General features: G+C 68.7%; 50 protein-coding genes (1 of these 50 running past the window's edge). 27 read left to right on the top strand and 23 right to left on the bottom strand.

The features are described from left to right. On the top strand, window positions 1-142 hold the final stretch of the coding sequence (locus DIZ26_RS00840; RefSeq protein WP_112236644.1) for a VOC family protein. The gene continues 242 nt to the left of window position 1, outside the view; 142 of the gene's 384 nt are visible here — the last part of the coding sequence; its start codon lies beyond the left edge, outside the window; the stop codon is at window positions 140-142. 102 nt (window positions 143-244) lie between these two features. On the opposite strand, the gene msrB is transcribed toward DIZ26_RS00840, so the two are convergent. The 3 genes from msrB to DIZ26_RS00825 all read right to left on the bottom strand — a co-directional run bounded on the left by msrB (window position 245) and on the right by DIZ26_RS00825 (window position 4,938). Then, a complete protein-coding gene (gene msrB, locus DIZ26_RS00835; protein WP_112236643.1) occupies window positions 245-667 on the bottom strand; it encodes a peptide-methionine (R)-S-oxide reductase MsrB in 423 nt (140 codons plus the stop codon). A gap of 132 nt (window positions 668-799) precedes the next feature. After that, window positions 800-3,205 (bottom strand): lamin tail domain-containing protein, encoded by a 2,406-nt coding sequence (locus DIZ26_RS00830; RefSeq protein WP_112236642.1) that lies wholly within the window; start codon window positions 3,203-3,205, stop codon window positions 800-802. A gap of 137 nt (window positions 3,206-3,342) precedes the next feature. Next, window positions 3,343-4,938 carry a M4 family metallopeptidase gene (locus tag DIZ26_RS00825; RefSeq protein ID WP_112236641.1) on the bottom strand — a complete coding sequence of 532 codons (1,596 nt, stop codon included), beginning with the start codon at window positions 4,936-4,938 and terminating at the stop codon, window positions 3,343-3,345. 160 nt (window positions 4,939-5,098) lie between these two features. Between DIZ26_RS00825 and ligD the strand changes: the two genes are divergently transcribed. Continuing rightward, complete coding sequence (gene ligD, locus DIZ26_RS00820) at window positions 5,099-6,190, top strand: non-homologous end-joining DNA ligase (protein WP_112236640.1); 1,092 nt, start codon at window positions 5,099-5,101, stop codon at window positions 6,188-6,190. On the opposite strand, the gene DIZ26_RS00815 is transcribed toward ligD, so the two are convergent. From DIZ26_RS00815 to DIZ26_RS38070, 3 genes are all read right to left on the bottom strand, one after another. Beyond that, window positions 6,187-6,951, bottom strand: coding sequence for an SDR family oxidoreductase (locus tag DIZ26_RS00815; protein WP_232828066.1), 765 nt, complete (start codon window positions 6,949-6,951; stop codon window positions 6,187-6,189). The genes ligD and DIZ26_RS00815 overlap by 4 nt on opposite strands. A 139-nt stretch (window positions 6,952-7,090) precedes the next feature. Further along, window positions 7,091-8,911 carry a glycoside hydrolase family 15 protein gene (locus DIZ26_RS00810; protein ID WP_232828071.1) on the bottom strand — a complete coding sequence of 607 codons (1,821 nt, stop codon included), beginning with the start codon at window positions 8,909-8,911 and terminating at the stop codon, window positions 7,091-7,093. Beyond that, the gene (locus DIZ26_RS38070) at window positions 8,814-9,707 is read right to left on the bottom strand and encodes an SURF1 family cytochrome oxidase biogenesis protein (RefSeq protein ID WP_232828065.1); all 894 of its coding nucleotides are present in this window, start codon (window positions 9,705-9,707) and stop codon (window positions 8,814-8,816) included. The genes DIZ26_RS00810 and DIZ26_RS38070 overlap by 98 nt, the downstream gene beginning before the upstream one ends. A gap of 59 nt (window positions 9,708-9,766) precedes the next feature. On the opposite strand from DIZ26_RS38070, the gene moaA reads away from it, so the two are divergent. Then, window positions 9,767-10,783 (top strand): GTP 3',8-cyclase MoaA, encoded by a 1,017-nt coding sequence (gene moaA, locus DIZ26_RS00800; RefSeq protein WP_112236638.1) that lies wholly within the window; start codon window positions 9,767-9,769, stop codon window positions 10,781-10,783. Window positions 10,784-10,885: 102 nt separating this feature from the next. Here moaA and DIZ26_RS00795 read toward each other — a convergent pair whose 3' ends face one another. Beyond that, window positions 10,886-11,089 carry a hypothetical protein gene (locus DIZ26_RS00795; protein WP_112236637.1) on the bottom strand — a complete coding sequence of 68 codons (204 nt, stop codon included), beginning with the start codon at window positions 11,087-11,089 and terminating at the stop codon, window positions 10,886-10,888. A gap of 175 nt (window positions 11,090-11,264) precedes the next feature. Then, on the bottom strand, window positions 11,265-11,636 hold the full coding sequence (locus DIZ26_RS00790; RefSeq protein ID WP_112236636.1) for a DUF3099 domain-containing protein: 372 nt from the start codon (window positions 11,634-11,636) through the stop codon (window positions 11,265-11,267). Between the two features lie 74 nt (window positions 11,637-11,710). Here DIZ26_RS00790 and DIZ26_RS00785 point away from each other — a divergent pair, with 74 nt between their 5' ends. From DIZ26_RS00785 to DIZ26_RS00765, 5 genes are all read left to right on the top strand, one after another. After that, window positions 11,711-11,923, top strand: coding sequence for a dodecin (locus tag DIZ26_RS00785; RefSeq protein WP_112236635.1), 213 nt, complete (start codon window positions 11,711-11,713; stop codon window positions 11,921-11,923). 74 nt (window positions 11,924-11,997) lie between these two features. Further along, a complete protein-coding gene (gene fabG, locus DIZ26_RS00780; RefSeq protein ID WP_112236634.1) occupies window positions 11,998-12,702 on the top strand; it encodes a 3-oxoacyl-[acyl-carrier-protein] reductase in 705 nt (234 codons plus the stop codon). A 29-nt stretch (window positions 12,703-12,731) separates the two neighbouring features. Continuing rightward, window positions 12,732-13,502: an enoyl-ACP reductase FabI gene (fabI, locus tag DIZ26_RS00775; RefSeq protein ID WP_232828070.1), complete on the top strand. Its 771-nt coding sequence runs from the start codon at window positions 12,732-12,734 to the stop codon at window positions 13,500-13,502. Window positions 13,503-13,507: 5 nt separating this feature from the next. Then, window positions 13,508-15,193 carry a Mur ligase family protein gene (locus DIZ26_RS00770; protein ID WP_112236632.1) on the top strand — a complete coding sequence of 562 codons (1,686 nt, stop codon included), beginning with the start codon at window positions 13,508-13,510 and terminating at the stop codon, window positions 15,191-15,193. A 40-nt stretch (window positions 15,194-15,233) separates the two neighbouring features. Beyond that, on the top strand, window positions 15,234-16,073 hold the full coding sequence (locus tag DIZ26_RS00765; RefSeq protein WP_112236631.1) for a hypothetical protein: 840 nt from the start codon (window positions 15,234-15,236) through the stop codon (window positions 16,071-16,073). On the opposite strand, the gene DIZ26_RS00760 is transcribed toward DIZ26_RS00765, so the two are convergent. From DIZ26_RS00760 to DIZ26_RS00750, 3 genes are all read right to left on the bottom strand, one after another. Beyond that, complete coding sequence (locus DIZ26_RS00760) at window positions 16,056-16,916, bottom strand: amino acid-binding protein (protein WP_232828064.1); 861 nt, start codon at window positions 16,914-16,916, stop codon at window positions 16,056-16,058. The two genes, DIZ26_RS00765 and DIZ26_RS00760, sit on opposite strands and share 18 nt — an antisense overlap. 96 nt (window positions 16,917-17,012) lie before the next feature. Beyond that, window positions 17,013-17,930, bottom strand: a complete 918-nt coding sequence (locus tag DIZ26_RS00755) for a hypothetical protein (RefSeq protein WP_112236630.1) — start codon at window positions 17,928-17,930, stop codon at window positions 17,013-17,015. Further along, window positions 17,927-18,436 (bottom strand): SigE family RNA polymerase sigma factor, encoded by a 510-nt coding sequence (locus DIZ26_RS00750; protein WP_198675815.1) that lies wholly within the window; start codon window positions 18,434-18,436, stop codon window positions 17,927-17,929. The genes DIZ26_RS00755 and DIZ26_RS00750 overlap by 4 nt, the downstream gene beginning before the upstream one ends. Window positions 18,437-18,580: 144 nt before the next feature. On the opposite strand from DIZ26_RS00750, the gene DIZ26_RS00745 reads away from it, so the two are divergent. After that, the gene (locus DIZ26_RS00745; protein WP_112236628.1) at window positions 18,581-19,312 is read left to right on the top strand and encodes a polysaccharide deacetylase family protein; all 732 of its coding nucleotides are present in this window, start codon (window positions 18,581-18,583) and stop codon (window positions 19,310-19,312) included. Between the two features lie 35 nt (window positions 19,313-19,347). Here the strand turns inward: DIZ26_RS00745 and DIZ26_RS00740 are convergent, their stop codons facing one another. From DIZ26_RS00740 to DIZ26_RS00720, 5 genes are read right to left on the bottom strand one after another with little or no spacing between them, the layout of a single operon-like run. Next, entirely contained in the window at window positions 19,348-20,541 is a 1,194-nt protein-coding gene (locus DIZ26_RS00740) for a Dyp-type peroxidase (protein ID WP_112236627.1), read from the bottom strand. Continuing rightward, entirely contained in the window at window positions 20,538-21,074 is a 537-nt protein-coding gene (locus DIZ26_RS00735) for a copper chaperone PCu(A)C (protein WP_232828063.1), read from the bottom strand. Before DIZ26_RS00735 ends, DIZ26_RS00740 begins: the two co-directional genes overlap by 4 nt. A gap of 44 nt (window positions 21,075-21,118) precedes the next feature. Then, the gene (locus DIZ26_RS00730; RefSeq protein ID WP_112236626.1) at window positions 21,119-22,246 is read right to left on the bottom strand and encodes a glycoside hydrolase family 99-like domain-containing protein; all 1,128 of its coding nucleotides are present in this window, start codon (window positions 22,244-22,246) and stop codon (window positions 21,119-21,121) included. A 40-nt stretch (window positions 22,247-22,286) separates the two neighbouring features. After that, a complete protein-coding gene (cphA, locus tag DIZ26_RS00725) occupies window positions 22,287-25,163 on the bottom strand; it encodes a cyanophycin synthetase (RefSeq protein WP_232828062.1) in 2,877 nt (958 codons plus the stop codon). After that, window positions 25,160-26,290, bottom strand: coding sequence for a cyanophycinase (locus DIZ26_RS00720; protein WP_112236625.1), 1,131 nt, complete (start codon window positions 26,288-26,290; stop codon window positions 25,160-25,162). The genes cphA and DIZ26_RS00720 overlap by 4 nt, the downstream gene beginning before the upstream one ends. A 101-nt stretch (window positions 26,291-26,391) precedes the next feature. Here DIZ26_RS00720 and DIZ26_RS00715 point away from each other — a divergent pair, with 101 nt between their 5' ends. Next, on the top strand, window positions 26,392-27,150 hold the full coding sequence (locus DIZ26_RS00715) for a hypothetical protein (RefSeq protein WP_112236624.1): 759 nt from the start codon (window positions 26,392-26,394) through the stop codon (window positions 27,148-27,150). A 10-nt stretch (window positions 27,151-27,160) separates the two neighbouring features. Here DIZ26_RS00715 and DIZ26_RS00710 read toward each other — a convergent pair whose 3' ends face one another. The 3 genes from DIZ26_RS00710 to DIZ26_RS00700 are packed head-to-tail and all read right to left on the bottom strand — an operon-like array spanning window position 27,161 to window position 30,115. After that, window positions 27,161-28,090: a GNAT family N-acetyltransferase gene (locus tag DIZ26_RS00710; RefSeq protein WP_112236623.1), complete on the bottom strand. Its 930-nt coding sequence runs from the start codon at window positions 28,088-28,090 to the stop codon at window positions 27,161-27,163. Between the two features lie 42 nt (window positions 28,091-28,132). Then, window positions 28,133-29,353 carry a phosphoserine phosphatase SerB gene (serB, locus tag DIZ26_RS00705; protein WP_112236622.1) on the bottom strand — a complete coding sequence of 407 codons (1,221 nt, stop codon included), beginning with the start codon at window positions 29,351-29,353 and terminating at the stop codon, window positions 28,133-28,135. A 27-nt stretch (window positions 29,354-29,380) separates the two neighbouring features. Then, entirely contained in the window at window positions 29,381-30,115 is a 735-nt protein-coding gene (locus DIZ26_RS00700; RefSeq protein ID WP_198675814.1) for a hypothetical protein, read from the bottom strand. 89 nt (window positions 30,116-30,204) lie between these two features. Here DIZ26_RS00700 and DIZ26_RS00695 point away from each other — a divergent pair, with 89 nt between their 5' ends. Both DIZ26_RS00695 and DIZ26_RS00690 read left to right on the top strand, forming a co-directional pair. Next, the gene (locus tag DIZ26_RS00695; protein WP_112236621.1) at window positions 30,205-30,987 is read left to right on the top strand and encodes an ABC transporter ATP-binding protein; all 783 of its coding nucleotides are present in this window, start codon (window positions 30,205-30,207) and stop codon (window positions 30,985-30,987) included. Between the two features lie 110 nt (window positions 30,988-31,097). Continuing rightward, on the top strand, window positions 31,098-31,634 hold the full coding sequence (locus DIZ26_RS00690) for an NfeD family protein (RefSeq protein ID WP_112236620.1): 537 nt from the start codon (window positions 31,098-31,100) through the stop codon (window positions 31,632-31,634). Between the two features lie 102 nt (window positions 31,635-31,736). Here the strand turns inward: DIZ26_RS00690 and DIZ26_RS00685 are convergent, their stop codons facing one another. Genes DIZ26_RS00685 through DIZ26_RS00675 form a run of 3 tightly spaced genes read right to left on the bottom strand, consistent with a single transcriptional unit; the run spans window position 31,737 to window position 39,812 of the window. Further along, on the bottom strand, window positions 31,737-32,288 hold the full coding sequence (locus tag DIZ26_RS00685) for a hypothetical protein (RefSeq protein ID WP_112236619.1): 552 nt from the start codon (window positions 32,286-32,288) through the stop codon (window positions 31,737-31,739). Then, on the bottom strand, window positions 32,288-32,803 hold the full coding sequence (locus DIZ26_RS00680) for a hypothetical protein (RefSeq protein WP_112236618.1): 516 nt from the start codon (window positions 32,801-32,803) through the stop codon (window positions 32,288-32,290). Before DIZ26_RS00680 ends, DIZ26_RS00685 begins: the two co-directional genes overlap by 1 nt. A 10-nt stretch (window positions 32,804-32,813) precedes the next feature. Further along, window positions 32,814-39,812, bottom strand: a complete 6,999-nt coding sequence (locus tag DIZ26_RS00675; RefSeq protein ID WP_112236617.1) for a hypothetical protein — start codon at window positions 39,810-39,812, stop codon at window positions 32,814-32,816. Window positions 39,813-40,112: 300 nt separating this feature from the next. Between DIZ26_RS00675 and DIZ26_RS00670 the strand changes: the two genes are divergently transcribed. The 12 genes from DIZ26_RS00670 to DIZ26_RS00615 all read left to right on the top strand — a co-directional run bounded on the left by DIZ26_RS00670 (window position 40,113) and on the right by DIZ26_RS00615 (window position 51,715). Then, window positions 40,113-40,835 carry a hypothetical protein gene (locus tag DIZ26_RS00670; protein WP_112236616.1) on the top strand — a complete coding sequence of 241 codons (723 nt, stop codon included), beginning with the start codon at window positions 40,113-40,115 and terminating at the stop codon, window positions 40,833-40,835. Beyond that, the gene (locus DIZ26_RS00665; protein ID WP_112236615.1) at window positions 40,835-41,671 is read left to right on the top strand and encodes a hypothetical protein; all 837 of its coding nucleotides are present in this window, start codon (window positions 40,835-40,837) and stop codon (window positions 41,669-41,671) included. The genes DIZ26_RS00670 and DIZ26_RS00665 overlap by 1 nt, the downstream gene beginning before the upstream one ends. Then, the gene (locus tag DIZ26_RS00660; protein WP_112236668.1) at window positions 41,668-42,978 is read left to right on the top strand and encodes a CpaF family protein; all 1,311 of its coding nucleotides are present in this window, start codon (window positions 41,668-41,670) and stop codon (window positions 42,976-42,978) included. The genes DIZ26_RS00665 and DIZ26_RS00660 overlap by 4 nt, the downstream gene beginning before the upstream one ends. A gap of 9 nt (window positions 42,979-42,987) precedes the next feature. Continuing rightward, window positions 42,988-43,893, top strand: a complete 906-nt coding sequence (locus DIZ26_RS00655) for a type II secretion system F family protein (RefSeq protein ID WP_112236614.1) — start codon at window positions 42,988-42,990, stop codon at window positions 43,891-43,893. After that, the gene (locus DIZ26_RS00650; protein WP_112236613.1) at window positions 43,890-44,810 is read left to right on the top strand and encodes a type II secretion system F family protein; all 921 of its coding nucleotides are present in this window, start codon (window positions 43,890-43,892) and stop codon (window positions 44,808-44,810) included. Before DIZ26_RS00655 ends, DIZ26_RS00650 begins: the two co-directional genes overlap by 4 nt. Before the next feature lie 96 nt (window positions 44,811-44,906). Then, complete coding sequence (locus DIZ26_RS00645; protein WP_112236612.1) at window positions 44,907-45,125, top strand: hypothetical protein; 219 nt, start codon at window positions 44,907-44,909, stop codon at window positions 45,123-45,125. A gap of 5 nt (window positions 45,126-45,130) precedes the next feature. Further along, entirely contained in the window at window positions 45,131-45,547 is a 417-nt protein-coding gene (locus DIZ26_RS00640; RefSeq protein ID WP_112236611.1) for a TadE/TadG family type IV pilus assembly protein, read from the top strand. Between the two features lie 137 nt (window positions 45,548-45,684). Beyond that, window positions 45,685-46,080, top strand: coding sequence for a TadE/TadG family type IV pilus assembly protein (locus DIZ26_RS00635; RefSeq protein WP_112236610.1), 396 nt, complete (start codon window positions 45,685-45,687; stop codon window positions 46,078-46,080). Further along, a complete protein-coding gene (locus tag DIZ26_RS00630; RefSeq protein WP_112236609.1) occupies window positions 46,070-46,966 on the top strand; it encodes a TadE/TadG family type IV pilus assembly protein in 897 nt (298 codons plus the stop codon). The genes DIZ26_RS00635 and DIZ26_RS00630 overlap by 11 nt, the downstream gene beginning before the upstream one ends. 47 nt (window positions 46,967-47,013) lie before the next feature. Then, the gene (locus DIZ26_RS00625) at window positions 47,014-47,664 is read left to right on the top strand and encodes a hypothetical protein (RefSeq protein WP_112236608.1); all 651 of its coding nucleotides are present in this window, start codon (window positions 47,014-47,016) and stop codon (window positions 47,662-47,664) included. Window positions 47,665-47,764: 100 nt separating this feature from the next. Further along, window positions 47,765-48,694 (top strand): hypothetical protein, encoded by a 930-nt coding sequence (locus tag DIZ26_RS00620; protein ID WP_112236607.1) that lies wholly within the window; start codon window positions 47,765-47,767, stop codon window positions 48,692-48,694. A 24-nt stretch (window positions 48,695-48,718) separates the two neighbouring features. Then, the gene (locus DIZ26_RS00615; RefSeq protein ID WP_112236606.1) at window positions 48,719-51,715 is read left to right on the top strand and encodes a hypothetical protein; all 2,997 of its coding nucleotides are present in this window, start codon (window positions 48,719-48,721) and stop codon (window positions 51,713-51,715) included. A gap of 99 nt (window positions 51,716-51,814) precedes the next feature. Here DIZ26_RS00615 and ypfJ read toward each other — a convergent pair whose 3' ends face one another. After that, complete coding sequence (gene ypfJ / locus DIZ26_RS00610; RefSeq protein WP_112236605.1) at window positions 51,815-52,726, bottom strand: KPN_02809 family neutral zinc metallopeptidase; 912 nt, start codon at window positions 52,724-52,726, stop codon at window positions 51,815-51,817. A gap of 208 nt (window positions 52,727-52,934) precedes the next feature. Here ypfJ and DIZ26_RS00605 point away from each other — a divergent pair, with 208 nt between their 5' ends. The 3 genes from DIZ26_RS00605 to DIZ26_RS00595 all read left to right on the top strand — a co-directional run bounded on the left by DIZ26_RS00605 (window position 52,935) and on the right by DIZ26_RS00595 (window position 57,374). Next, window positions 52,935-54,533 (top strand): ABC-F family ATP-binding cassette domain-containing protein, encoded by a 1,599-nt coding sequence (locus DIZ26_RS00605; RefSeq protein ID WP_112236604.1) that lies wholly within the window; start codon window positions 52,935-52,937, stop codon window positions 54,531-54,533. 87 nt (window positions 54,534-54,620) lie between these two features. Further along, complete coding sequence (locus DIZ26_RS00600) at window positions 54,621-55,391, top strand: enoyl-CoA hydratase/isomerase family protein (RefSeq protein WP_232828061.1); 771 nt, start codon at window positions 54,621-54,623, stop codon at window positions 55,389-55,391. Between the two features lie 81 nt (window positions 55,392-55,472). Beyond that, window positions 55,473-57,374: an ABC transporter ATP-binding protein gene (locus DIZ26_RS00595; RefSeq protein WP_232828060.1), complete on the top strand. Its 1,902-nt coding sequence runs from the start codon at window positions 55,473-55,475 to the stop codon at window positions 57,372-57,374. Window positions 57,375-57,671 lie beyond the last annotated feature (297 nt).

Below are 57,671 nucleotides of genomic sequence, written 5' to 3'. Positions count from 1 at the left end.
CGAGGTCGACAGCGACGTGGAGACATTCCGCGCCGCCGGCTATACCGTCCTCCAGCCTCCGGCCACCATGCCCTGGGGCGAACGCCAGGCCTACATCGCCGACCCCGACGGCAACCCGGTAGCCCTCGCCACCCCGATCTGACAGCGCGCCCGCACGAAGCCCAGCGCCCCGGACGAAGCCCAGCGCCCGGACAAAGGTCAGCGCGTCACCCCGTCGTACGGAGTGACGCGCTGAGGGGAGTTGCTACTCCGCGGGAGCCAGGGACAGGCTGACGGAGTTGATGCAGTAGCGCAGGTCGGTGGGGGTGCCATAGCCCTCGCCCTCGAAGACGTGGCCGAGGTGCGAGCCGCAGTTGGCGCAGCGGACCTCGACGCGCTTCATGCCGAGGTCGTGGTCCTCGATGTACTCGACCCGGTCCTCGGCCAGCGGAGCGAAGAACGACGGCCAGCCGCAGTGCGAATCGAACTTGGTCTCGCTGCGGAACAGCTCCGCGTCACACGCCCGGCACTTGTAGACCCCGACCGTCTTGGTGTCGGTGTACTCACCGGTGAACGGCCGCTCGGTGCCCGCCTTGCGCAGTACCTGGAACTCCGCCGGCGACAACTCGGCCCGCCACTGCTCGTCGGACTTCTGTACGGTGTACTGCCGGGTGTTGCCCTCTGTCATGCGTCCTCCTCAGTCGAGGAGCCGGCGACCCAAGGTCTACCGGCTCCTCTCCATTATCGGCGGCCTGACAAACGAAACCCCGTCACAGCGACCGCCGTAAGACTCCCGTCATCGCGCTGTGAGCGGTGTCACTCACCGGTACCAGGACGGCAGCGGGATCACCTTGACCACCTGCGGGTCGTGGTCGCTGATCTGGTCGGGGAACTCGGCATTCATGTGCACGATGTCGTACGACGACGCCGGCTGCAGGTTCTTCGACATCAGGATCTGGTCGAGGATCTGGCTGTTCCCCTCGAAGACGTAGCTGTACCGCTGCGGCAACGGCAGCGTCTTCGGCAGGCTGATCAAACTCGTCTTGCCCGAGCCGATCAGGATGTCCGCGGTCTCGGAGAAGTCGAAGTCGTTCAGGTCACCGAGCACGATCACGTTTGCGCCGGTGTCCTTGGCGAGGATCTGGTCCACGAAGTCGCGCACGGCCTGCGCCTGCTGGTGCCGCTTCGGCGCGCTGGACTGGACCGGCGGCTGGAACCGGCCCCAGAGCGGGTCGTCGCCGCCCTTGGAGCTGAAGTGGTTGACCACCACGAACAGCGACTGACCGAGCCAGGTGAACTCGCCGGCCAGCGGGACCCGGGTGGCCGCCCAGGCCGGGTTGGCCGGGTCGACGCGGCCCGGTGACGCGCTCAGGTGCGGCCGGCCGAACCGGTCGGTGGTGATCGTGGTCGCCGTGGTCGAACCGCCGCCGGCCCGGTCGACGAACTTCACCGGCCGGTCGGTGCGGTACATGAACGCGACCCGGATGTTGCCGCCCGGCTCACCGCCCTCGGCGTTGTTCACCGGGTCGATCTGCCGCCACGCGTACTTCGGGCCGCCCGCGTTCACGATCGCGGTGGCCAGGGTGTTCAGGGTGAGGTCAGCGGCAGTGCTGCCTGAGTTCACCGCGCCGTCATTGTCCTGCACTTCCTCCAGGCCGAGGATGTCCGGTGCGGCGAGGTTCTTCACCACCGCCTGGGCCAGCCCGTCGAACTTGGCGGGGCCGTCGGACGGGTCCAGGTTCTCGACGTTGAACGTCGCCACCGAGACCTGGAGAGCAGAGGAGGCCGTCGTCTTTTCGCGCTGTACGCCGCCGTCGATCACGGTCGGCGTCTGCGTGACCTGGAACTTGTAGTTGCCGAAGCCGTAGTCCAGCACGCCGGTCACCGTCGGGGATCCGTCGGCGGCCGCGAGCTTGTCACCGGTCTTGGCGTCCGGGACGGGAGCCAGCACGTCGTCGAGCAGGATCCGCTCGGGGTTGCTGTCGGTCTTCTGCAGCAGGATGCCGCCGCGCACGGTCCGGACACTCGAACCAGCCGGTACTACGGAAAGCTCACGGAAGGAGCTGGTTGGGCCAGTTACCTCAGGAGAGTTGATACCCAGCCACATGCCCTCGAGCGACTCCCAGAAGTCCAGGCCGTCGGTGGCGGGCTCGAAGGTGCCCGTGGTCTCCACATCGCCCGTGGAGTCATCGTCGATCACGGTCGACGGGGGCACGCGGCCGCCCGGGCCGACGATGGTCGCCGCAGGGACCGGCGCCGTGCCGGTGACGGTGACCGTCGGGTTGGTGATCTCGGTCGTGGTCAGGTTGGTGGTGCCGCCCGAGCCGCCGGGGCGGAACTCCGCCACCGTGCCCTTGACCGTCACGGCGTCGCCGACAGCAACGGTCGGGGCCGAGCTGGTGAAGACGAACACGCCTTCGCTGGTGGCCGGGTTGTCGTCGGGCTGCGGGTCCTGGAACCAGAAGCCGTTGCCGCTCTTCGCGGTGACCACGCCGGTGACGTTGCCGACGAGTTTGCCGGTCAGCGGCGACCGGTGCGCGGCGCCCTGGACGTCGTGGATCTTGGCGTCGATCGGGTCGGGGTCCGGCGGGGTCGAGGTCAGCGTCTTGGGTGACGGGTTGGCCGCCGCGAACTCGGTGCCGTTGTTGTCCGCGTCCTTGGTCGGGTCCTTGCGTGTCGCCGAGGTGGTGTTCGAGGTGCCCGGCGCAGGGCTCGTCTCGGAGTCGTTCGCGCCGCCGTACCCGACGAAGTCGACGACGCCGTCCGCGGTGGCGCAGGCCGTCGTACAGGTCAGGCTCGTCGTGGAGGTGACCAAGGCGACCTTGCCCGCAGTGGCCGACATGTTCACGGTGCCGGTGGCATCCGGGGCCGGCAGCGGCTGGCCGTTGGTACCACCGGACGCGCCCTGGGCCAGGTAGACGCCGCCGGGAGCGATGCTGCCGGTCAGGGCGATCTTGTTGGTCCACGAGGTGCCGGCGGCCGACGCGTACTGGATCGACCAGCCGGTCAGGTCGACCGGGGAGCTGCTGTTGTTGGTCAGCTCGACGAAGTCGTTCGTGTAGGGAGCGCCGGAGTTGCCGCCGCCGCCGTACACCTCGGTGATCACCACGGTGGACGAGGCAGCGAGTGCCGGCGCGGCCGCGATCACGGCAGCTCCTGGCACGACGAGACTGGAAGTGATCACGAGGGCGCCCAGGCGGCGCCGTGATCGGTTCTGGGCAGACATGAGCCGGATTCTCACACCCGTACCAGGCCGGGCCAAGGCCCAACGGGTGAACAGCTGAAACTCCCGGCAACCACACGGGTGAACCTTCGCCGGGTCCTGTCCGCCCCAGTGGGACAGGACCCGGCGAAGTCAGGGGGTCAGTTGACGCTGACGGCCGACCAGGCGGCCGCGACGGCGGCGCGCTCGGCACTGCTCGCGCCGTACAGGTCGGTCGCCGCGTTCAGCGTGGCGGTCCGGGCCTGCGCGTAAGTGGTGCCGGTGGTGAAGTACGTCGTCAGCGCGCGGTACCAGATCTTGCCGACCTTGTCGTGCCCGATGCCTGCGACCGTCGAGCCGTTGCAGGTGGGCGAGTCGTGCGGCAGGCCGCCGATCGTCTTGGCGCCGCTGCCCTCGGAGGCGAGGTAGACGAAGTGGTTGGCGATACCGGAGGAGTAGTGCACGTCCAGGTTGCCGACGCCCGAGGAGTAGCAGTCCGGCGAGTTGCCGTCCTTGCTCGGCTTGTCCATGTACCGCAGGGCCGGCCGGTCCTTCACGATCTCCTCGCCGATGTAGTAGTCGCCGGGGTCGCTGGTGTTGTTGGAGTAGAACTCGACCATCGTGCCGAAGATGTCGCTGGTGGCCTCGTTCAGGCCGCCGGACTCACCGGAGTAGGTCAGGTTCGCGGTCGCCGAGGTGACGCCGTGGGACATCTCGTGACCGGCCACGTCGATCGAGACGAGCGGTCCCGCGACGACGTTGTCGCCGTCGCCGTACGTCATCTTCTTGCCGTCCCAGAAGGCGTTCACGTAGTTCGTGCCGTAGTGCACGCGGCTCGGGACACCCTTGCCGTCGTTGAAGATGCCGTTCCGCCCGTGCACGTTCTTGTAGTAGTCGAAGGTGGTCGCGGCACCGTAGTGCGCGTCCACCGCGGCCGAGGCGCGGTCGGAGTTCAGCCCGGTGCCCCAGTGGTTGTCGGCGTCGACGAAGTTGACCGCCTTCGGGCAGCCGAAGCCGAACAGCTGGCACAGGATCGAGTCGGTCTTGTTCTGCGCGTCCTGGGTCACGCCGCCGCCCCGGACCGGGTCGGTCAAGGTGTAGCCGCCGGTCGTCGGGGTGGTGTCGATCGCGACCGTGCCGGAGTACAGGCTCTTGCCGTCGCCGGTCACCGTCTCGATGTGCTGCTCACTGATCAGCTTCGCGCCGGTGAGCGCATCGATCGTCGTGGTGATGTTGCTCGGTGTCCCGTCGGCCTGCGTACCGACCGTGGTGACCTGATAGGCGAGTCGCGGTGCGCCCTTGCGAGCCTCGATCACCAGCGTGGGCTTGCCCTCGGTCTGGTAGCCCTTGCCGAGCGCCTTGCTGGTCGCTGTCGCGACACTGACCTTCGGTGTCCGGCTGACGTTGGCAGGCTTCGTCAGAGTCAGGCTGGCGCCCTTCCAGGAGCCGTCCTCGGCCTGGTGGACCACGACGTCGCCGCCGAGCACCGGCAGTCCACCGATGCTTCGGTCCATCCGCACGTGCGTGGAGCCGTCCTTGTCGACGATGACGTCCCGTACGGCGAACGTGTCGGCGCTGGTGGCTCGGAGGGTTCCCAGGTTGTGGGTGATGGCGGCCTTGGCCCGGGCGACCGCTGCGGCCGGTGCCGGGACAGGGTCGGCCTTCGGAGCTCCGGACGCCGTAGTGGCGCCGGTGAGCCCCAGGGCGGTTGCAGTGGCCACTGCGGTGGCAGCGGCGAGCAGGGCGGATCTGTTCATCCTCGCGCTCCTTCAAGAGTGTCCCGGGGGCCTCACGCCCCAGGAACGAGGTGCAGGAACGTTACCGCTCGGTCACCTAGGGTGGCCAGAGGTTGAGAAAAGTTGGCTTTCCGCGCGCTGGCGGCAGTTTTGGTCCGAGCCGGGCGGTAGCGTCGCCGGCATGGCGGCGACGAAGGCAATCGAACTGGAGGTCGCGGGACGGACGGTCCGGGTGAGCAACCCGGACAAGCCGTACTTCGCGGACCGGGGTCTGACCAAGCTGGACATCGTGAACTACTTCATCTCGGTCGGCGACGGCATCCTCGGCGCACTCCGGGACCGGCCGACCACCCTCGAGCGCTGGCCCGGTGGCTGGTTCGAGGGCGCGAAGCTGTCCACCCGGATGGACAACCGGGGCGACGCGTTCTACCAGAAGCGGGTCGCCAAGGGCGCTCCCGACTGGGTCGAGACCGCCACCATCAAGTTCCCCAGCGGCCGGCCCGCCGACGAGGTGTGCCCGACCGAGCTGGCCGTGGTCGCCTGGGCGGTCAACCTCGGCACGCTGACCTTCCACCCCTGGCCGGTACGTCGCCCGGAGCTCGACTCACCCGACCAGCTGCGGATCGACCTCGACCCCCAGCCCGGCACGGACTTCAAGAGCGCGGCCGCGGTAGCTCCGGTACTGCGTGAGCTGCTGGCCGAGCACGGTCTGGAAGGGTTCCCGAAGACGTCGGGTGGCCGCGGGCTGCACGTGTACGTGCCGATCGAGCCGCGCTGGACGTTCGTCGAGGCACGCCGGGCGGTGATCGCCGTCGGCCGCGAGCTGTCCCGGCGGCTGCCGGACCAGGTGACGGTGAACTGGTGGAAGGAGGAGCGCGGCGAACGCGTCTTCATCGACTACAACCAGATGGCCAGGGACCGCACGATCGCCTCGGCGTACTCCGTCCGGCCGAACGCACGCGCCCGGGTCTCCGCGCCCCTGCGCTGGGAGGAGGTCGACCAGGTCGTCCCCGACGACTTCGACGTACTGACCATGCCGGCCCGCTTCGCCGAGGTCGGCGATCTGCACGCGGCCGTGGCCGAGAAGGCGTTCTCGCTGGACTCTCTGCTGGAGCTGTCCGCCAAGCACGAACGAGACTTCGGCGAAGGTGAGATGCCCTATCCGCCGGACTACCCGAAGATGCCCGGCGAACCGCCGCGCGTCCAGCCCTCCAAGAAGGTCGAGGGCCACTGGGACGAGAGCGGCAACCGGATCGAGAAGGCGAAGGACTAGAGGCTGCGGAGCGCGCCGCCGTCGATCGGGATCATGGCGCCGGTGAGGTAGGAGGCGACGGGGGACAGGACGAAGGCGGCGACCCGGCCGAACTCGTCCGGGGTGCCGTAGCGACGCAACGGGATGGTCTTCTCGGCGGCGCGGCGAGCGGCCTCGGGGTCGCCACCCTTGCCGTCCAGCTCCTTCAAGCGGTCGGTCGCGATCCGGCCGGGGAGCAAGCCGTTGACCCGGACGCCGTTCGGGCCGAGCTCGTCGGCAAGCGTCTTGGCGACCATCGCGAGCCCCGGACGCAGGCCGTTGGAGATCGCGAGTCCGGAGATCGGCGACTTGACCGACGAGGACAGCACGAAGGCGATCGACGTACCGTCCGCGCCGGCGCGGGCCACCGAGCGGGCGATCCGCAACCCGCCGAGGAACACGCTGTCGAAGGCTGCCCGCCAATCCGCCTCGTCGGTGTCCAGTGCCGTCCCGGGCCGCGGCCCGCCGACGCTGATCAGCGCGCCGTGCAGGGCACCCCACTTGGCGATCGCGGTCGCGGCCAGTCGCTCGGCGCTCTCCGGATCGGCGTTGTCGACCGGGATGCCGACCACCTGGTCGCCGAGTTCGGCGGCCGCGCGGGCGATCGACTCCTCGTTGCGGCTGGAGATCACCAGCCGGGCGCCTTCAGCCGCGAGGGCCTTCGCGGTGGCGAAGCCGAGCCCACCGCTGGCGCCGGTGATGATGTAGGTGCGATCGCGAAGTCCGAGGTCCACGAACCCCATCCTGCCGTACCGCACCAGGTCCCGCTGATCCGCGCGCCGCCACGCGTGGCATCGATCTCACCCGCCGGACAGTGATCTCACGAATGCAGCCGGCGAAGTGCCCGCAGTACGCCGCCGGACCCAGTACGGCGAGTTGCTCTCAGTACGCCGATGGCCGCAGCGGCGTGTGCTCGGTCTCGTTCAAATGGAAGGCAGTGTTGACCAGGCCGAGGTGCGAGAACGCCTGCGGGAAGTTGCCCAGCATCCGCTTCGACGCCGGGTCGTATTCCTCGGCCAGCAACCCGACATCGTTGCGCAAGGCAACAAGCTTCTCGTACAGCCGGCGCGCCTCGCCGATCCGGCCGATCATCGCCAGCGAGTCGGCCAGCCAGAACGAGCAGATCAAAAAGGCGCCCTCGTCGTCCTGCAGCCCGTCGTCGACGTGCTCGGTGAGATAGCGGCGAACGAACCCGTCGACGGTGAGTTCGCGCTGGATCGCCTCGACCGTGCCGACCACGCGCGGGTCCTTGGCGGGCAGGAACCCGACCTGGGGGATGAGCAGGACGGCGGCGTCCAGCGCCTTGCTCCCGTAAGCCTGGGTGAACGTGTTCCGCTTGCTGTCGTACGCCTCTTCGCACACCTGCCGGTGGATCTCGTCCGCGGTCGCCCGCCACTGCTTGGCCGGCCCGCCCATCCCGTACCGCTCGACCGCCCGGGCGGCCCGGTCGAACGCGACCCAGGCCATCACCTTCGAATACGTGAAGTGCTGCCGGCCGCCGCGCACCTCCCAGATCCCCTCGTCGGGCCCTTCCCAGACCTCGCTGAGATGGCGCATGAGGCTGCGCTGGACGGACCACGCGTCGTCACTCGGCCCGATCTGCGTCTCCCGGGCCAGCGCGAGCACATCCATCACCTCGCCGAACACGTCCAGTTGCAACTGCTCAGCGGCCGCGTTCCCGATCCGCACGGGTGACGACCCACCGAACCCGGGCAGCCAGCCGGCCTCGAACTCCGGCAGTCGCCGCTGCCCGGTCACGCCGTACATGATCTGCAGGTCGGCGGGGGAGCCGGCGATGGCGCGCAGCAACCAGTTGCGCCAGGCCTGTGCCTCCTCGGTGAATCCGGAGCGAATCAGTGCGGACAGTGTCATCGTTGCGTCCCGCAACCAGCAGAACCGGTAGTCCCAGTTGCGTTCGCCGCCCAGCGCCTCCGGGAGCGAGGTGGTCGGTGCGGCGACCATCCCACCCGAAGGCGAGTAGGTGAGCGCCTTCAACGTCAGCAGCGACCTGGTCACCTCGTCGGACGTCTCCTCGGGAACCTTGCCGCGGCCGATCCACTCGCTCCAGTAGGTTTCGGTCGGCTCCAGCGAACCCAGCGCGTCGATTGCCGTCGGCACCGGGTGGTGCGACGGGTGCCAGGTGAGCACGAACCAGGCCTGGTCTCCCGCCTTGAGCTCGAAATCGGCGTACGTCGCGAAGTCGCGCCCGTACTGATGGACGTCACTGCGCAGCGAGACCGCGTCCGGACCGGCGATCGCGACGATCTGCCCGTCGACCTGCCGCACCCACGGCACCACGTGCCCGTAGTCGAACCGCAGCCGGAGCTCGGACCGCATCGACACGGTGCCGCTGACGCCCTCGACGATCCGTACGACGTCCGGCGCCTCGTCCCGCGGCGGCATGAAGTCGAGGACGCGGACGGATCCCGTCGGCGTGGACCACTCCGTCTCCAGGACCAGGGTCGAACCCCGGTAGTGCCGGCTCGCCTTCGCGTCGGCGTCGCGCGGCCGCAACCGCCAGTGGCCGTTGTCGTCGGTGCCGAGCAGCGCGGCGAAGCAGGCGGGGGAGTCGAAGCGGGGAAAGCAGAGCCAGTCGATCGAGCCGTCAGTCGAGACCAGCGCCGCTGTCTGGGTGTCCCCGATCAGCGCGTAGTCCTCGATCCTCCGGTCCGGCAGCGCCGACCGCGACCGTCCCGGATCCACCTTCGGTGCCCTCGGCTTCGAGGTGGCCGGATCCGGCTTCTGCTGACTTGTCATCCTGTACGTCCCGTCTGGAGAAGTAGACCAAGCCGCCGATGGCCATCAGGGCGAAGAAGAACCACTGCAGCGCGTAGAAGAAGTGTGGCCCGTTGTCGATCTCGGGCCCAGGAAAGGTGTCGAACGCAGGGTCGGACGGGGGCTGCTGTTTGTCCACGATCACATACCCGTCGTACAGAGGCAGCCCCAAGGCCTTGCTGAAGTCGGGTCCGTTGATCAGCCGGGCCGTGCCGTCGACGGGTACGCCGCCGCTGGTGTGGCCGCCGTGTTCACTGCGACGGAGACGGCCCGTGACGGTCACCTCACCGCTCGGTGCGGCCGGGATGCTCATGGGGGCCAGTTCGCTGCCCTGACGAGGCAGGAAGCCGCGGTCGACCAGGACCGCCGTACCGTCGTCCAGCTCGAGCGGGGTGACGATCTCGAAGCCCGGCCGATCGGAGAGGTTCCGGTAGCGGATCACCACCTGCTTGGCGGCGTCGTACCGGCCGGTGACGACCACTGTGCGCCAGTCGTGCTGCTGGCCGATCACGTGGTCCGGGCCGACGATGTCCGCGATCGGTGCCGGCGGAGCGGCCAGGTTGGACCTGGTCACCTCGTTGCGGGATTTCCGCTCGTCGAGCCGGTGCAGTTGCCACCGTCCGAGCTCCACGCAGACACCCGCCAGGAGCAGCACCAGGACCGCGGTGACGATCCACCGGGGGTTCAGCAGGGTCTTTGAGGCGCTGTGTGGAGCTCTGGGCACAGTTCGAACTTAAGCCATCGGCTGAAATGCGCTACGTGCACCCACGTACCCTGGTCGATATGACCAGGCCGAGCACTTCGCCACTGGGCCTAGCCGACAACTACGGCCGGGTGGCCACCGATCTGCGGGTGTCGCTGACGGACCGCTGCAATCTCCGTTGCACGTACTGCATGCCCGAAGAAGGTCTGGACTGGCTCGCCAAGCCGGAACTGCTCACCGACGACGAGGTCGTTCGCCTCGTGTCCGTAGCCGTCACCCAGCTCGGTGTCGACGAGATCCGCTTCACCGGCGGTGAGCCGCTGCTGCGCCGGGGCCTGGTCGGCATCGTCTCCCGTACGGCGGAACTGCTGCCGCGGCCGCAGATCTCGATCACGACCAACGGGATCGGGCTGGCCCGGCAGGCCGAGGCGCTGAAAGAGGCCGGACTGGACCGGGTGAATGTGAGCCTCGACACGGTCCGGGCCGACACCTTCCAGGAGTTGACCAGGCGGGACCGGCTGAAGGACGTGCTGGCCGGGCTGGAAGCGGCGCGGCGGGCCGGCCTGGAGCCGGTCAAGGTCAACGCCGTACTGATGCGCGGGGTGAACGACGACCAGGCAGCCGAACTGCTGCAGTTCTGTCTCGATCACGACTACGAACTGCGCTTCATCGAGCAGATGCCGCTGGACGCCCAGCACGGCTGGAACCGGGACACGATGGTCACCGCCGACGAGATCCTCCGGATGCTGGGTGACCGATTCGATCTCGAGCCGGTCGGTGCAGCGGCCCGCGGCAGTGCGCCGGCCGAGTTGTTCACCGTCCAGGGCGGTCCGGCGACCGTCGGCATCATCGCGTCGGTGACCCGGCCGTTCTGTGGGGACTGCGACCGGGTCCGGCTGACGGCCGACGGCCAGGTCCGCGATTGTCTCTTTGCAAGGACAGAATCGGATCTGCGGACCGCATTACGCGCCGGTGCCCCGGATGCGGAACTCGCCGATCGGTGGCGAACCGCGATGCGCGGAAAACTCCCCGGCCACGGCATCGCCGATCCCAGCTTCCTGCAACCGGCGCGTCCGATGTCGGCCATCGGCGGCTGAAGTCGGTACCGCAGAAGTGGTGCCGCGGAAGAACCGGCCTGCACCGCATCGCTGGCAGTTCTGAACGGGAAATTTACTTTTTCTGCTGTAACGCCCCGAGTTTCAGCCGGTGAATGGCTCCACCTCGCGCAGGAATGACCGCTGCGCGAGGAAGTCGGACAGGCTGTCCTTGTGTTCCTCGCAGGCCAGCCAGGTCTTGCGCCGGTCGGGCGTGTGGATCTTCGGGTTGTTCCAGCGCAACGCCCAGAGGGCGGGCCGGCCGCATCCCCTTGCAGAGCAGCCGGACGGCACTACTTCTTCGGTCATCCGGCAATTGTCCCTGATCGCTCAATTATCAATAGCGTGGAGAAAATGAAGCGACGTCGGACAGCCACGGGGGGAGCCGTCCGACGCCGCATCAAGTCCCTGAATTCCATCCATGAACTTCAGAGCACGCAGATTCTGACACGGATCAGTCTTGAGAATCCAGTCCCGGCGAAGATCACTTTTCGGTGTCGCGATCGGCGCCCGGATCGCGGATCACTTCGGGGCCGGTGAACGACCTGGAATCGTGTGCAGAGTCCGGGCCGATCTGGGGTCTGGCCTGAGGTACGTAGGAAGCCGCGGCATCCACCTTCGTGGTCTTGCGGGCATTCGCCAGCACCACCGCGACCGACGGCAGGAAGACCGCGCCGACCAGGAAGATCCACCGCCACGGGGACGGCGTCAGCACCGCCAGCACGAAGCAGACGATGCGGATCGACATCATCCACGCGTACCGCGCGATCCGGCTCTCCAGGTCCTCCGACCGGCCCGGTTGCGCACTGGTCACCGAGATGACCGTTTCGTCGGCCCGTTCACTACGTCGCGACATCTATTCTCCTCACCAGGACCAACGGTACGCCGGGCTCGAAGAACCTATGCGTACCCCGGCGAAGGGGAACTGAGATGACCGATCGGACCTACCGCGTGACCGAGATCGTCGGCACGTCCAAAGAAGGCATCGACGCCGCGATCACCAACGCGATCAGCCGCGCCGGCGAGACCCTGCGGCACCTGGACTGGTTCGAGGTGACCCAGATCCGCGGCCACATCGTCGACAACGCGATCGACCACTACCAGGTCGGCCTGAAGGTCGGCTTCCGCCTCGAGGACGCCTGACCGTCGTACGGCGAACGGCTGCGATACCGTTCGTCCGGCAGTACGCCGTTCAGCTGAGTGAGGAGACGTCAGACGTGTCGAGATCGGTACTGGTCACCGGTGGCAACCGGGGCATCGGACTGGCCATCGCGACCGCCTTCAAGGAGGCGGGCGACCAGGTCGCCGTGACCTACAACAGCAGTCCGCCGCCGGACGGTTTCCTCGCGGTCAAGTGCGACATCACCGACGCCGAGCAGGTCGAGGCGCTGTTCGAGACGATCCAGGCCGAGCACGGCCCGGTCGAGGTACTCGTCGCGAACGCCGGCATCACCCGCGACACGCTGCTGCTGCGAATGACCGACGACGACTGGGACTCGGTCATCTCGACCAACCTCACCGGCTCGTTCCGGGTCGCCAAGCGGGCGGCCAAGGGGATGCTGCGCTTGCGCCGCGGCCGGATCGTGTTCATCTCCTCGGTGGTCGGGCTGCTCGGCTCGCCCGGCCAGGTGAACTACGCGGCCAGCAAGTCCGGCCTGATCGGGATGGCGCGCTCGATGGCGCGTGAGCTCGGCAGCCGCGGGATCACCACCAACGTGGTCGCGCCCGGTTTCGTCGAGACCGACATGACCGCCGTACTGCCCGAAGAGACCCAGAAGCAGTACCTGAGCCAGATCCCGCTCGGCCGGTTCGGGCTGACCGAGGAGATCGCCAATGCGGTCCGCTGGCTGTCGTCCGACGAGGCCGGCTACATCACCGGCGCGGTGATCCCGGTCGACGGCGGCATCGGCATGGGCCACTAACCTCCACAAACTCTAGAAAGGGCATGCCGGTGGGCATCCTCGACGGCAAGCGGATCCTGGTCGCCGGAGTCACCCTCGACTCCTCGATCGGCTTCGCCACGGCCAAGGTGGCGCAGGAACAAGGCGCCACCGTGCTGATCTCGAACTTCGGCCGTGCGCTGAGCATCACCAAGCGGATCGCGAAGCGGTTGCCGGTCGAGCCGCCCGTGCTCGAACTGGACGTCACCGATGCGGACCACCTGGCCGCGCTGCCCGACGCGGTCCGCGAGCACGTCGACGGCCTGGACGGCGTCGTGCACTCCATTGCCTACGGCAACCCCGAGACGATCCTCGGCGGCAAGTTCCTCGAGGGTCCGTGGGACGACGTGTCGCGCGCGGTGCACGTCTCGGCGTACTCGTTGAAGGCGTTGGCGGTTGCGTGTGCGCCCTTGATGAGCCGGGGGAGCAGCGTCGTCGGGCTGACCTTCGACGCGACCGTGGCCTGGCCGGGGTACGACTGGATGGGCGTGGCGAAGGCTGCGCTGGAGTCGACCTCGCGCTACCTGGCCCGCGATCTCGGTGCCCAGGGCATCCGCTGCAACCTGGTGTCGGCCGGTCCGCTGAAGACGCTGGCCGCGAAGGCGATCCCAGGCTTCGAGAAGTTCGAGGAGCCGTGGCTGGACCGGGCCCCGCTGGGCTGGGACCCGTCCGACCTGGAGCCGACCGGCAAGACGATCGTCGGCCTGCTCAGTGACTTCTTCCCCTCCACCACCGGCGAGATCATCCACGTCGACGGCGGCTACCACGCGATGGGTGCCTGATACACGTGTCCGGTTCTCTGGTCGAGCTCCGCGTTCTGGACGGGGCCAACCTCTACTTCAGCCGGGCGGCGGTCAAGCTCACGCTCGACCTGACCGCACTGATCGACGCGCCGGCTCCGGCGGCCAAGGCGTACGCGTCGGCACTCGGACTCGGGGCCACCCGGCCGGGCCGGATCGGCTCCGGTTTCCGGCAGCGGTTCGCGGTCCGCGTCGTCGGGCACATCGTCCGGCGGATCGCCCGCGAGGCCGGGATCGGGCGGATCGGCGTCCGGGTGCGATCCGAGTCGGATGTGCACCGGCTGGTCGTGGCCTTCCCCTGGGCGCACGAAGGCCGCGCGCGGGCACTGGGTCAGGCGATCGTGGATGTCGTGGACGCGTTCGGTGCCGAGGAGCTGCCCGAGCTGATCGCCACCGTCGGTGAACGGGTCCGCAACGAGCCGGCCGGCAACCCGCCGCCGACGTTGCGGCCGAAGATCCCGGTGGTCGCGGTCACCGGCACCAACGGCAAGACCACGACCTCACGGATGATCGCGCACATCGGCCGGGCCGCCGGGCTGCACGTCGGCTGGTCGAGCACGGACGGCGTGTACTTCGACGGCGAGCTGGTCAAGTACGGCGATTTCTCCGGGCCGAGCGGTGCCGGTCAGGTGCTGTCCCAGCCGGGTGTCCAGCTCGCAGTCACCGAGACCGCTCGTGGCGGGATCCTCCGTCGCGGTGTCGGCGTCGCGCACAACGACGTCTCAGTGGTCACCAACGTCACCGCCGACCACCTCGGCCTCGGCGGTATCGACACCGTCGACCAGCTCGCCGAGGTGAAGGCGGTCATCACCAAGATCACCCGGCCGCGCGGCTGGTGTGTGGTGAACGGCGACGACCCGCGGACGTTCGCGATGCGGCTCGGCTCGCCGGCCAAGTGCTGGGTGTTCTCGCGCGACCCCGACTCGCCGTCGATCCGTACCGTCCTGGACGAGGGCGGCCGGGCGACCACCGTGCTCGACGGGTTCATCACCGTCCTCGACAACTCGCGCGACGCCGAGCCGTTGCTCAAGGTCGTGGACGTGCCGATGACGCTGTCCGGGCTGTCCCACTACAACGTCGAGAACGCCCTTGCGGCGGCCTCGGCGGCACTCGGTCTCGGGTTGCCGCGGGCAGCGGTGATCGACGGCCTGAGCACATTCACGCCGGGCGAGAACAACCCCGGCCGGATGAACATGTACTCCGTGCGCGACTTCACCGTCGTCATCGACCTGGCCCACAACGAGGCCGGCCTGGAAGCGCTGCTCGAGATCATGAACGGCGTCCGGGAACCGGGCAGCCGGTTGCTGCTCGCGCTCGGTTCGCCGGGCGACCGGGCCGACGACATGGTCTCGGCGATGGGCGCGATCGGGGCCCGCGGTGCCGACCGGGTGGTGATCGGGCACAAGGGCGACTACCTGCGCGGCCGGCCGCCGGAGGAACTGGAGGCCGTCTTCCGCGAAGGCACCAGTTCGGTCGGCGTCGACGACGTACCGGCGTACCCGACCGAGCTCGAGGCTGCCCAGGCGCTGGTGGCCGAGGCGAAGGCCGGCGACGTGGTCGCGATCATGTCACTGCAGGATCGGGCGAGTCTTGACGCCTGGTTGCGGTCGCAGGGGGCTACCGTCGATAACCCGGAGACCTTGAAGAGCAAGGTCGAACGAGCCCAGCACTGACCCCTCAGGCTTTCCGCCCCGAGGGGTGGATCGAGGTTCCGTGCGCTACTTGTGGTCTGTACCGGCGGCCGTCGTCGCGTGGTTCGTGGCCGGTTTCGGCCCCACCTACCTGGCGGGGCTGCCCGAAGGCGCGACCACCTTCGTGCTGCCGCGTGTAGATGTCCTGCTGCTCGGCGGCTACGCCGGGGGAGTGCTGGCCGGTCTGCTGGTCCAGCGGCTGCGCATCGCCGTACCGCTGGTGCTGGTGGTCGCCGCGGGCACCTGGTGGCTGAGTGGGAACTCGTTCCACAGCAGGGATCTGCTGATCTCGTTGCTGGTGGCAAGTGCCGTCGGAGGGTTCTTCGGTGCCTTGGGCACCCGAAGCTCAGTGGTCGCGGCGTTCGCCTTGGCTCTGCCGGTCGCCTGGTATGCACTCCGCCCCGCCGCCAAGCTCGCCGACTGGCACTGGCTCTGGCAGCTGAACGGTCTGCTCGTCGCGGCCGGGCTCGCGGGTCTCCTGTACGTCGCGTGCTGGCGGCGAGGCTGGCCCTCGGCGTACGCATGGTTGCCGTTGGCAGCGACCTACGTGACGTCGTTCGCCGTCGTGGACGGGATCAAGACCATCGTCGGGTCCAGCGGCCGCCCGACCGACGACGTGGCGAACGCGGCGACGGACGCCTTCTTCAAGGCGTTCGCCCCGTTACTGCACGACTACTGGCCCTGGCTGGCACTCGCGTTCCTGCTCGCGATCCCGATGGTCGCGCTCAAGATCCGCGCCCTCCCGCCGCCTCCGCCACCACCCCCGCCGTACGACGAACGCGGCAACGACGCGGTCCTGTCCGACGACCTGGACTGGATCGACCGAACCGAACCCAAGCGCCGCCTACTGGCCCGCCGCTAGCTGCTCCTCTTCGAGGTTGCGGGCGAGTTCGGCGACCTGGGCGAGCCGGTGGGCGCGGGCTGATTCGGCCGGGGTGAAGGGCTCGCCGGGGCGGGTGAAGACGAAGAGCCCGCTCCACGGCGACGGGATCTTCAGCATCGTCCCGTCCTGCGGTAGCAGGCCCCTGGCGACTGCCAGTTGATCGGTGACGAGACGCGCGCCGAGAAGTTCGGCTACCGCGTGGGACAGTTCAGCGGGATCGGCGACGACCCGAGCGGCGAGGTTCAGTGCCTCGGTCTGGCCGTCGACCAAGGCCAGCGCTGTCGTCGGCCAGACATGGACGTCGCGCCCACCGGCGGATTCGATCCCGGCCAGCAGTTCCTCGGCACCGACCACCTCTGGCGTCGACACGACCAGTTCGTCCCGGACGCCGGCGTCGATCGGATGAACGTGCAGTCCGAGAATGTTGGCGTCCAGGTCGGCCAGCCGGCGCGTGAGCCGCTCGAGTTCGCCGGCCCGGTCGTCGAGCGTCACCCGGATTCGCCACAACGACGGTGCCTGCGTGAGTACTTCTCTGGTGCGGCTACGGAGGTGGTGACCGGGGGCGTGCAGCCAGCGCCGAAGCAGACGCATCGCGGACGGTTCGACGATCCAGATCACCAGGGCGGTCGTGGTCACCGCCAGCAGGGCGACGGTGAGCAGGTAGGGCGGATGCAGTGCGAGCACAGCCGCGTGCAATGCGAACTCGACCGGCAGAATCGCCGCGAGCTTTGCCAACGTCAGGCGCAGACGGTGCGGATGGGGCAACCGTCCGCAGACATCACACGCCATCCCGGCGGTGACAGATCTCCGGAGTTGTTCCATGCCACCAGGCTGACAGAGCGTTGTTGCCCGGTGATTGCCTGTGGATGAAATGCAGCGCATCCCGTACGGGCGCTCGCAGTACGGGATGCGCTGTCGTCACTTCACTACCGGGGTGTCGCCGGAGGTGGCGGTGCAGGAAATGCTGATACAGATCTCCGTCGGAGGATTGCTCGGTGCCGGAGCCGGTCGGCCGGCGGCATCGAGTGGGGTGATCGAGGTGATCTTCAAGTCACGCTGGGGGATCACGACGGAGAAGAAGCGGATCCTGTCGCTCGTGGGCGTACCGACCGCGTCGGTGACGTAGGTCTTGCCACCGGCCTTGATCCGGACCGTGCGTGCCTCGATCGAGGTCGCGCCGATCACCATCGTGTAGTTGATCCTGTAGGAGTTCTTCTCCTTCTGGTAGGCCGGCGTGATCCGGTAGGACACGTTCCGGCCGTTGGTCCAGTCGGTGAAGCAGTCGTAGAGCCCGCCGAAGCTGTTCGCCTTGCCTTCGATCGACACCAGGCAGCTGTCCTGAGTCGAGATCATCGCCCAGTTCTCGGTCGGGATCTGGCCCTGGGCCACGAAGTACGCCGGGCGGTAGGCATTCGAGTCGGGCACCTTGGTGAACTCCTTGTCCGACCAGGGTGGCGGCAGCACCTTGTTGTGCGCGGGCTGCGTCGGGACGGAACTCGGGCCGGAGCTCGGGAAGGAACTCGGGCCGGAGCTCGGGAAGGAACTCGGGCCTGAGCTCGGGAAGGAACTCGGGTCGGAGCTCGAAGGAGCGGTCGGTGATGGCGTCGGGACTCCGGCGACCCCGATGCCGCCGGCGGCGTCGGGCTGGAGGGCGTGCAGCGCCGGTCCGATGCCGAGCGTGATGCCGACAGCCGCAGCCGTGACCAGGACCACCGCTGTACCGCGGCGGCGTCGCTGGCGGCTCTTGATCCGGAGCCGGATGGGTGCGGCCGGGTCCGGCGGCTCGGGACGTGCGTCGGTCAGTACTTCGAACTTGGTCTGCAGGTTGTCGGTCATGCGATGTTCCTTCCGGCCAGATCGGCCAACTGGTCGGTGGTGTCGAGGCGAAGCGCTTCCAGCCCTCTCCGCGTGTGCTGTTTGACCGAACCGACCGAGCACCCGAGCAGGGTCGCGACGGTCCGTTCGGGCAGGTCTTCGGCGTACCGCAGGTAGACCGCCGCCCGCTGACGGGGACTGAGCCGGCTCATCGCGGCGTGCAGCGCCAGCCGGTCGTCCACCTGTCCGGTCCTGGACCCGATCGCGATGTCCGGTGGCACCTCGGTCGGCCGCTCCGCCGACCAGCGCCGCCGGGCGCCGGACAAGAACGTGCTGGTCACGATCTTCCTCAGATACCCCTCGGGGCTCTCGCCGCGCACCTTCCGCCAGTGGAACCACAACTTGGTGAAGGACTCCTGAGCCAGGTCCTCCGCCTTCTGATGGTCCAGGGTGAGCGCGTAGGCGAGCCGTGCGGTCGTGGTCCAACGCGCTCGCACGAACGCGTCGAAATCCTCGTCGTTGGTCATCGGCATCCCTTCCTCACCTCCCAGAACGCGCCGGGCGGACCCTCAGGGTGACACGGCCAGGGGATTCAGCTCCGGTCCAACAAAATCGGGCCGGGCGTCGTCTCAAGGGCTGACGAACGGTTCGTCAGTGACGGGGGATTGGGCATGTCCAGCAAGTACGCCGGCGTCTTCGTACGGACGGTGGCTGTGGTGGGGGTCGCTGCCGCGGTCGGCATCACGATCGGTGCCGCCAACATGATCGAATCGGAGGCCGCCGCCCGGCCGCAGGTCAAGGCCGTCGCAGCCGCGTCCCAGCAGCCGACGACGCCGCCCTCGACGCCGGCCACGCATCCCGCGGCGACTGCCAAGGTGGTGTACTTCACCTTCGACGACGGACCCGATCCGGCCTGGACACCGCAGATCCTGGACATCCTCGCCCGCAACGACGCCAAGGCGACGTTCTTCGAACTCGGTCAGATGGCCGATCGGCATCCCGAGCTGCACGACGCCGTCCTGGCCGCCGGCCACGCGATCGGCAGCCAGTCGTACTCGCATCCGCAGCTGACCAAGATCTCCGCGGCCAAGCGGCACCGCGAGATCACCGGCGGGCCCGCGTCGAAGTGCTTCCGGCCGCCGTACGGCGCCGAGAACGCCCAGGTGAAGGCCGAGATCAAGGCGGCCGGGATGAAGCCGGTGCTCTGGGACGTGGATTCGCTCGACTGGACGATGCCGGGCGTCGACGCGATCGTCACCAATATCCTGACCACCGTCCACTCGGGCAGCGTCGTCCTCATGCACGACGCGGGCGGCAACCGGAGCCAGACCGTCGCCGCTCTGGAGAAGGTGCTGCCGATCCTGGCGGCGAAGGGCTACACCTTCGCCGCGCTGGACTGCTGACGAGGGCTACACGTTCGCCGCGCTGGACTGCTGGCTCAGCCGAGCAGTTCCTGGCCGAGCCAGCTGTTGGGCTGGAAACCGGGCGGGATGGCGAAGACGGCCGAGCCGATCGTGGTCGTCCATTCGTTGAGGGCGTCGGCCGCGTCCAGGCGAGCCAGCAAGGGCAGGAACTGGCCGGCGATATCGGCCTGGTAGCTGAGGAAGATCAGCCCGGACTCGCGGGCGGCGCCGGTGTCGTGGACGTAGTTCAGCCCCTTCCGGAAGATCCGCCGGCCGTCGTTGGTGGAGTGATGCGACAGCCGGGCGTGCGCGTTCTCGGCGATCACCAGCCGGCCGTCGGCGTCGCGCTTCTCGAGATCGAGTTCGTCGTGCTCCGCCGTGCCGGTGAGGGGTGCGCCGGTGGACAGCTTGCGGCCGACCGCGCGTTCCTGTTCCGACCTGGTCAGCTCGTCCCAGGTGTCCAGGTTGAGCTTGATCCGCCGTACGACGAGCGTCGTGCCGCCCGCGAACCAGCCGGGCTCGTCCGACCAGACCGTCTGCTCGAACTCGGGCGTCCCGGGTGCCGGATTCCCGCTGCCGTCCACCTGACCGAACAGGTTCCGCCCCGTCACCGGGGTGCCGTCGCTGCCGGTCCCGTTCCAGAACCCGGTCTGTCGCCAGACCGGCCGTGCGAATGGAGCCGCGTCGGCGACCAACCGTCGTACTGCGTGGACGACGCTCACCGGATCATCGGCGCCGACCAGCAGCATCAGGTCGCCGCCATTCCAAGCGGTCTGCAGACGATCGTGCGACATCACCGGCAACTCGTCGAGACCGCGCGGCCGCTTGGCGGTCAGCCGGGGCAACGCAAACACCCGCGGACCGAACCCGGCCGTCACCGTCAACGAAACGTTGCCCAAGGCAAGCTCCGGGGCGGTGTCACCGGGCGCGGGGCGACCGGAGGTCAGGGCAACGATGTCGGTGGTCCACAGCCGCATCAACCGGCCCAGCGCCGCCTTGTCGACGCCACCGAGCAGGTTGAGCGCGACGAGTTCGGCATGCTTGGGTGAGGCTGCCGCGACAGCCGGCTGATGCACGCCGTACGGCGAAATCTCGCGCGCGGCCGTGCTGGGTGTGTCCTGGCTGAGGCCGACAACTCCGCTGGCGACGGCTCCGCCTGTGACGGCAGCGCCGGCCGCCGCGGCACCGGCGTACCCGAAGAACTGTCGCCGGGACGGCCGGCCGGTCAAGGCGTGCTGGTCGGAGTCGGGGTCGGGTGGTAATGCTCTTCCTCTTCGGTGAAGGCTTTCACCGGCACGGTCAGGTCGTGGGACGAGCCATCGGAGAACTTCAACGTCAACGGCACCTCGTCGCCCGGCCTCAAGGCCTGCTTGAGCCCCATCAGCATCACGTGGTCACCGCTGGGTGCGAGATGGGCGTGCGAGCCGGCCGGAACGGTGATGCCGCCTGCCTTCTCCTGCATCACCATCTTGCCGTCCTTCATCGCCATCTCGTGCAGCTGCACGATTCCGGCCACCGGCGAGGTCGCCGAGGTCAGCTTGACGTCTGCCGATCCCGGATTGGTCAGCGACATGAACGCGGCCGTCATCGAGGTGTCCTTCGCACCGGCCGTCGCCCGCACCCAGGCGTCCTCCACGAGCACCCCGGTGGTCTTCGCGGCATCCTGCACAGCAGGCCCGGCCGTCTTCTCACCGGACCCGCACGAGGACACCAACAACGGCAGGGCAACAGCGATGAATGCCATCAGCAACTTCGTCTTCACGCAGACCTCAACGAGGTGCCAGGCACCCGAGTTCCCCCGAAACCCTACGAATGCAGCACATCCCGGACAGCTTCCAGGTAAGCCGATCTGTGTGTTGTGTCAGGCAACAAATAGGAGCCCTCGGTCCATTCGTTCCAGGCGTTGATCGTGACGACCGAGTGCCGTGGACGGTGCTGCTCCAAGAATTCGATCGCGCGCCGGAGCCCGGTGGCGAACTCGGCCGGATCCTGGTCCCACACCGAGGTCCACGGGTAGCCCAGCTGTTGATACGGAAGCTCCTGGGCGGTCCGCGGTGAGGGATCCCACCCGACAGTGACGTTCGGATAGAAGTCCACGGTCAGCTGCTCGGCGTACCGGTCGTACTCCGCGAAGGCGGCGTCGCGCAGCGAGCTGATCGAACCGTTCGGAAAGTCGGCCCTCCCGGCGTCGAGGTGATGCAGCCAGACATACGACGTACCGGAGTCGAACCCGAGGCGGTCGACCACCTCAGCCAGTCCGGATGTGGCGCCGGAGCCGGGCAGCACCGGGGCGCTCCACAGCACCCCGTCGAGGTGGAGTCCCGGAAAGCCGGCGAGCACAGTCTGCTCGCGGAACCAGTCGAGCGCGCCCCGGGCCTCCGAGACACCTCCCAGACCTTCGATGAAGTTGCCGATGTCGTAGAGCGTGAACCACGGTTTGCCGTCGATGGTGAGGTAGTTCGGGCGGGAGAAGTACCGGTCGATGACGTGGTGGACCATGGCTTCGAAGGCCCGGCGATCGATTGCGCCACTCTTCAGCAGGTCAGGTACGTCGCCCGACCGGCTGGGGAAGATGTCCACCAGTTGGTGGTTCGCCCACATCAGGGCGAACTGCAGCCGCTCGGAGTTGGGCGCTTGCAGGAAGCCGTCGTCCAGAGCTCCCGACAGATAAGGCCCGTCGTCGTACCAGTAGTAGTCGAACAGGAAGCCGTCGATCCCATGCGTCGCGGCAAGGTCGATGTCCGTCGCGGCCACCGCGGGGTCGGCCTCGTCGCGATAACCGAGCAGCGGCACCCGTGGTTGTCGATGCCCGGGAAAGCGTGCGGTCGCCGCCCTGACCAGCTCCCATTCGGTCCAGCCCGGACCGAACCAGTCGGCATTGCGCGGATCGCGATGCCAGTCGGGGAAGTAGTAGACAAGGACGGTCGGCCGCACGGCACTCCCTGATCGTCGAAAGCCCTACCCTGGAAAGGCTCTACTCGTCCGACTCGTCGCCGTCGCCTTCCGTTTCGGGGTCCGGCTGGACGAAGTCCGGGTCGCCGCCTTCGTCGCCGGAGCGGGCACCGGCCTGCGCCAGGTGCGACACCGACTCGAGCTCGGACAACACCGACTGGTGCTGGTCGACACACAGGACGACCAGGTCGCCGCGGTTCGACCGCGACAGCGCGTGCTGTACGGCGGTGAGCTCCTCGAGCACCGTTTCGACCTGGCGGCAGCGGGCCCCGTTCTCCATCGCGTTGCGCACGCCCTCGATGATCAGCTCGGCCGACTCGCCCCGCTTACGTCCGCGCAATCGCGCGTCCTCACGCACGATCACGACATCGAAGTGCTGGGCCGCGACCTCGCCGAGCTCCCGCATGTCGTCGTCCCGCCGGTCACCCGCGGTCGCGATCACGCCGATCCGCGACGGCCTGCCGAGCTCCGACGATGCGTTCAGGCTCTCGCCGAGCTTGTCCACGAAGTCGCCGAGCATCCGCATCGCGGGCGCGTTGTGGCAGTAGTCGACGATCACGGTCCGGCCGTCGACCTCGATCTCGTTCAGCCGGCCGGGGGAGAGGTAGTACGACGTGTTGAACGTCCGCAGCCCCTGCCGGATGTCGTGCAGGGGCGCACCTGCGGCGAAGGCGGCCGCCGCGGCTGCCATCGCGTTCTGCACGTTCATCATCGCCCGGCCGCCGAAGGTTGCCGGCAGCAAGTGGGTCCATGCCAGCTGCATCGACCGCCGGCCGTGCTTCATGATGATCATGTCGCCCAGATCGGAGCGATCCAGTACGACGGCCCGCCCGCCCCGCCGGCAGTGTCCCTCGATGTACTCGCGGACCTCGCTGCCCGGTTCGGCGATGCTGAACCAGACCACCTCGCCCGAACACTTCCGGCGCATCTTCCGCACCAGCGGGTCGTCGGCATTCAGTACGGCGAACCCGTTCCGCGGGACGGCCTCGACCAGCACGCCCTTCACGTCGGCCAGTTGCTCCAGCGTGTCGATCCCGCGCATGCCCAGGTGGTCCGGCTGGATGTTCAGCACCACGGCCACGTCGTTGCGCTCGTACCCGAGCCCTTCGCGCAAAATCCCGCCCCGCGCGACCTCGAACACGGCGAAGTCGACCCGCGGGTTCTGCAGCACCATCCGGGCGGACTTCGGCCCGGACGCGTCCGCCCGGATCACCAGCCGCTCGTCGATCACGATGCCGTCCGTGGACGTCATCCCGACCTTGCGGCCCATCCCCTTGAAGACGTGGCTGATCATCCGCGAGGTGGTCGTCTTGCCATTCGTCCCGGTCACCGCGACGATCGGGATCCGGCTGGTCGCGCCCGGCGGGAACAGCATGTCGACGACCGGCTTGGCGATGTACTGCGGATCGCCGACCGTCGGGTTGGTGTGCATCCGGAACCCGGGTGCCGCGTTCACCTCGCAGATCGCGCCACCGGTCTCGCGCACCGGCTGGGTGATGTCGGGGCAGATGAAGTCGATGCCGGCGATGTCGAGCCCGATCATCCGGGCCGCCTCTTCGGCGATCTCGACGTTCTCCGGGTGCGCCTCGAAGGTACGGTCGATCGAGATCCCACCGGTGGACATGTTGCCGGTGAGGGTGAGCTTCACCATCGTGTCTTCCGGCGGTACCTCGTCCATGTCGAAGCCCTGCGAGCGGACCAGCTCACGAGCGGCCGCGTTGACGGTGATCCGGGTCAGGATCTTCTCGTGCCCGACGCCTCGGCGCGGGTCCGCGTTGGTGATGTCGACCAGTTCGGCGACCGTGTGGACGCCGTCGCCGACGACATGGGCCGGGACGCGCTCGGCGATCGCCTCCATCCGCCCGTTGATGATCAGGCAGCGGTAGTCCTTGCCGGTGACGAAGCTCTCCACGATCACCGAGCCGCGACGCGACTGCTCGGCCGCGATCGGGAAGGCCTCCCGCACGGCGTCCGCGTCCTGCAGGTTCAGGCAGACGCCCCGGCCGTGGTTGCCGTCGAGCGGTTTGCAGACGACCGGGTAGCCGATCTTGTTCGCGGCCGAGACGGCTTCCTCGACCTCGCGGACCGAGACGGACCGCGGTACCGGCAGGCCGGCCGAGGCGAGCAGCTTCGTGGTGAGGTCCTTGTCACTGGCAACATCCACCGCGATCGAGCCGGTCTCGGACGTCATCGTCGCCCGGATCCGCTTCGCGTGCACACCTTGACCGAGCTGGACCAGGCTCGCCTTGTTCAGCCGGATCCACGGGATGTCCCGCGACACCGCCTCGTCGACGATCGCCTGCGTCGACGGCCCGAACGCACTCCGCTCAGCGGCCCGGATGAACTTCTCCAGCTCGGTGGTGAAGTCGAACTCCGGCGTCGGCTGGACCAGGTAGTTCACGAACCGGATGGCGAGCTCACCGGCAGCCAGGCCGACGCCCTCGTCGGCGTACGCGTAGATGATGTTGTAGCGGCCCGGTACGCCGCGGACCTGGCGGGTCTTGCCGCGCCGCATGTCGTGGCCGGCCTCCTGCTGCAACTGCAGCGAGACGTGCTCGGCGATATGGCCGAGCCAGGTCCCCTCGTGCAGGCGCTCGATGAACCCGCCGCGCCGGCCGCGCGAGCAGTGGTGCTGGTCGAGGCGGGGCAGGTACTCCAGCAGTCGTTCGGTGAAGCCGTCGATCGTGTTCGACGGGAAGTTCTCCAGCGAACCCAGGTCGACCACGAGATGGATGGCCGGGTCGTAGCTCCAGATGTTCGGACCGCGGTACACCCGGGTCTCGATGAGCTTCAGATCCGGGCTCGGCGTACCCAAGGTCTCGGCGCCGGTCGTCTCGGTGCTGGCTGTCGCAGCGCCGGTGGTCGTGGAGTCGGGCTGGTCGGGGGCGGTCTCTGTCATACGGTCCCACTGTCTGGTCGTGGCTCGGAGTCTGGCGTGCTGAGTTCGGCGCCCGCGCTCAGTGGCTCGGTCGCCTCCGGTCTGGACCGGCCCGCCGCGGCCGACGTACCAGCCTTCTTCCTCGTCCTCGGTTCCCCAACCGCTTCGCCGGCATTCGCCGTCCTGGCCGTACGCCGTCCCGCCCGGCGCTTGCGCTCCGCGTAGTACGCCGGTCCCGCTCCCTCCGCTGCGATCTCCTTCGCCAGCGCTCGGAGATCCGCCTCAGCGGCCTCGATCGAGGCGAGCTCCTCGGCCGGCGGCTGCGGCCCGTACGACAACAGTGCGCGCGCCTTCAGGTCGAAGGTTGCCGTGGCCGGGAGCACGTGCAGGACGACCCCGGAGGCGAGGATCGCCTCGGACCGCTTCGCGTAGTGCGCGTTCGACGTGATCCGGCTGCCGTCGAAGATCGTCACCGCACCCCGCCCGACGACCTCCAGATGAGACCCCCGTACGACGGCGGCCGTGTCCTCGTCGACGCCGATCCCGAGCAGGCCGGGAGACTGCGCGACCAGTGAGAGGAGCCGGCCGTACCGGTTGCGCTGGGCGAAGTGCTGGTCGACGATCGCGCCCTGCACCAGACCGAGGCCGCCGGCGAGCTGGCTCATCCGCTGCCGTGGCGTCGCCCCGGACCGGCCGAACGCGATCATGTGCTCGGCCAGGATGCTGGCGCCCGCCGACGTCCCGCCGACCGCGGCACCCCGGGCGTGCGCCTCGGTGACCGCGCGGCCGAACGCCGTACCGGTGACGACACCGCTGAGCTTCAACTGGTTGCCACCGGTCATGAAGATGCCGGTCGCCTCGGTCAGCGGCTCGATGAAGGTGGGGTCGTCGGCGTCCTCGCGGTTCTCCGGCCGGACCCCGACCACACTGGCCGCACCGAGGGCGGCGAACAGCGCGGAGTACACGTCGACCACGTCCGGGCCGAGCGCGGAGGCCGTCGGTACGACGACGATCCGGGCCTTCGGTCCACCGGCCGCCTCGACGAATTCCTGCAGCACCATGCGCTTCTTGAGCTTGTCCTCGGCGCCGCCGATGGCGAACAGGGCACCCGGCCCGCCACCATTCACCCCACCCTGCTGTTCTGACATAGCCGAAGAATAGGCGGTCGAGAGCGTGGGACCGGCCTGGGTCTTGCAAGATGTGGAAAACATTCTCGCGATGACCGCCTGGCCATGTCATCATCCGCGCTGTGAAGAGAATCATGATGTCGTTGGCGGTCACCGGTGCGGTCGTTGGCCTGGCCGCGTGCGGTAACACCCCGGCACCCGGAACGCAGGCAGCCGGCGCTCCGACCTTGGCGGCGGCGACCACACTCACCCAGGCCGACCTGGGCAAGAAGGTCCAAGAGGCGCTCGTCAAGAAGGGCACCTTCCGGGTTGTGTCGACGACCGCCGGAGCTCATCGGACCACGCTGACCGCCGACGTGAAGCTCGGCGGCTCCACCCCTGAGTTCGTCGTCACCGCCGACGGGATGACCGTGCTGGGTGCCGGTGGCAAGCTCTACGGCCAGGGCAAGGGCATCTCGGACGGCCCGCAGTGGGTCAAGTACGACGCCAAGAAGACGGGCGTCGACGCGCTGACCGGAGCCATGATCCAGCTGATCGCCTGGCAAGCGCAGCCGCAGCAGTTCCTCGCGGGCTCTTCTTACGCCACCCAGTTCACGACGGCCGCCGGTCCGAAGGTGGAGGGTGTGGCGACCACGCAGTACAACCTGACGATCGACCTGCAGAAGGCGGCCGAGGCGAAGGCATTCGGCGACACGATCACCGCGGAGAGCCTCGCCGAGAACAAGACCCCGACCCTGACCGCCAAGCTCCTCCTCGACGCCGACTCACTACCCCGCAAGATCGACTACACCCTCGGCGAAGACACCGCCACCTCCACCTTCACCAACTTCGGCACCCCCGTAGTCATCGCCGCACCCCCGATCGACAAGGTCGCCAAATAGCTCGCGCCTGCTAGGGCTGGGGCTTGGACAGGTAACCGCGGTAGATGGTGGTGCTGCGGCGGACTGTCATGCCTAGGCGTTCGTACATCGCGAGGGCGCCGGTGTCGGAGTGGGTCCACAGGGTGAGGTTGCGTTTGCCCTGGCGGTAGAAGGCGTGGCGGGCGAAGGCGAGGAGCGCTCTGGCGAGACCCTTGCCGCGGTGATCACGGCGTACGGCGAGTTGCTCGATGTAGCCCTCGTCGGTGTCGGGGAGGTCGAGGCAGAGCGCCGCGCCGATCAGTTCGTCGCCGGCGAAGATTACCGGCGACAGCTCGGGGGCGAAGCTCGAGCGCTCGATCACCATCGCGGCCCATTCCTCGTACGACTTGCGCCGCGGCTGCCACTCGTCGAAGGCGTCCTCGATCAGCAGGTGGGCCGCCGCCGCATCACCAGCAGCGAAGGGCCGCATCGTGATCCCCTCGGGGAGTGCCGGGATCACCGGCTCGGAATCCATCGGCAACTCGAGCTGCCAGTTCACCGCCAGTACGTCGTACCCGCGGGCGCGCACCAGCTCGACGCCGGCCAGGTCCTTGTCGTCGACCATCTGCGCGATCCAGTCGGTCGTCCCGGCCTCCGCGGCGCGCGCCTCGGCCCAATCCAGCAGCGCCGTCCCGATTCCCAGCCCGCGACGGCCCGGATCGACATCGATCTGCGCCCGCTTGCCACGGTTCAGCCACGCCCAGGCCGCCAGCCGGCCATCGGCGTCGTGGACGACGACCGAGTCCACCGTCGGGTCGAACCCCGGCCGGGACAGCACCGCCTTGATCCCGTCCGGCGCGGTCTCGGCCTCGCCATGAAGCTCACGTTCGGTCGCAGCGACCAGAGAGTGGATCGCTTCGACATCCGCATCGGTCGCTGCGCGACTGGTGAATCCGGCCGGTAACTCCACAGGAACAGACATGCCCCGATCTTCGCGGCCCGGCACCGATCCCGGCAAACGACTTCAGGACGGGGTGCTGGCTGCGTCGGCGGCCTCGACCTCTTCGCGGCTGATGCCGAGCAGATACAGGATCGTGTCGAGATACGGCACACTGACGTGGGTGTCGGCCGCCGCGCGGACCACCGGCTTGGCGTTGAAGGCGATCCCGAGCCCTGCCGCCGCGAGCATGTCGAGGTCGTTGGCCCCGTCGCCGATCGCCACGGTCTGCGACAACGGCGTACCGGAGGACTTCGCGAACCGCCGCAGCGCCGCGGCCTTCCCGGCCCGGTCGACGATGTCGCCGACCACTTTGCCGGTGAGGTGGCCGTCGACGATCTCCAGCTCGTTGGCCGCGGCGAAGTCGATGCCCAGATCGGCCGCCAGCTTGTCGGTGATCTGGCTGAAGCCGCCGCTGACGATCGCGAACTGGTACCCGAGCCGCTTCAGCGTCCGCACCAGCGTCCGCGCGCCCGGCGCGAGCACGATCGCCTGGTAGACCTCGTCCAGCGCCGAGGCAGGCAGGCCTTCCAGCGTTGCCACCCGGTGCCGCAGCGAATCGGCGAAGTCGAGCTCACCCCGCATCGCCTTCTCGGTGACCGCGGCAACCTCTTCCAGCCGGCCGGCATGGTCGGCGAGCATCTCGATCACCTCGCCCTGGATCAGGGTCGAGTCGACGTCCATCACGATCAGCCGCTTGGCCCGCCGGTACAACCCACCGGCCTGTACTGCGACGTCGAGCCCCTGCTTCACCCCTTCGAGCGCCAGTACCGCGCGCAGCGAGTCCGGATCCGCACCGGAGACCGCGATCTCCATCGCGGTGACCGGATAGCGCGCCATCCGGCTGATCCGGTCGATGTTCGCGCCGGTGTCGGCGATCCGGCCGGCGATCGCGGCGAAGCCCTGCGCCGTCAACGGGCTGCCGATCACGGTCACCTGGGTGCGGCCCTTGCGCCGCGGCTCGTTGTCGCCGAAGCCCTTCTTCACGTCGATCTCGACGTCGAGATTCTCGGCGAGGGCCTTGAGGTCCTTCTTGAGTTCCTTGTGGTCGCGTGGCGCGGTCAGCAGGACGCCGAGCACGAGGCGGCCCCGGAGTACGACCTGTTCGGCGTCGATCACGTCCAGGCCGCGGCCGGCCAGGATCGACAGTACGGCGGAAGTGAGGCCCGGGCGGTCCGTACCGGTCAGCGTGACCAGCAGGGTCGGGCGGTCGATGGGGTGCGCGTCGTACTCAGCCTGTCCAGTCATGACGAGGTGAACGCTACCCAAACCTGGTTAACCGGAGGTGGGCGGTCCACATGCCGCAACGAGGGCCCGCCGGGCCGCGGCCGCCAGGTCGAGCAACGCACGGCGACGCGCATCGGCCTCGGCACCGGTCACGGCCGCCCCGTCGTCCTCCAGAGCGGCGTCGGCGATCGCCAGGCAGCGCCGGGCCGTGGCAGCCGTCTTGACCGCGCGCGCCTCGTAGCCGGGCGCGAGGTCGTCGCCCTTGCCCGAACCGATCCGGCGGATGTCGATCAACGCGTCGGCGACCTCGGGCTTCCAGCGGGCCACTTCGAGCGCGGCCAGCGACTCGGCCGCCTCGATCAGCGCCGCCCGCAACCCGCGATCGGCTTCACCGAAATCGGCCGGCGGGGGACTGGCCGCGGGCAACACGGTCCACTGCACCGCTGGTCCGACGTACGCCGGAACGAGCCCGATGTCGGCCCCGGTCAGTACTACGGCCTCGCCCGTCTCCAACGCTGCCTCGTTGAACGGCGGTGGTCCGGCGAGCCCGATCGGGTCGCCCGGGATCGGCAGCGCCAGGTGCGCCTGGGTCGCACCGGCCGCGCGGAGCAGATTGAGCGCGACCGGCAACGTCGCCGGCGCGGGGTGGGCGGCCAGGCCGGCGACGTGATGGCCCACGTCCTCGCCGAGGATCTTGTGCGCCGCGGTGTCCGGGTCGCAGGCACCGGTCAGCATCGCGTTCGTCCAGACGGTGAAACGCACCGAGGCGGCAGTGGTGAGCACGCCGTCCAGTCTCCCATCCGGCCGGCGATGACGACGACACCACCAGGGTCGGCGTCGGCCGCCGGCGACGACCACGTAGGTTTTGCGCCATGACTGCTGTGGTGGAGCTGGCCGGCGTCTCGATCGTCCGAGGTGATGCGGTCCTGCTGGACGGTGTCGACTGGTCGATCGACGAGGCCGACCGGTGGGTCGTGATCGGCCCGAACGGAGCCGGCAAGACGACGATGCTGCAGATCCTCGCGGCCCAGATGCACCCCACCACCGGGGTGGTCGGGCTGCTCGGCGAAGTACTCGGCGCGGTCGACGTGTTCGAGTTGCGGCCGCGGATCGGCCTCACCAGCGCCGCCCTCGCCGACCGGCTGCCCCGCTCGGAGCGGGTCTCCGACGTCGTCGTCTCCGCGTCGTACGCCGTACTCGGCCGCTGGCGTGAGGAGTACGACGAGCAGGACCACCAGCGCGCCAAGGTGTTGCTCACCGAGCTCGGCATCGGGCACCTGAGCGAGCGCACGTTCGGCACCTTGTCGGAGGGTGAGCGCAAGCGGGTGCAGATCGCCCGCGCCCTGATGACCGATCCCGAACTGATGCTGCTCGACGAGCCGGCCGCCGGCCTGGACCTCACCGGTCGCGAACAGCTGGTCCGTTCGCTCAGCGCGATCGCGACGGCCGAGGGCGCGCCGGCGATGGTGCTCGTCACCCACCACGTCGAGGAGATCCCGCCCGGTTTCACGCACGCGCTGCTGCTGAAGCAGGGCCGGATCGTCGCGGCCGGCCCGATCGACCAGGCGCTCACCGACCAGAACCTGTCCGACACCTTCGACCTCGCCCTCAGCCTGACCCACTCCGACGGCCGCTACTTCGCCCGCGCCCTCTAGCTCTTCCCGGCCACCCTGCCGAGGTCGCCGGTACGAATCCGTGCCGGCCCCGGCTGCGTCGGAGCTTCGACGGGCCTGCCCGACGGCCCGATGACGGATAGGCTTGGCAGATGATGGATTGGCTGCGGGACAACGTGTGGGCGGCCTGGCTCGGGATCGCCGTCGTACTCGGTCTGGCCGAGCTCGCCTCGCTCGACTTCACCTTGCTGATGCTTGCCGCGGGGGCGATCACCGCGGCCGGCGTGGGCGCCTTGTTCCCGCACCTGCTCTGGCTGCAGATCGTCATCGGCCTGATCACCTCGGCCGCCATGCTGGCCGCGATCCGCCCGCTCCTGGTCCGCAAGCTCCATCACAGCGGCGAGCTGAAGACCGGCTCGGCGCACGTCATCGGCCGCACCGGCGTGGTGGTGAAGGAGATCCATCCCGACGGCGGCGGCTCGATCAAACTCAACGGCGAACTGTGGACCGCCCGGCCGTACGACGAGGTCTCCACGTTCCCGCCCGGCACGCGGGTCGAGGTGATGTCGATCGACGGCGCCACCGCCGTCGTCTACCCGGTCGGCGACCCGTTCAGCCACCAGCACCCCGAGCTGGACCAGGACCCGCACCCGACAACCGGAAAGGACTCCGAGCCACCCCGCCAGTGATCCGCGGGTCTCAGCCGACGAGCCGCCCCACACCTGACCGCGCCCCCCAACTGACCGCGCCCCCCGCGGCGGCTGACCGCCGCCCGAAGCCGTCCGCGGACCTCAGGCCGACGGGCCGCCGTGCAGGGCCCGGAAGTCGTCGAGCGTGCCGCGGTAGTACTCCAGGTCGTCGAGCAGCTTCGACCGCTGGAACAGTTCGGGCTGCTGCCGGTACGTCTGCCGGCCGAGCTCCGACCACAGCACCTCGGCCGGGATCGCGTCGGCGTCCTCGGGCAGGAACTTGACCGCCTCGGTCAGCGCGTCGGCGGCGAACATCCAGTTCAGCTCGATGCTGCGCCGCTCGGACTCGGGCCCGTTGTCGTAGACCAGATCGAGGTCGAGCGCCCGCCGCGCGTACGTCGTTGCCACCAGCACCCATTGCCCCGCGTCGACCAGTTGCGAAACGCCCAGCCCGAAGCGGGCACCAACCTGTCGCGCCGCCTGCTCCGAGGCGTAGGGGACCTCGATCTCATAGCCGCGGACGTTCAGGGTCCAGGTGTCGGCCCCTTCGGCCAGGTTCTCCTCGGCCGCCGCGGCAGTGGCATCCGGTGCGTCCGCCGCGGCCATCACGCTCGCGTAGATGTGCGCCTCGGCCAGCGTCCGTGCGGTAAGCATCAGGCATCTCCTCGATAGCTGTCGCGAACGACGAGCAGTCGTTCCAGCCGGAACCTACCCGGTTCGCCGGCTCGTATCCGTGACCCCTGCTCGGTCCAGAACGCGTCGTCCGGTACGGCGTGCTCGCCGGCCGGGACGAACTTGATCACCTCGTCGACCGCGGCCCGCGCCAGCGCCAACCGCCGGCCCGTCTCAGCAGGGTCGTCGATCGGTACGTCGCGCGCCGCGTTGTCCGCGATCTCCAGCCATTGACCGGCGTCGAAGACCTCGGACGGTTCCTCGCCGCCGAAGGTCGGGAACGGCCCCGGGGGAGTCTCCTGCGCGGGCATGCCGAACAGGAGCTCGCGCGCCGCCCCACAGCCCGGACAAGCGCCGACGTAGCTGATGGCCAGCTCGCCCTCGACCGAAGTCAGCCCCTGCTTCCACTCGGTCGCCAACGTGCCGCAGTCCTCGCAGGGCGCCAACTCGGCGTACAGGAGCGCCTCGTCCGGCGTACGAGCTACCGCGAACGCCATACCGTTCCTTTCACGACGAGATCTCCACACCGTGAGCGGCGGGAGTGGCTTGCGTCTGCCGACGGGCGCCGTCGCCCGCAGTACGGCTTGCGGCGGCTCGGGCAGCGAGTGAGTGGTCCAGCTCAATCAATGCGGCGGCCGGGATGCCCTTCTTCTGAAGGGCCTCCGAGACAGCGCCACTGAAGTGCTTGGTCCGCTCCGCCGTGTTGAACAGCTGCTGCAGATCGACCTGGCCTTCGGCGAGTTGAGCCAGCCGCGGATGCAGCGTCGCAAAGGCCGCCCCGAAGCCGCCGTCGTTCAGGCCGCGCATCGTGCCGTCCGGCTTGGCCTGATAGGTCCGGACCTGCCCGTCCTGCTGCTGGATTGTGAGCTGGACCGTGGTGTCTTCCTTGCGCGCCTCGGCCAACGCGTCCAGCATCGGCTGGTACGGGTGGTACTCCGGTTGGCCGGCCTCGTTCTCGGTGTGGTCGAAGGCGAACTGATGCTTCCCGGCGATCTGCGGATCGAGCCCCTCGAGTGCTTCGGACAGCGAGGCCCCGGTCTCCATCCGCTCCCGCATCTCGAGGTACTGCTGCTCGAACATGGTCAGGTAGGCCTCGCCGGTGGCGACCTGGCTCATCGAGTCGGACTTCTTCACCTTCTCGTCGCCGCCTCGCGTCAGCTTCGAACGCTCGAAGGTGAGGTCGTAGTCGACCCGCACCCGCACGGTGACCAGGGTGCCCTTCTCGTACTTGCTCAGCTCGTTGCGGTTCCCGGTGGTGTCGGAGTCGGTGTACGACATCTGCTCGCCGACGGACACCCCGGCTGAGACCCCGAGCGCGCCCGCGCTGCCACCGCCGGCTCCGCTCGCAGGCACCCATTGGTTGCCGGTCGCGGAGGTCCTGGCCGTGCGCTGAATCCGGTCGATGACCCCGAGCTGGCCGTCCTCGATCGGGTTACCGACGAGCTGTACGTCGGACACGCGCGCGGCGACCCGTACGTCGACCACCTGGTTGCCGTGACCGGGCACGGGCAGCCGAACCATCCGGTGCCCCTCGTCGCTCGCCATCCGGTGGAACGCCGCACTCCGGACCGAAGCGGACAGCTGGTTCTCGAGTTCAGTGCGGTGCATCCGGACGCCGTTGACGGACAGCATGTCGCGCGCGGCCAACCGCTCGGCGATCGTGTCGAACAGCTTGTCCGTCTCCGGTTCGCCTTGCAGATAAGGGCGCGTGCCTTCGACGAAGTACGACGCAGGCAGCACGACCTCGCGGTGGTCCTGCCGCTCCGGCGTCGACTTCGGCGTGGGCGGGCCGTTCAGTACGGCGGTCGGCACCAACTGCGTCATCTGCCCGGACAACAGCTCGGCGCCGTAGCCACCGCGGTCGTCGGACACCGCGCGATCGGCGTTGCGGCGCAGGATGCCCTTCGTCGAACCACCGGCGATCGGAAGCCGTTCCACCTCGACCAGGAGGTGCATCTGCCGCTCGACCCGGCTGGTCTTGCCGTGCAACATCCGCTGCAACATCGTCGACTGCTCGGCACTGGATGCCGAGCTCGTCCGGCTCTGGTCGGTGCTCACCCCGACGTTGCCACCGAGGGCTTCGTTGCCGGCCCCGCCGACGTTGAACGAATGGCTCGTGCTGTGCGACCGGCTGCGGCTGAGCTCCTCGTAGTCGTAGCCCTGCACGATGCTGATCGCGCTCTCCTCGGTGCCGTCGCCGACCACCGGTCCGGCGAAGACCGCGCGGACCCGGAGCCGCAGTACCTCGGGCGGCCCGGTCCCGGACGTCTTGACCGGGTACTCCTTGACGAAGCCGCGCGGGTCGAGCATGTCGTCGAGGTGCCCCTGCCAGCGCTTGCCGGCCAGATCGCCGTACAGGCTCTCGGACAGGATCGGGTCCTTCTCGAAGCGGCCCGGCGCGGCCTGCTCGACGGCCGACTTCACAGCGGCGTGGACGTCGAGGCTGGTGCCCGCTTCGTTGGTGAACTCGGTCTTCTCGATCAGCGCGGCGCCCATCATGGCGCTGTAGTGCTCCGGCAGCGAGACCTCAGTGGTCTTCGCGACCAGTTCATCGGCCTTGTCGAGGGTGTTCTCCAACTCGGCCTGCGGACTGCCCGCGGCCGCGCTGCCCAGGCCGGCCAGCTCACGAACCTTCGCTGCCAGTTGCGGTCGGGTATGAGTCGCGGCCAGACCGTCCGTCACGCCGGACTTCTCCGACTCGTAGCGCCGGACGAAGGCACTCGCAGTACGGCGGTCCATGGTCAGGTCGCCCTTGAGGAACCGCTCGGCGGCATCCGCGACCTGGTGCAGCGGCAGGTCGAGTTCGCGTCGCCCGTACAGTCGCAGGGCCTCGCGCTCGGGCACCGTGAACAGCACGGTGCCGTCGTCGAGCTTGATCTGCTGCGATGGGGCGGACTCGCCGTCGGCGACCTTGGCGGTGAAGTTCACGTCGGCCTTGAAGACGTAGTGCTGGCCGATCTCGATCCGCAGCCGTTCCCAGCCCCAGATCTGGGTCTCGCTGCGGGATCGCGACCCGCTGCCGCTCCGGCTCCACCCCGCTGAGCCGCCCGCGGCGCTCCCGTCAGCTCCGGCCATTCCGCTGCCGCCGGAGATGCCTGCGTTGTTGCCGGTCGAACTTCCGTCGGTCGTGCTGTAACTGCCGAGCGTCAGGTTGATGTCGCCGGAGACCTGATGAGTCGCGCGCAGGAAGGTGTGGTTCTCCACCTTCGCGGTCAGCGACACGGTTGCCCGCCGGGGCCGAAGTCCTTGCTGGGCGATGGCCTGGGGGAGCGAGCTGGGCGCCGGGCTGAGCCCGATCCTGGTCCGGTACTCCGTGGTCTTCCACTCCGGATGGGCGATCAGGTTCCTGGCGTTGAGGAAGGCGGCAAGGTGGTGATAGCCGGGTCCATCCGGTCGGGACGCCGCCGGCAGGGCGGCCTGGATCCGCGACAGCGGGTCGCCGATGTCCAGGTGCAGCAGCTTCGCCTGGTCGAGCACGGCTTCGCTGGTGGGGCCCTGGAACGGTGTAGCGGGCGGGACGTCCTTCTGCTTGAGCATTTCGCTGTCCAGCAACACCGAAGCGCTGCCGTCCACCTCTGCGAGCGGTGCGCTGTCGCCGTCCGAAGTGACCTCGGTGAGTACGAGGGTGTGCGGTACGTCGAAGACCGCGACCGGTGCCGTGCTTTCCACCAGGGCAACCTGGTTCACCGTGCCGCCGGTGGCCCAGTTCATGAACCGGCCGAGCGACGCCCGGCCGTAGCTCGGACCGCCCGCCGGTGTCTGCCCAGCGTGGCCGGCGGCCGGCTTGTCGCTGAAGCCGAGGGTGATTCCCCACGGCAGCGCCTTGGACCGCCCACCCGAGCGTCCGGAAGTCCTGGACGCGATGTCCAGATTCACCACGGCCTCGGAGTCGGTGACGCCGAGGCACGTGGCTTCGTCGAATTTCTGGTGCAGCCCGATCCGGAACGTCCGGTACTGCGGCGCGTGGCCCGCGCGATGTTCGACCAGAGCGAGTGGAAGGCCGCTCTGGGCCGCCTGGTCGTAGCCGGTCTCCAGTCGCAGCGCGGACAGGTGCTGGCTGAGCCGCTCGTAGTTCTGCAACTGGCTGGCTCGGAGCAGCGGGTCCTTGGGCAACGCATCGAGGCGCGGTCGACCCTTGTCGTCGAGGGGTGGCAACAACCCTTGCTTACTGAGCGCGCGGGCGGTGGCATCCAGCGCCTTGTCCGCACCCGTGACGTGCTGGACCAGAGCAGGACCGGCACCGCGCAGCTGACCCTTCTTGTTCCCGAGCCAGTCGGGGAGCTGCAAGTCTTCCTCGGTCGGCTGGGGATCGCCGCGCAGCAGCGTCCGCCCCCGCTTGTCCTGCAGGGGCGTCCCGTCGGGCCCGCGCATGATGGCGGCCTTGTCGATGGGAAGCCCATACCGGAAGGCGTCCTTCTCCGGGAAGCGCAGCAAGGCGCTGCCCTCACCCTTCTCCGTGAACTTTCCCTTGCCGCCGACCTGATGCACGGTCACCTTGTGCTTGAGCGTCATCCGGTAGCCCTGCGTCGGCCCGGTGTAACGCTGCACGCTCGGGTGAATCGCAGTACCGCCTGCGCTCATGCTGTCGCTGCGGGACGTACTCCGGCCTGCCTTCACCGTCGGCCCGAAGTCGATGCTCGTCGATCCGAGGTCCGACAGCCCGGTGCCCGCATATCCCATCGTCGCCATGGACGAGCTGTTCGCGGCGAACCCTTCGTTGCCGGTGGCGCCGGAGAAGCCGACCCGCAGGCGCTCCTGCCAGTGATCGGTGCTGGTCTCGCCGACCAGTTCGACCTTCTCCCAGACGACCTCGGTCTCCACCTGCGCGTAGGCGACCGGCTCGCCACCGCTGTAGATCAACCGGCCGATGCCACCCGGCTTCGTCGCCTCGTCCAGCCTGCTCGGCAACTCCTCGGTGAGCAGGTTGCGGAGCTGGTCGTGCGCCACCCGGTCCAGCACGCCGAGCCGCTCACGAGTACCGCGGATCGTCTTGTCCACCAAGTCGCCGAGCCCACGGACGTCCGTCGCCACGTGCTCCGGCAACGCCGGGTCACGGGCCTCACCCAGCTCCGCGATCGTGGTGGTGTCCTTCGGTGGATCGACCACGTACGCCGCCGACACCCAAACCTTCAGCGAGTCCGAGTCGCGCGGACCTGAGCTGTCCACCCGGCCGGCGGCAGACCACGACTCGACCGCCGAGGTCCGTACCTCGACCTCCCAGCCGGCCGCACCCTCGAACAGCTGCGACTCGCCCCGGTTGTCCTCGACCGCGCCGCCGAGCGCGTACTCGGTGGCGGCCGTGGTCACCGACCGGCTCCGCCCGAACGCGAATTCGTAGCCGGGGGCAACGACCTTGGCGGCCGCGGTGACCGGGTCGGTGGGCGGCAGCATCGCCATCAGTGTCTTCAGGCTGAACCCGCCGGTACGGCCGAACGTCCCGGTCGCCGTCGCCGAGACACCGTGCCCGCCCTGCTCGAGCTGACCGACCATCAGCTCGGCCAGCTTCACCTCGGGATCCATCACCTCGGCCAGTTCACCCGGCTGCAACTTCAACCGCACCTGAGCCAGCTCGCGAACGTCGTCCGACGGATCACCGCCGAGCGGCAGCACCAGGCCGTCCGGCGACATCACCCGGCGGAACTCGGCCCGCAACGTCCGGTGCAGCATCTCGGTGGTGAAGCGATGCGGAAGATTGTTTGCCTCGAGCACCTGATTGAGATGCGCGGTCAGCGCCGTCAGATGCGGCAGCCGGCCGGTGGGAGCCCCACTGTGCAAGACATCCCGGCGAGGTGCCGCCTTGGCCAGGCTGCGCTGAAACGCCTCGGTCTGCTCCGCCGCCGCCTGCGACAACGGCAGTACGTCGGCGATCGACTTGCGCGGATCCGCGACCACCGCGTCCAACTCGTTGCCTAGCGCAACATAGGCGGTCCTGGCCTGGGTGGCCTCGCCGAGAGCCGACCGGAGAACAGCCGCCTGCTCGGTGTGCCGTTTCGCCTTGCCCTCGGCGGCCGAGGCCTCGACGAGGAGCTTCCGGGCCCGCTCCGGGGCGCCCTGGTCCTTCTTCGCCAACTCCTCGCCGGCGTCCTTGCGCTTCTTGCCGCCTTCCTTCTTCGCTGCGGCGGCGCTGTTCTCCTTGTCCGCGATGCGGCCGGTCAGATCGTCGATCGAGCGGTCCAGGGTGGTGATCTCGACGGTGACCCGCTCACGAAGATGGGCGGGGGTGTTCGGCGCCGCGGTGACCGCCGGCGTCGTCATCCCGGCCGAGGCGACCACGGGGACGACGGTCGCACCCGACGTCCAGGGCAACGCCGGGGGAGTGCCACCTCTTCTGCCGATCGTGGCGGCGAGACCGCGCAGATCGCGCTCCAGCTCCTCGATGCTCTGCGGTCCACTGACCTGGCCGGTCGAGGCGACCTGACCGCGAGCCTCTCGCCAGTTCCTGGTGAGCAGCCGGAATTCGTCGTACTGCCCGGCCAGCCGGCGGTCGCGGCCCTCGTGATTCACCAGCGCCCGAAGCCGGTCCGTGAAACCGCGCGGCCGGTCGACGCCGACCTCCTGCTGGATCCGGCTGAACTGGTTGACCCAGATCCGCGCCAGTTGCGTATCGTCGACGCGCGCGCCGACCCGTAGTACGTGCGGGTCGTCTGCACTGCCCGATCGGACGTCCGCCGCGGCGACCCGGCCGTAGCCGGGGTCGGCGATCTCCACTCGAACATGCTGCTTGCCGTGCGCGGCGGTCTCGAACACCGCGAGCTTCGGTACATCGAGTGCCGTCGGCGAGGCGGTCACACTGCCCGCGAAGTCAGCCGGCTGGACCTGAGCGAGCGCCCGCAGTACTGCGTCGTCTGTGAGATCTGACTGGGCCGCAGGCCGACCACCCGCTACCAGTCCGGTCTTGCGCTGCTCCGGTGCCGCTACGAGCGCGACGCGGCGACGGCCGACCGTATTGCGATGGCGCCCGCTGCCGGTACGCCGTACTGCGCTGGGCCGGGTCCGCTGCAGCACCTGGGCCTCGCGGTGGATGTCCCACGCCGCGTCCACCACGTCGGCCGACAACGGCCGGCGTTCCCTCGCAGTCAGCTCCGCCAGGCGCGCAGCCGCTGAATCCGAGGTGTCCGCACTGCCTTCCAGTACGCCGCGCAGCAGGACCTCCGCCTCTTGTCGACTCCGCGCACTGAGATCCGGTACGTCGAGCAGGGCGTCGAGTGCCGCGGTAGACCCATCGGCGGGGGACGTGCCACCGCGGGCCCGAGTGATCTCAGCACCAAGCAACGCGGTCGCCTCGGCAAGGATCCGGTCGTCGGAAGCCTGGTCTGCGGCCCGCGCGCTCAGCCGCTCGACCAGCCGGCCCATCGCGTCGGCACCGAGAACGTCGCGGTCGCCGGTCAGCCGGACGCCGCCGTCCTGCAGCAGCAGCGCTTCGGGCGCGACGACGCCGAGCGCGGTTCCGAGCGCCGCATGAGCGCGGTCGGCCGGTGCGGCAGCGCGAATCGTGGGAGTCGTCACCAGGCGGGCCCCCTGTTCGGATCCGGTTCGCCGGACAGCCGTCACGGTCAGTCGGGACGTTAGCAAAGGCGGGGTTAACCGCCCGCCAGTCAATTCTCGCGATCAGTTAACGATTTACAACCCTGCGTCGCCGGCCGGTACCTCTCTAGACCAGGTGGTTGCCGAACGGAGATCTCCACGGGCTTGCCAGGACCGGGAGAACGTGTCGGCCGGGCGGTCGGAGCGGGCAGCCGGTAACAGGGTTGCCACGAGCCGGACCTGACGGCGTCGTTGGCACCATGTGGCCATTACGGTAGGCGCGTGAGTTTCTCGTCCTCCTCGCGTCCCTCGGCCGCCGGCGCCCGCGGTAAGGCACCGGTCTCCGGCTCGACCCGACTGCCCAGCGGCCGTGAGCGCCGCCCCGCCCTGGCCGCCCTGGCGGTGATCCTGATCCTGCTCGGCGCGGCCGGTTCCGCGCTGATCGCGGTCCGCAGCGGCCACCGGCAGGACTTCGTCGCCATCGATGCCGAGGCGCTGGCTCCCGGGCACAAATTGGTCTCCAAGGACCTGGCCCGCGGCGACCTGGCCGGCGCGACCGGGAAGCTGGTGCTGTGGGCCGACGCCGACAAGGTGCTCGGGAAGTACACGACCAGCTGGGTGTACAAGGGCCAGTTCCTCACCGAGGCGAACGTGACGACCAAGCCGATCCCCGAAGGCGGTGCGCTGGTCGGCGTGGCGCTGGAGAGCGGACGGGCGCCGTCGGACGACATCAGCCAGGGCGACATCGTGCGGGTCATCCGGGTGCCGTCGGCGAACGCAGAGGGTGCACCGCAGGTCCTGGTCGGCGCCGCGCTGGTGACCGACAGCACGGGTACCGTGGCCGATTCGAAGACCGGCGCGAACACGACGCTGAACGTGACCGTCCTGGTGCCGATGGAGAACTCCACGGCCGTCGCGGCCGCGGCCGCGGGCAAGAACCTCGTTCTGGTGAAGCTCTCGCCGGCCACCAAGCCGTCGATCGCACAGACCGACGGAGACGGTTGATGGCACTGGTCGCATTGGCGAGCGCCAAGGGCTCGCCGGGAGTGACGACGGCCGGCCTGGTGCTCGGCGCGCTCTGGCCGCGGCCGGTGTTGCTGGCCGAGTGTGATCCGGCCGGCAGTGACGTCGCGATCAGGATGACCGCTCCCGGTGGTCAGCCGCTGAACTCCGACCGCGGGCTGATCAGCCTGGCCGCGGCCGGCCGCAAGGGCCTCGGCGACGACGTGATCCTCGCGCACAGCCAGCAGCTGGACGGAGGGCTGGACGTGATGATCGGGGTCCGGTCCGCAGAGCAGATCGGCGGCATGGGTGGCCTGTGGGCGCCGCTGGGGATCTCGTTCAATCAGATGCACAGCGCCGACGTACTGGCCGACTGCGGCCGGATCGGGCCGGCCTCGCCGCAGCTCCCCGTCGTACAGGCCGCTCGGCTGGTCGTGATGGTCTGTACGGCGACAGGCTCGTCCGTCGCGCATCTGCGCGAGCGGCTGGCGTCGCTGGTGCACCACGTCGACGCCCAGCTCGGCGTGATCGTGGTCGCCGACCCGAAGCGGCGCGACGGCGTCAAGCAGGTGTGGTCGGTACTGGACGCGATGTCCGTGCCGATCCAGCACCGCTGGCATCTGGCCTACGACCCGGTCGGCGCCGCGTTCTTCGACGGCCGCGGCCACGGCCGCCTGGACCGTACGCCGCTGATCCGCTCGGCCACCGACATCGCCGCCGAGATGGCCACCGTGGCCGCGCGGCCGACCCAGCGCGACTTCGACATGGCCCAGGCCGCCTTCCCGCCGGGCGAAAGCGGATACGGCCCGGTCACGGACGAGTGGAGGGACGGGCGGTGATCACCGACCAGGAACTGGTGCGCAAACTCCGGACCCAGGTCGCGGAGCGGCTGAACGAACAGCGCCGCCGCGACCAGGTGAACGGCGTACCGCCGATGAGCGCCGAGGACGAGCGGGAGTACGCGCGATCCCTGATCGTGCAGGTGCTCGAGGACCACGCGCGGTACGAGCTGGCCGAAGGGCGCACCCCGCCCACGCCGGAGGACGACGCGCAGATCGCCGGCGCGATCCACTCCGCCCTGTTCGGTGTCGGCCGGTTGCAGCCGCTGATCGACGACCTCGACGTGGAGAACATCGACATCAACGGGTACGACCAGGTCTTCGTGCAGTACGGCGACGGCCGGGAGGAACGGCCCGGCCCGGTGGCCGAGAGCGACGAGGAACTCGTCGAGCTGATCCAGGTACTGGCCGCGCACGCCGGCCTGACCAGTCGGCCGTTCGACTCGGCTAACCCGCAGCTGGACCTGCGGCTGCCCGACGGTTCGCGGTTGTCGGCCGTGATGGGCGTGACGTCGCGGCCGGCGGTCTCGATCCGGCGCGCCCGGCTGGGCCGCGTGTTCCTCAAGGACTTGGTTGCCAACGGCACCATGTCGGAGGACATCGCCTCGTTCTTGCGGGCCGCCGTGGCCGCACGTAAGAACGTGATGATCGCGGGCGCGACCAACTCCGGCAAGACGACGCTGCTGCGCGCGCTGGCGAACGAGATCCCGCCGCACGAACGGCTGATCACCGTCGAGCGCTCGCTCGAGCTCGGCCTCGGTGAGTTCAAGGACCTGCACCCGAACGTGGTCGCGTTCGAGGAGCGGCTGCCGAACGCCGAGGGCGTCGGCGAGGTCAGCATGGCCGACCTGGTCCGCCGCTCGCTGCGGATGAACCCCAGCCGGGTGATCGTCGGTGAGGTGCTCGGCGACGAGATCGTCACCATGCTGAACGCGATGAGCCAGGGCAACGACGGCTCGCTGTCGACGATCCACTCGAACAGCTCGATGGAGGTGTTCAACCGGATCAGCACCTACGCCATCCAGTCGCAGGAGCGGCTGCCGATGGAGGCGACCCAGATGCTGATCTCCGGCGCGCTCGACTTCGTGGTGTTCGTCCGCAAGCACAACGACTACCAGACCGGCGGCACGATGAGCCGCTTCGTCGAGAGCATCCGTGAGGTGACCGGCTGGGACGGCCGGGTGCTGTCCGGTGAGGTGTTCGCGCCCGGGCCCGACGGCCGCGCGGCCGCGCACGCACCGATCGCCTGTATGGACGAACTCGAGCACTACGGCTATCAGCCGATGGTGCACGGACGCTGGGCGTGAGGTGACCCGATGACGGACAGAACCCTGCTGGCCCTGATCTGCGGCGCGGTGGTCGGCGGCGCGATCCTGCTGCTGATCGTGGCGCTGCGCGGTACCGAGCCACGGGACGAGACGCCGTCGTTGCTCCGGCGCGGCAGCAACGTGGACAACCGCAAGCAGTTGATCCGTCTCGGCGCCGGCCTCGCGGTCGGCCTCCTCGTACTGGTGGTCACCGAGTGGCTCGTGCTCGCGGTGGCTCTGGGACTGCTGGCCGCGCTGGCCGACCGGTTCTTCGGCGGCACCGGTGAGGAACGCCGCGCGATCGACCGCCTGGAAGCGCTGGCCACCTGGACCGAGGCGCTTCGCGACACCATCGCCGGCGCGGTCGGTCTGGAGCAGGCGATCCCGGCGACCGCGGTCAACTCCGCGCCCGCGATCAAGCCCGCGCTCAATCTGCTGGTCGACCGGCTGCGGATCCGGGAACCGTTGCCCTCGGCATTGATGCGGTTCGCGGACGACCTGGACGACCCGTCGGCCGACCTGATCGTCGCCGCCCTGGTCCTGAACTCGCGGCTGCGCGGCCCGGGTCTGCGCGAGGTGCTCAGCGCCCTGGCCGACTCGGCCCGCGAAGAACTCGACGTACGCCGGAAGGTCGCCGCCGAGCGCAGGTCGACCCGGCGCAGCGTGCAGGTGGTGGTCGCGATCACCCTGCTGGTGGCGGCGACGCTGGTGCTGTTCAACCCGACGTACGTGCAGCCGTACACCAGCTTCATCGGCCAGTTCGTGCTGTTCCTGGTCATCCTGCTGTACGCCGTCGGCCTGGTCTGGCTGCGCCGGCTGGCCAAGATCGAGGTGCCCGAGCGGTTCCTGATCCGCGCGGACAACAAGCGGGCCGCCAGAGCCGGCGACGACCGGATGGAGGTGGTGGGCGGATGATGTGGGCTTATCTGACGGGTGCGCTGGCGGGGCTCGGCGTGTTCCTGCTGGTGCGGATGTTCATCCGGCCGCCCGCGAACGTGCTGTCCACGATCGCCCGGATCGACGCAGGGCGGGCCGGTTACACGAGTGCCGCCACCGCGAGCGCGGCCGGCGAGCGGGTGCTCGGCGGTGTCGACAAGGCCCGCGAGACGCTCGGCCGGCGGCTCGAGCAGGAGGCGAACGCGCGCGGCTGGGCGTTCGGCCGGCTGCGCCGCGACCTGGCGGTGATGAACCAGCCGTTCGCGGCAATGCTTGCCACCAAGGTGTTCTTCGCCCTCGGCGCGCTGGTCTTCATCCCCTTCATCCTGTTCCTGGCCTCGTACGTCGGCTTCGGCGCGCCGGGCGCGTCGCCGGCGGTCGTGACGCTGGCCGCGATGACGTTCGCGTTCTTCCTGCCGGATCTGACGCTGCGCAAGGAGGCGGAGCAGCGTCGCCGCGACTTCCGGCACGTGGTGGGCAGCTTCCTCGACCTGGTCGCGATGAACCTCGCCGGGGGCCGCGGTCTGCCCGAGGCTCTGATGACCGCCTCGACGATCGGCGATCACTGGGCGATGGCACGGATCCGGCAGGCGCTGGCGAACGCGCGGCTGATCGGCATCACCCCGTGGGACGCGATGGCGCGTCTCGGCGAGGATCTCGGTGTCGAGGAGTTGCGCGACCTTGCGTCCGCGCTGGCGCTGGCCGGTGACGAGGGCGCCAAGATCCGCGCCTCGCTGCTGTCCCGGGCGGCATCGCTGCGGCGCAAGGAACTCGCGGACGTCGAAGGCAAGGCGGGGGAGCGGTCGCAGTCGATGCTGGTGGCGCAGCTGGTGATGTGTGCCGCCTTCATGCTGTTCCTCGGCTATCCCGCCGGCGCGTCGATCCTAGGCAGCTGAGATGGGTACCCGAGGGATCCAAGCAGCGATTCTGTCCGTCGGAGAGGGCATACTGAGCCCCGGTCCGGGTTCGGTCTCAACAGGGAAGGCAACCTGATGTACACGGAAATTCAGCTCGTCCGCGTCATGGTCGGCTACGCGCTGGCCCGAGCCGACAGCCAGCGGGCCCGCGCCAGACAGGGCCGTACCGAGCTCGGCGCCTCTGCCCTGGAGTGGGCGATCATCTCCGCGATCCTGGTCACCGCCGCGCTGCTGATCGGCGGGATCGTCAAGGGCGTGATCGACCGGCGGTCCAAAGACATCGAGCAAGGCTGATCCCGTTGCCGCCCCGACGACGTTCGGAGCGCGGCGCGAGTTCGCTGGAACTGGCGATCCTCGCGCCGTCGATCCTGGCGCTGATCTTCATCTCGATCCAGACCGCCCTGTGGCTGTACGGGCGGTCGGTCGCGCTGAACGCTGCCCAGGAAGGCGTCTCCCGGCTCCGCCTGGTCCAGCCGCCGCTCTACACCGCGGCGATCGGCGAGAAGGTCCGCTCCGACATCGAGGCGTACGCACAACAACTCGGCGGCAACTCCCTCGGCGACGCCCAGGTCAAGACGCCGTCGTACAACAACCCCGAAGGCCAGGTGTCGTTCACGGTGACCGGCGAAACCGTCTCCCTGGTCCCCGGCCTGACCCTCAAGGTCAGCCAAACAGCCACCGGGCCCATAGAACAATTCGAAGCCGACGACAAGTGAGCCCAACACCCCTGGGGAACCGCGCACCGCGCCCTGCCACACCACCCCCACCCGCCCTCCGCCCCACCCCAACACACTCGACCACCCCTGCGCCCTCACTTGGCACACGGCGAGGCGCGCGGGGGGAGCGCGGCACGATGGCGTTGGAGATGGTGATTCTGGCGCCGTTGCTGCTGATCCTGTTCATGTTCCTGCTCGCCTGCGGCCGCTACTTCCAGACCTCCTCGCAACTGGAGAACGCGGCCCGCGACGGCGCCCGCGCCGCCAGCCAGGCGCGCAGCCTCTCCGACGCCCAGAAACGCGTCGACGACGCCGTCTCCCGAACGATGGGCCAGTCGGTCGAATCCTGCAAAACCTCCGCCGAAGGCTCGATCACCACCGCCTTCACCGCCGGCAGCCCGCTGTCGGTCGAGGTGACCTGCACGATCAACTACCGCGACCTCGGCCTGCTCGGCATGGGCGGCGACACCAAGATCACCAAGAAGTTCAGCTCTTCCCTAGACCCGTACCGCGGTGTCCGCGATGCCCCCTAACCCCCGCCCCAAGGCCCCCTCCGGCCACCGCCCCACCCCACCCGCGACGACCGGCCCGGGCACGACGCCCGCCTGCCGCGGCGCCTGGCGGCGTACGGTCGCCTACCTCCGCATCGACGCCCCCCGCGCCAACCGCCTGATCGATGCCCTCCGCAACCACCGCGGCGCCCTCAGCCCCGCGGTAGCCATCCTCGCCGTCATGATCTTCACCCTGGCCGGCCTAGTCATCGACGGCGGCCGCCAACTAGGCGCCAAATCCCGAGCAGTCGGCTACGCCCAGGAAGCCGCCCGCGCTGGGGTGGCGACCATCGACTTCAACTCCTCCGAGGCGAAGATCGACATCTCCAAGGCCGGTACGGCGGTAGCGAACTTCTGCGCTCAGGTCAGGACGAACGACCCGGCTGTCACCGGCTGCGGCGCGACCGAACTGGACGCCGAGCACCTCAAGGTCGACGTGCAGATCGACAACAAGACGAGCTTCCTGGGCATGGTCGGGATCAAGAACCTGACCGCGAAGGGCCAGGGCGAAGCACATGCCGAACAAGGCGTGAAGAAGGCCGACGACAGCCCGACCATCCCACCGATCGTCGTCGAGACCAGCCTGGAAGGTCCTGGCGCCCCGATCACGTCGGCGAATCCGCCCACCATCGACTTCCCCTGCCCGAGCTGGACGATCGGTTCACCTACCCCGATATGGACACCGCCGATCCCGATCCCCTTCCCGGCGTCCTGCACACCGACGATCACCCCCACGGACAGCCCGGATCCGTCGGGTCCGAACCCGTCCGGTACCGCTTCCAGCTCCAAGCCGACCGAGGGCGATCCGTCCTCGGCGCCGCCCGGTGGTGGCGCGCCCGCGGCGCCGGCCGTCCGGAGTACCGAATGAAAAGCCTGGTCCAGAAGCGTGTCCCCGCTTCACGAGGAGTTATTTTCGTGCGAAGTCCAGCGATGACCTTGGCAGGCGTCGTGACCGCGATCCTGCTGCTCGCCGGGTGCGGCGGGTCGGAGAAGAACAACGGCACCCTGCCGGTCGGCGTGGGCGACGACAGCGAGCCGACCGTCACGTTGTCCAGTCCCGCCCCGCGAACGAGCGAGCCGTCGACGCCCCGTACGCCGACCCGAACTGGCGCGCCGCCGCGGACGGCCAAGCTGACCGTCGTCACCGGGAACTACGGGTCGGTGCCTGCCGTCCAAGGCCTCGTGGCCAAGTACCCGCTCTACTTCCAGGCGATGGCGGAGGGGAATTCGGACCTGATCAAGGCGAACTTCCCCGCCTTCTTCTACGCGGACACGGCCATCAATGTGGAGACGGCGAAGTCCAACGGCTGGGTACTCCGCCCGCCGGCCAGCATCGTCGTGATGGGCGCCAAGCAACAGCCGAACGGAGTGGTGCGGGTCAGCCTGTGCCGCTCGCAGACCGCGCAGTACTGGAATCCGAAGACCAAGCGATGGGTTGTCACCGCCCCGCACGGAGCACCGCAGGCAATCGACATGGTGCGGACCGGGGCCGGCTGGACGATGTACCAGATGGCCAAGCCGATGCCGAAGGGCATCGACTGCTCGAAGGTGCGATATCCGGCCTAGATCGGAATGGCCGTCACTCAGTGGCGGTCGGCAGGCTTCGGAGGGCAGGATGCACCCGTTCGGCGCTAACCTACTGACAGCACAACCACCAGGAGTGAGGATGCGAAACAGGGTCGCCCGCAGTTTCATTGCCCTGAGCACCGTGCTCGGTTTGCTGATCGCCATGCCCTCGTCGCTCGCGGCGGCGGACACGGTCCACTCCGGCGACCGAGTCTGCAGCATGTACGCCAACTCGGTCGGCTTCGGCGCCTACTGCAGCAACGGCCAGGTTGCCGACGGCCCCGCACCGCCGCCCTGGAAGGATCGGCTGAAGCCGGGACAGGTCTTCATCCCCTGCCGGGATTTCGAGGTCCCGAAAGGCATCAAGCTTCCGGACCCGCCCGAGGGCAAGCAGTGGGTCCTGCGGCTGACCATCGTCCAGTACGACCTCAACTCGAACTTCGGTGGTGTCCACGCCCACTTGGAGCGCGCGATCGTGCCGGTCTCCGAGGAAGAGCGCAAGCAGTGCATGGGCAAGAACACGTACATGGACAAGTTCTGGACGTACTTCGACGAGAGCTATCCGGACCCGGTTCTGCAGGTCAATCCGACCTACACGCCCCGAGTCAACATCCCGGCCTACTTCACGCTCACCCCAGAGTCCTCGTATGTCTTGAAAAACTTCGGGACGGACCGGGACATTGCCAACTATGCCCCGGGTGAGCGGCTCACGATGCGGGCGCTGGTCAGCAAGATAGAGATCGATCCGGGCGACGGTACCGGCAAGTTCACCTGTCTCGGCGGCGTCCTTCCGGTCGACTCGGACGGATACGACGAGACCAAGGATCCTTTCCATCAGGTCAATCCGTGCAGTCACGTGTACAAGCGCTCGAGCGCCAACCAGCCGGACGGGATGTACACGGTGAAGCTCACGATCACCTGGCAGGTCGACTACTGGCGGAACAACCAGGACTGGAAAAACGTCGATCATGCCGACGTGCATGCGGTGCAGCGCCTTCCTGTGCAGGAAGTGCAGGCAATCGGTGGCTGACGGTGGGGTTATGGAGGGACGACGATGGTGAAGACGAGTGAGCCGGTGCGGTCTGCTCGGTTGCCGCAGCGGGGGTCGGGGAGTGCGGGGGCGGATCGGCTGAAAGGGCTGGTCTCGCTGGTCGCGATCCTGGCGATCGTCGGTGGGGTGCCGTACGTGCTGTTGCGGTTCTTCGGGACGCCGTGGCCGGACAAGATGCCGACCCGGGACCTGCTGTTCGACCAGTTGAGCACCGACACCGTGCTGGGCATCATCGCGTTCTTCATCTGGCTGGCCTGGCTGCACTTCGTGATCTGCCTGATCGCCGAGGCCGTCACGGAGATCCGTGGCCACGGGTTGTCGCCGCGGATCCCGCTCGGTGGCGGCTCGCAGAACCTTGCGCGCAAGTTGATCGCCGGTGTCGTGCTGATCGCGGGCGCCACGAGCGTCACGCTCCCGGTCGCGAACGCGGTGACCACCTCCGGCACCACGCCGTCGTCGATCAGCGTGACCCAGGGCGGCGACAACAGCAATGCTGCGAACTTCCGGCAGACCGAGGCCCGTAGTACGGTCCTCAGCGGTACGACGCACACCGGCGTACGGACGAACAACGACCATCAGGCCGGGCAGGTCGTCAAGTACACCGAGGTCCGGCCGCCGCAGGGCCGCAACTACGACTGCCTGTGGGACATCGCCGAGCGCTACCTGGGTGAGGGCCGGCGGTACAAGGAGATCTACGACCTCAACAAGTTCAAGCTGCAGCCCGACGGCCGTCGGCTGACGAACCCGGACCTGATCATGCCGGGCTGGCAGGTCCGCCTGCCCGCCGACGCCAAGGGCGCGGGCGTGCACACGGTCCGCGTGCAGATCGACCAGCCCGGCACGCACACCGAGGTGAAGCCGACCCAGGCCAAACCGGTCGAGACCAAGCCCAAGGGCGGCGGCACCGTCGAGAGCCGCACGTCGCACGAGGACGCGGCCGGCAAGGGCAGCCGCTGGTTCGAGGAGCAAGGCATCGAGAAGCCTTCCTCGATCGGGATCGGCAGTGCGGTCAACGACCCGACCGCGAGGAACGCGAAGCCGGGCCAGCCGGAAGTCGGCACGGTTCAGCCCCACAACCCCGGTACTGCGGACGCACAGCCGGGCGACCCTGCTGCCGGCGGGACAAAGGTGCCCGACGTCGTTCCCGTCGCCGCGAGCAGTCACGGCGTCGACCCGGTCGAGGCGGGGATCTACGGCTTCGGCGCGACGCTGCTCGCAGCCGGCATCGCGCTGGCGCTCAAGCGTCGCCGGGGCTGGGCCCAAGGCCCCGGTCCGAAGGCGGCCGGCCATCGGCAGACCGAGGTCGGCCTGCGACTGGCGGCCGACATCCCGACTGCCGAATTCGTCGACAACTCGCTGCGGATGCTCGGCGCGTCCATGGCCGAGGACAACCGGACGATGCCGAGGGTCGTCGCCGCACTCGTCACGCCCCGCGCGCTGACGCTGGTGCTCGCGCCCGGGGAGCCCCAGGCGCTGCCGCCCGGTCCGTGGCAGGCCATTGCCGACGGCACCAGGTGGGTACTGCGGCGCGCCTACGGCCCGCAGGGTCCCGTGGACGCACCCGCGCCGTACCCGACGCTCGTCACGCTCGGCCAGAATGCGGACGGCTCGACCGTCCTGATCGACCTCGACACTGCGAACGGCATCGTCAGCTTCGGCGGCGTCACCGACGCTTCGCGTGACGTCGTCGGTTCGGTAGCCGCCGAGCTGGCCACGAACCTGTGGTCCGAGGGCGCGCACGTCAGCATGGTCGGCTTCGGCGACGACCTGTCGACACTGGCTCCGAGCCGGCTGAGCTACTGGACGAGCCTGGACGACGCGCTGCACGAGGTGACCCGCCGTACGGACGCGCAGGTCCAGGCGTGCGGCAGGCGGGATGCCGACTCGGTGGCGGTCGCCAGGATGGCGTACCCCGATCCGCTGTTGTGGGGTGCCGAGATCATCTTCGTGTCGGCGCCGCCCTCGCCGGACGAGGAGCAGCGGCTGGCGCGGCTCGCGGCCGACCCCAAGCGCTGTGTCGCGGTGGTCGTCGTCGGGGACGTGCTCGGTTCGCCGTGGCGGTTCGTGGTGGACGAGAAGAACAACGCGGTCTGCCGGCTGCTCGGTCTCGAGGTCGATGCCCACAGCATCAATCCGGCCCAGTTCGCCGACCTGGTCTCGCTGTTCAAGACCGCCGAGTCGGAGGCGCTGGACAAGCGGCGGATCGAGCAGGACATGCCGGCGTACGAGTTCTCGTCTTCTGACCTGAGCCAGGCGGCGCCGGTCGAGGTCGACCTGCTCGGGCCGGTCGAGGTCGACGCCCGCGGCCCGATCGACGAGGGCCGGGTGCAACTGTCGACCGAGATCGTGGCGTTCCTGGCCAGCCAGGACTACGGCGTACACCCGAACGTGCTGGCCGGAGCCATCTGGCCGCGCGGCATCAGCGAGGAGCTGCGCGACGCCGCTCTCGAGCACACCCGCAACTGGCTCGGCCTGGACGCGATGTACGCCGACGAGTCGGGTCGCTGGATGCTCAACCGCAGCATCGTCCGGGTCGACTGGGACGTGTTCCGCACGCTGGCCAAGCAGGCGTCGCTGATGGACGACCCGCGTGGACCGTTGTCGACCGCGCTGAGCCTCGTCCACGGTCAGTCGTGGGCCAACCTGCCCGCGGGCCGGTACTCATGGCTGGCGGCATCCGGGATCGAGCGACGGATGGCCGAAGCGGTCGTCGACGCGGCGCTCAAACTGGCAGAGGCCAGCCTGCGCCACAACGACGGCAACCTGGCTCGTACTGCGTTGCAGACCGGGCTCAGCTTCTCCCCGGCCTCGGAGGACCTGTGGCGCGCGACTTTGCGCCTCGCAGCCCACTTCGGTACGTCCAGCGACGTCACCAACGTGGCCGGCCAGATGTACACCGCCCTCGCCAAACACGGCGGTCCCCGCGGCGCCGAGGCCGAGACCGACGCCCTGGTGGACGAACTCCTCCCCGGCTACCGCCGCCCGGCGGCAGTCGCGTAGTTCCGTAGTCAGAAGAACTCGGCCCCCGGGAAGATCCTCCCGGGGGCCGAGCTCTTGTTGTCGCTTGCTTGACGCCTAAGTTCTTGTTCTTTCGGCAGATCAGAGCGGGTTGGCGGACCAGGTGTCGCACGCGGTCATGTCGCCGGAGTCCATGCCGGTCTTGAACCACTTCATCCGCTGCTCGGCGGTGCCGTGGCTGAACGTCTCGGGGGAGACGCGGCCCTGGGCGCGCTTCTGGATCCGGTCGTCGCCGACGGCCGCCGCCGCGTCGAGTCCGCGGCTGATGTCGTCCTCGGTCAGACCGGTGATCAGCTTGTCGCCGTCCTTGTCGACAGCGGTGGTCGCGTGGTGCGTCCAGATGCCGGCGAGACAATCGGCCTGCAGCTCGGAGCGGACCGAGTCCGACGTCGGACCCTCGCGCGACTTGATCCGGTCGAGGATGCCGTACAGGTTCTGGATGTGGTGCCCGTACTCGTGCGCCACGACGTACGCCTCGGCGAAGTTTCCGCCCTTGGCGCCGAGCTCCTGCTCGAGCGTCCGGAAGAACCCGATGTCGAGGTACACCCGCTGGTCCGGCGGGCAGTAGAACGGTCCGACCGCGCTGGTGGCGGGACCACACCCGGTGTTCACCGAACCGTCGAAGACGCGCAGCGGTGCCCGGGTGTACTTCTTGCCCCGGCGCGGGAGTTCGGCGGCCCAGAAACCCTCGATCGAGTTCTGGTAGAAGACGAACCGGCACTCCGGGTTCGCCGTCAGGTCGGTGCCCTTCTTGCACGAATCCAGGTTTCCGGGCGCGGTGTTGCGTGTCACCGGCTGATCGCTGCTCCCACCCCCTCCGCCGGGCAGGCCGCCGTTCAGCAGCAGGATGACGACCAGCAGGATGATGCCGCCGATACCGCCGCCGACCGGGATCCCCATCCCGCCGGGCAGCAGTCCGCCGCCACCGCCTCCGCTGCCGCGGGTGTCCTCGACACCACTGGTGTCCAAGTCGGCGTCTGGATTGAATTTCACAGCACCTACACTAGAGGCCTGAGTCGGAAGAAGGGCACATGTCCGGTGTCCCAGGCGAGCACTGTGTTGCGCGCACTGGAGATCGGGGCTGAACCATCACTTCCGGCTGAGGCCACAGCCTCTATGCGGGGGACCGCGCCGTTTCGCGACGCTGCGCTGTCGACCGCTACCTCTCCGACATCCCCGACCTTGAGGACGCCTGCCCGCGATGATCACTGTCTCCAACCTCGAGGTGCGTGTCGGGGCCAGACAACTGCTCGCGCCTGCCTCCTTCCGGGTCGGCCCGGGCGACAAGGTCGGTCTGGTCGGGCGCAACGGCGCCGGCAAGACCACGCTGACGAAGATTCTGGCCGGTGAAGGGTTGCCGGCCAGCGGTTCGGTCACCTCGTCGGGTGAGATCGGGTATCTCCCGCAGGATCCGCGCACCGGCGACCTCGAAGTACTGGCCCGGGACCGGATCCTGGCGGCGCGCGGTCTGGACGAGGTCGTCCGGCGGCTGCGCAACGCCGAGAAGGCGATGGCCAGCGCGGACGACAAGACCCGCGAGAAGGGCATGCGCCGGTACGAACGGGCCGAGGCGGATCTGCACGCTGCCGGTGGGTACGCCGCCGAGTCGGAGGCCGCCCGAATCGCGGCGAACCTTGGCCTGCCCGATCGCGTGCTGGGCCAGCCGCTCGGCACCTTGTCCGGTGGTCAGCGGCGGCGGGTCGAGCTGGCCCGGATCCTGTTCGCCCAGGCGGAGACGCTGTTGCTGGACGAGCCGACGAACCACCTGGACGCCGACTCGATCGTGTGGCTGCGCGACTTCCTCAAGGGGTATGCCGGCGGCGTGATCATGATCAGCCACGACGTGAACCTGCTCGAGGAGACCGTCACCCGGGTCTTCCACCTGGACGCCAACCGGGCCGAGATCGACGTCTACAACGTCGGCTGGAAGGCGTACCTGACGCAGCGCGAGACCGACGAACGCCGCCGCAAGCGCGAGCGTGCGAACGCGGAGAAGAAGGCCACCCAGCTGATCGACCAGGCGAACAAGATGCGCGCCAAGGCGACCAAGGCGACCGCCGCGCAGGGCATGCTCAAGCGCGCCGAGAAGCTGATGGCGTCGCTGGAGGACGAGCGCGCGTCCGATCGCGTCGCGAAGATCTCGTTCCCGACGCCGGCGCCGTGTGGCAAGACGCCGTTGATGGCCAAGGAGCTGTCCAAGTCGTACGGCTCGCTGGAGATCTTCACCGACGTCGACCTGGCGATCGACCGCGGCTCGCGCGTCGTCGTCCTGGGACTGAACGGCGCGGGCAAGACCACCCTGCTGCGGGTGCTGTCCGGGATCGAGAAGTCCGACACCGGCGAGGTCATCGACGGACACGGGCTCAAACTCGGGTACTACGCGCAGGAGCACGAGACGCTCGACGTGAACCGGACCGTGCTGGAGAACATGAAGACGGCTGCCCCGGATCTGAACGAGACGCAGGCGCGCAGTGTGCTCGGCTCGTTCCTGTTCACCGGTGACGACGCGGACAAGCCGGCCCGGGTGCTCTCCGGTGGCGAGAAGACGCGGCTCGCGCTGGCCACGCTCGTGGTGTCCGCCGCGAACGTACTGCTGCTCGACGAGCCCACCAACAACCTGGACCCGGCGTCGCGGACCGAGGTGCTGAACGCGATCCGCTCGTACACCGGCGCGATCGTGCTGGTCACCCACGACGAGGGCGCGGTCGAGGCCCTGGAACCGGAACGCGTTCTGCTCCTTCCCGATGGCGTCGAAGACCTCTGGACCAACGACTACGCCGACCTGGTCTCGCTCGCCTGATCCGCACCGCCAGTTGGATGGATCCGGTTTTCCACAGGTGACGAGGACCGCACGGAAAGTGCGGACAGGTCGCGTATGTTCCATGGCATGACGGATCTCGGACTGCGATTGACGGTGGACGGGCCAGTGGCCCGGGTCGTGCTGGACCGGCCGGAGGTGCGCAATGCGCAGACTCCGGCGATGTGGAGCGCGTTGTCGGACTTCGGCGCCTCGCTGCCCGACGAGGTGCGCGTCGTCGTCGTGTCGGGGGAGGGGCCGTCGTTCTCGGCCGGCCTCGATCGCAACCTGATGATGGGCGAGCCGGTCGACGGCCAGGAACCGCTACTCACCTTGGGGAAGAAGCCTGCCGCTGAGCTGGACGAGCTGATCGCGCACTTCCAGGCCGGTTTCTCCTGGTTGCGGAAACCGGAGCTCATCACCATCGCGGCGGTGCAGGGGCACGCGGTCGGCGCCGGCTTCCAGCTGGCCCTGGCTTGCGATCTGCGGGTGATCACGCCGGACGCGAAGTTCAGCATGCGCGAGCCCGCACTGGGGCTGGTGCCCGACCTCGGCGGCACCCAGCCGCTCGTGCAACTGGTCGGCTATTCACGCGCCCTGGAGATCTGCGTGACGTCGCGCTGGGTCGAGGCCGACGAAGCACGTCAGCTCGGCCTGGCGAACATCGTCGTACCGGCCGACGAGCTGGCGGCAACGGTGAAGGATCTGACCGATGCCGTGCTCACGCCGCTCGTGGGAGCCGTCCGGGAGACCAAGGCGTTGCTGCTCGGCGCGGCCGATCGTCCGTACGAGGAGCAGTTGCAGGCGGAGCGACAGGCTCAGTCACGGCGGCTCGCAGAACTGATCGCGGCGTTCGGCTGAGCAACGGTCTGAGGCGTCGGGAAGCATCCGCTGACCTGAAGTGTTGTCAAGGTTGACGAGCTGAGTGCGGGAGGGGACTGGATGTCTTCAGGAATGCGGATGGGCGGCGGGATGCCCGGCGGTGGCATGGGCAGCTGGCGGCGCCAGGACGTGTCTGTCCTGGAGCGGAAGCTGACGAAGGGCACGCTCCGGCGGATCCTGCGCTTCGCCAGACCGTTCCGCCTGCACATCAGCGTCTTCCTGGTGCTGGTCGTGTTGTCGGCGTTCCTGGTGATCGCCTCCCCGTTGCTGTTCAAGAAGATCGTGGACGACGGCATCACCAAAGGAAACTCAGGCCTGGTGACCGCGCTCGCGCTGGTCGTGGCGTTGCTGGCCCTTGTCGAGGCCGGTCTGGGGTTGATGCAGCGATGGTTCTCGGCGCGCATCGGTGAGGGGTTGATCTACGACCTGCGGACCAAAGTGTTCGCGCATGTCCAGCAGATGCCGGTCGCCTTCTTCACTCGTACGCAGACCGGCGCGCTGGTGTCCCGGCTCAACAACGACGTGATCGGCGCGCAGCAGGCGTTCACCTCGACCCTGTCGGGCGTGGTCTCCAACGTGATCAGCCTGATCCTCGTGGTCGGCGCGATGCTGGTGCTGAGTTGGCAGTTGACCGTGGTGGCGATCCTGCTGCTCCCGGTTTTCCTGCTCCCGGCGCGGTATCTCGGCCGCCGGCTCGCGGCGATGACGCGCGAGCAGATGCAGTTGAATGCCGAGATGTCGACGGCGATGACCGAGCGGTTCAGCGTCGGTGGCGCCCTGCTGGTCACGCTCTTCGGACAGCCCGAGATCGAGAACCGGGAGTTCGGCGAGCGATCCGGCCGGGTCCGCGACCTGGGGATCCGGATCGCGATGCTGGGCCGGGTGTTCTTCACCGCGCTGACACTGGTCGCCGCGCTGGCAACAGCACTCGTGTACGGCGTGGGTGGCAACCTGGCCGTTCGGCAGACCCTGACCGTCGGGACGCTGCTTGCCCTCGTCGCATTGCTCGGGCGGCTCTACGGTCCGTTGACCGCCCTGTCGAATGTGCGGGTGGACGTGATGACCGCGCTGGTCTCGTTCGAGCGCGTCTTCGAAGTACTGGATCTCGAGCCGATGATCAAGGACGCTCCGGACGCGCGAGCGCTTCCCAAGGACGCTTCGACGGTGACCTTCGACCATGTCTCCTTCGCCTACCCGACGGCCGAGCAGGTTTCGCTGGCCAGTTTGGAGTCGGTGGCCGTGCTCGACAAGCGAGTCTCTTCGCAGGTCCTCGAAGACATCAGCTTCACCGTCGAGGCGGGCCAGATGGTCGCGCTGGTCGGCCCTTCCGGCGCCGGCAAGACGACCATCACGAACCTCGTGGCCCGCCTGTACGACGTCACCGGCGGCTCGGTGCAGGTAGGTGGGCACGACGTTCGAGAGGTCACGCTGCGATCGCTGCACGAGACGATCGGGTACGTGACGCAGGACGCACACATGTTCCACGACACGATCCGCGCGAACCTGGCGTATGCGAAACCAGATGCCACCGACGAGGAGATGATCGAGGCGCTTCGTTCGGCGCAGGTGTGGGACCTGGTGTCGTCCTTGCCCGATGGGCTGGAGACAGTCGTCGGGGATCGCGGTCACCGGTTGTCCGGGGGAGAGCGACAACGACTGGCGATCGCTCGGCTGTTGCTGAAAGCGCCGCACATCGTCGTACTGGACGAGGCGACGGCCCACCTGGACTCCGAGTCCGAAGTGGCCGTGCAGAGAGCCCTCGACACCGCGCTGGAGGGCCGTACGTCGCTGGTGATCGCGCACCGGCTGTCGACCGTGCGGAACGCCGACCAGATCCTGGTGGTTGACCACGGCAACATCGTCGAACGCGGTACCCACGAGGAACTGCTCGCCCTGGACGGCGAGTACGCGTTGCTCTACCACACCCAGTTCGCCGAATCAGGCTCCGCAGCAGGGGTGTAGCGGGCGGCAGAAGGGCGGGCCGGGACTATGCGGCACTCCCGGTCCACCAGCCCATCACCTCGATTTGGTTTTCCGGGCGAATCACACCGCGGTGTGCGTCCGATTCTTGAGAACTCAACAGCGTGCCGAAAGTCAATGCCGAAATTTAGCATTAACCCGTTTCACGGCATTGGATGATCCTGTCCGCCCCGGGCCTCTTCGAGGTTTTGGGTGTGGGGTTGTCTGTTGTTCGTGTTCGGATTCCTTTGAAAATATTGATTCAAGTCAGTTTGATTTGTTTCTGATGTTCAAAGGATC

This window comes from Kribbella monticola (assembly GCF_003261635.1).
GTDB classification, from domain to species: domain Bacteria; phylum Actinomycetota; class Actinomycetes; order Propionibacteriales; family Kribbellaceae; genus Kribbella; species Kribbella monticola.
Note: the sequence above shows the minus strand (reverse complement) of the source record. Positions and strands in the feature narration are given on the sequence as shown.

Coding starts and splice junctions, on each gene's coding strand:
- ligD (WP_112236640.1), top strand. CDS start 5,099: ATGGCGGCGACGAAGGCAATCGAACTGGAGGTCGCGGGACGGACGGTC.
- DIZ26_RS00665 (WP_112236615.1), top strand. CDS start 40,835: ATGGCACTGGTCGCATTGGCGAGCGCCAAGGGCTCGCCGGGAGTGACG.
- serB (WP_112236622.1), bottom strand. CDS start 29,353: ATGACTGGACAGGCTGAGTACGACGCGCACCCCATCGACCGCCCGACC.
- DIZ26_RS00630 (WP_112236609.1), top strand. CDS start 46,070: ATGCCCCCTAACCCCCGCCCCAAGGCCCCCTCCGGCCACCGCCCCACC.
- DIZ26_RS00600 (WP_232828061.1), top strand. CDS start 54,621: ATGACGGATCTCGGACTGCGATTGACGGTGGACGGGCCAGTGGCCCGG.
- DIZ26_RS00755 (WP_112236630.1), bottom strand. CDS start 17,930: ATGACCGACAACCTGCAGACCAAGTTCGAAGTACTGACCGACGCACGT.
- DIZ26_RS00635 (WP_112236610.1), top strand. CDS start 45,685: ATGGCGTTGGAGATGGTGATTCTGGCGCCGTTGCTGCTGATCCTGTTC.
- DIZ26_RS00615 (WP_112236606.1), top strand. CDS start 48,719: ATGGTGAAGACGAGTGAGCCGGTGCGGTCTGCTCGGTTGCCGCAGCGG.
- moaA (WP_112236638.1), top strand. CDS start 9,767: ATGACCAGGCCGAGCACTTCGCCACTGGGCCTAGCCGACAACTACGGC.
- DIZ26_RS00815 (WP_232828066.1), bottom strand. CDS start 6,951: ATGGGGTTCGTGGACCTCGGACTTCGCGATCGCACCTACATCATCACC.
- DIZ26_RS00750 (WP_198675815.1), bottom strand. CDS start 18,436: ATGACCAACGACGAGGATTTCGACGCGTTCGTGCGAGCGCGTTGGACC.
- DIZ26_RS00650 (WP_112236613.1), top strand. CDS start 43,890: ATGATGTGGGCTTATCTGACGGGTGCGCTGGCGGGGCTCGGCGTGTTC.
- cphA (WP_232828062.1), bottom strand. CDS start 25,163: ATGACAGAGACCGCCCCCGACCAGCCCGACTCCACGACCACCGGCGCT.
- DIZ26_RS00795 (WP_112236637.1), bottom strand. CDS start 11,089: ATGACCGAAGAAGTAGTGCCGTCCGGCTGCTCTGCAAGGGGATGCGGC.
- DIZ26_RS00760 (WP_232828064.1), bottom strand. CDS start 16,916: ATGGAACAACTCCGGAGATCTGTCACCGCCGGGATGGCGTGTGATGTC.
- DIZ26_RS00720 (WP_112236625.1), bottom strand. CDS start 26,290: ATGTCAGAACAGCAGGGTGGGGTGAATGGTGGCGGGCCGGGTGCCCTG.
- DIZ26_RS00695 (WP_112236621.1), top strand. CDS start 30,205: ATGACTGCTGTGGTGGAGCTGGCCGGCGTCTCGATCGTCCGAGGTGAT.
- DIZ26_RS00745 (WP_112236628.1), top strand. CDS start 18,581: ATGTCCAGCAAGTACGCCGGCGTCTTCGTACGGACGGTGGCTGTGGTG.
- DIZ26_RS00710 (WP_112236623.1), bottom strand. CDS start 28,090: ATGTCTGTTCCTGTGGAGTTACCGGCCGGATTCACCAGTCGCGCAGCG.
- DIZ26_RS00620 (WP_112236607.1), top strand. CDS start 47,765: ATGCGAAACAGGGTCGCCCGCAGTTTCATTGCCCTGAGCACCGTGCTC.
- DIZ26_RS00825 (WP_112236641.1), bottom strand. CDS start 4,938: ATGAACAGATCCGCCCTGCTCGCCGCTGCCACCGCAGTGGCCACTGCA.
- DIZ26_RS00680 (WP_112236618.1), bottom strand. CDS start 32,803: ATGGCGTTCGCGGTAGCTCGTACGCCGGACGAGGCGCTCCTGTACGCC.
- DIZ26_RS00830 (WP_112236642.1), bottom strand. CDS start 3,205: ATGTCTGCCCAGAACCGATCACGGCGCCGCCTGGGCGCCCTCGTGATC.
- DIZ26_RS00685 (WP_112236619.1), bottom strand. CDS start 32,288: ATGCTTACCGCACGGACGCTGGCCGAGGCGCACATCTACGCGAGCGTG.
- DIZ26_RS00605 (WP_112236604.1), top strand. CDS start 52,935: ATGATCACTGTCTCCAACCTCGAGGTGCGTGTCGGGGCCAGACAACTG.
- DIZ26_RS00690 (WP_112236620.1), top strand. CDS start 31,098: ATGATGGATTGGCTGCGGGACAACGTGTGGGCGGCCTGGCTCGGGATC.
- DIZ26_RS00655 (WP_112236614.1), top strand. CDS start 42,988: ATGACGGACAGAACCCTGCTGGCCCTGATCTGCGGCGCGGTGGTCGGC.
- DIZ26_RS00790 (WP_112236636.1), bottom strand. CDS start 11,636: ATGTCGCGACGTAGTGAACGGGCCGACGAAACGGTCATCTCGGTGACC.
- msrB (WP_112236643.1), bottom strand. CDS start 667: ATGACAGAGGGCAACACCCGGCAGTACACCGTACAGAAGTCCGACGAG.
- DIZ26_RS00785 (WP_112236635.1), top strand. CDS start 11,711: ATGACCGATCGGACCTACCGCGTGACCGAGATCGTCGGCACGTCCAAA.
- DIZ26_RS00645 (WP_112236612.1), top strand. CDS start 44,907: ATGTACACGGAAATTCAGCTCGTCCGCGTCATGGTCGGCTACGCGCTG.
- DIZ26_RS00595 (WP_232828060.1), top strand. CDS start 55,473: ATGTCTTCAGGAATGCGGATGGGCGGCGGGATGCCCGGCGGTGGCATG.